At 42.9% G+C, this 57,671-nt stretch carries 54 protein-coding genes; 52 read left to right on the forward strand and 2 right to left on the reverse strand.

What is annotated here, in order from left to right; genetic code table 11:
- Window positions 1–42 precede the first annotated feature (42 nt).
- The 8 genes from NFS43_RS01980 to pyrE are packed head-to-tail and all read left to right on the forward strand — an operon-like array spanning window position 43 to window position 9,563.
- Window positions 43–984 (forward strand): aspartate carbamoyltransferase catalytic subunit, encoded by a 942-nt coding sequence (locus NFS43_RS01980; RefSeq protein WP_251549244.1) that lies wholly within the window; start codon window positions 43–45, stop codon window positions 982–984.
- Complete coding sequence (locus tag NFS43_RS01985) at window positions 944–2,230, forward strand: dihydroorotase (protein ID WP_251549089.1); 1,287 nt, start codon at window positions 944–946, stop codon at window positions 2,228–2,230. Before NFS43_RS01980 ends, NFS43_RS01985 begins: the two co-directional genes overlap by 41 nt.
- Window positions 2,227–3,318, forward strand: coding sequence for a carbamoyl phosphate synthase small subunit (locus NFS43_RS01990; RefSeq protein WP_251549090.1), 1,092 nt, complete (start codon window positions 2,227–2,229; stop codon window positions 3,316–3,318). Before NFS43_RS01985 ends, NFS43_RS01990 begins: the two co-directional genes overlap by 4 nt.
- Entirely contained in the window at window positions 3,311–6,517 is a 3,207-nt protein-coding gene (gene carB, locus NFS43_RS01995; protein WP_251549091.1) for a carbamoyl-phosphate synthase large subunit, read from the forward strand. The genes NFS43_RS01990 and carB overlap by 8 nt, the downstream gene beginning before the upstream one ends.
- Window positions 6,514–7,287, forward strand: coding sequence for a dihydroorotate dehydrogenase electron transfer subunit (locus tag NFS43_RS02000; protein ID WP_251549092.1), 774 nt, complete (start codon window positions 6,514–6,516; stop codon window positions 7,285–7,287). Before carB ends, NFS43_RS02000 begins: the two co-directional genes overlap by 4 nt.
- Window positions 7,284–8,225 (forward strand): dihydroorotate dehydrogenase, encoded by a 942-nt coding sequence (locus NFS43_RS02005; RefSeq protein ID WP_251549093.1) that lies wholly within the window; start codon window positions 7,284–7,286, stop codon window positions 8,223–8,225. Before NFS43_RS02000 ends, NFS43_RS02005 begins: the two co-directional genes overlap by 4 nt.
- The gene (gene pyrF / locus NFS43_RS02010; protein ID WP_251549094.1) at window positions 8,197–8,913 is read left to right on the forward strand and encodes an orotidine-5'-phosphate decarboxylase; all 717 of its coding nucleotides are present in this window, start codon (window positions 8,197–8,199) and stop codon (window positions 8,911–8,913) included. Before NFS43_RS02005 ends, pyrF begins: the two co-directional genes overlap by 29 nt.
- Window positions 8,910–9,563, forward strand: a complete 654-nt coding sequence (gene pyrE / locus NFS43_RS02015; protein ID WP_251549095.1) for an orotate phosphoribosyltransferase — start codon at window positions 8,910–8,912, stop codon at window positions 9,561–9,563. Before pyrF ends, pyrE begins: the two co-directional genes overlap by 4 nt.
- A 33-nt stretch (window positions 9,564–9,596) precedes the next feature.
- Here pyrE and NFS43_RS02020 read toward each other — a convergent pair whose 3' ends face one another.
- Window positions 9,597–11,309, reverse strand: a complete 1,713-nt coding sequence (locus tag NFS43_RS02020; protein ID WP_251549096.1) for an Rqc2 family fibronectin-binding protein — start codon at window positions 11,307–11,309, stop codon at window positions 9,597–9,599.
- 184 nt (window positions 11,310–11,493) lie between these two features.
- On the opposite strand from NFS43_RS02020, the gene NFS43_RS02025 reads away from it, so the two are divergent.
- The 16 genes from NFS43_RS02025 (at window position 11,494) to spoVM (ending at window position 28,735) form a co-directional block, all read left to right on the forward strand.
- Window positions 11,494–14,172: a calcium-transporting P-type ATPase, PMR1-type gene (locus NFS43_RS02025; RefSeq protein WP_251549097.1), complete on the forward strand. Its 2,679-nt coding sequence runs from the start codon at window positions 11,494–11,496 to the stop codon at window positions 14,170–14,172.
- A gap of 98 nt (window positions 14,173–14,270) precedes the next feature.
- Window positions 14,271–15,146: a YicC/YloC family endoribonuclease gene (locus NFS43_RS02030; protein WP_251549098.1), complete on the forward strand. Its 876-nt coding sequence runs from the start codon at window positions 14,271–14,273 to the stop codon at window positions 15,144–15,146.
- Window positions 15,147–15,207: 61 nt separating this feature from the next.
- Window positions 15,208–15,471 carry an extracellular matrix/biofilm regulator RemA gene (remA, locus tag NFS43_RS02035; protein WP_251549099.1) on the forward strand — a complete coding sequence of 88 codons (264 nt, stop codon included), beginning with the start codon at window positions 15,208–15,210 and terminating at the stop codon, window positions 15,469–15,471.
- Window positions 15,472–15,483: 12 nt separating this feature from the next.
- A complete protein-coding gene (gene gmk / locus NFS43_RS02040) occupies window positions 15,484–16,098 on the forward strand; it encodes a guanylate kinase (RefSeq protein WP_251549100.1) in 615 nt (204 codons plus the stop codon).
- Window positions 16,099–16,326 carry a DNA-directed RNA polymerase subunit omega gene (gene rpoZ / locus NFS43_RS02045; protein WP_251549101.1) on the forward strand — a complete coding sequence of 76 codons (228 nt, stop codon included), beginning with the start codon at window positions 16,099–16,101 and terminating at the stop codon, window positions 16,324–16,326. It begins immediately after the preceding gene.
- Between the two features lie 201 nt (window positions 16,327–16,527).
- Complete coding sequence (gene coaBC / locus NFS43_RS02050; protein WP_251549102.1) at window positions 16,528–17,751, forward strand: bifunctional phosphopantothenoylcysteine decarboxylase/phosphopantothenate--cysteine ligase CoaBC; 1,224 nt, start codon at window positions 16,528–16,530, stop codon at window positions 17,749–17,751.
- Window positions 17,738–20,149: a primosomal protein N' gene (gene priA, locus NFS43_RS02055; RefSeq protein WP_251549103.1), complete on the forward strand. Its 2,412-nt coding sequence runs from the start codon at window positions 17,738–17,740 to the stop codon at window positions 20,147–20,149. The genes coaBC and priA overlap by 14 nt, the downstream gene beginning before the upstream one ends.
- Window positions 20,150–20,228: 79 nt before the next feature.
- Window positions 20,229–20,714, forward strand: coding sequence for a peptide deformylase (gene def, locus NFS43_RS02060; protein WP_251549104.1), 486 nt, complete (start codon window positions 20,229–20,231; stop codon window positions 20,712–20,714).
- Window positions 20,711–21,655 (forward strand): methionyl-tRNA formyltransferase, encoded by a 945-nt coding sequence (fmt, locus tag NFS43_RS02065; RefSeq protein ID WP_251549105.1) that lies wholly within the window; start codon window positions 20,711–20,713, stop codon window positions 21,653–21,655. The genes def and fmt overlap by 4 nt, the downstream gene beginning before the upstream one ends.
- Window position 21,656: 1 nt before the next feature.
- On the forward strand, window positions 21,657–23,009 hold the full coding sequence (gene rsmB, locus NFS43_RS02070; RefSeq protein ID WP_251549106.1) for a 16S rRNA (cytosine(967)-C(5))-methyltransferase RsmB: 1,353 nt from the start codon (window positions 21,657–21,659) through the stop codon (window positions 23,007–23,009).
- A 40-nt stretch (window positions 23,010–23,049) separates the two neighbouring features.
- Window positions 23,050–24,105 (forward strand): dual-specificity RNA methyltransferase RlmN, encoded by a 1,056-nt coding sequence (rlmN, locus tag NFS43_RS02075; RefSeq protein ID WP_251549246.1) that lies wholly within the window; start codon window positions 23,050–23,052, stop codon window positions 24,103–24,105.
- Window positions 24,106–24,108: 3 nt separating this feature from the next.
- Window positions 24,109–24,861: a Stp1/IreP family PP2C-type Ser/Thr phosphatase gene (locus NFS43_RS02080; protein WP_251549107.1), complete on the forward strand. Its 753-nt coding sequence runs from the start codon at window positions 24,109–24,111 to the stop codon at window positions 24,859–24,861.
- Complete coding sequence (pknB, locus tag NFS43_RS02085; RefSeq protein WP_251549108.1) at window positions 24,862–26,838, forward strand: Stk1 family PASTA domain-containing Ser/Thr kinase; 1,977 nt, start codon at window positions 24,862–24,864, stop codon at window positions 26,836–26,838.
- Between the two features lie 51 nt (window positions 26,839–26,889).
- Window positions 26,890–27,771, forward strand: coding sequence for a ribosome small subunit-dependent GTPase A (gene rsgA / locus NFS43_RS02090; RefSeq protein ID WP_251549109.1), 882 nt, complete (start codon window positions 26,890–26,892; stop codon window positions 27,769–27,771).
- Window positions 27,772–27,845: 74 nt separating this feature from the next.
- The gene (locus NFS43_RS02095; protein WP_251549110.1) at window positions 27,846–28,493 is read left to right on the forward strand and encodes a thiamine diphosphokinase; all 648 of its coding nucleotides are present in this window, start codon (window positions 27,846–27,848) and stop codon (window positions 28,491–28,493) included.
- Window positions 28,494–28,651: 158 nt separating this feature from the next.
- Window positions 28,652–28,735, forward strand: coding sequence for a stage V sporulation protein SpoVM (gene spoVM, locus NFS43_RS02100; RefSeq protein WP_042356285.1), 84 nt, complete (start codon window positions 28,652–28,654; stop codon window positions 28,733–28,735).
- A 158-nt stretch (window positions 28,736–28,893) separates the two neighbouring features.
- Here spoVM and rpmB read toward each other — a convergent pair whose 3' ends face one another.
- The gene (gene rpmB, locus NFS43_RS02105) at window positions 28,894–29,082 is read right to left on the reverse strand and encodes a 50S ribosomal protein L28 (RefSeq protein WP_007087786.1); all 189 of its coding nucleotides are present in this window, start codon (window positions 29,080–29,082) and stop codon (window positions 28,894–28,896) included.
- A gap of 278 nt (window positions 29,083–29,360) precedes the next feature.
- On the opposite strand from rpmB, the gene NFS43_RS02110 reads away from it, so the two are divergent.
- The 28 genes from NFS43_RS02110 (at window position 29,361) to topA (ending at window position 57,246) form a co-directional block, all read left to right on the forward strand.
- A complete protein-coding gene (locus NFS43_RS02110; RefSeq protein WP_251549111.1) occupies window positions 29,361–29,723 on the forward strand; it encodes an Asp23/Gls24 family envelope stress response protein in 363 nt (120 codons plus the stop codon).
- Window positions 29,724–29,738: 15 nt separating this feature from the next.
- Complete coding sequence (locus NFS43_RS02115; RefSeq protein ID WP_251549112.1) at window positions 29,739–31,412, forward strand: DAK2 domain-containing protein; 1,674 nt, start codon at window positions 29,739–29,741, stop codon at window positions 31,410–31,412.
- A 92-nt stretch (window positions 31,413–31,504) separates the two neighbouring features.
- Window positions 31,505–32,167 carry an L-serine ammonia-lyase, iron-sulfur-dependent subunit beta gene (gene sdaAB / locus NFS43_RS02120; RefSeq protein ID WP_251549113.1) on the forward strand — a complete coding sequence of 221 codons (663 nt, stop codon included), beginning with the start codon at window positions 31,505–31,507 and terminating at the stop codon, window positions 32,165–32,167.
- A gap of 23 nt (window positions 32,168–32,190) precedes the next feature.
- Complete coding sequence (gene sdaAA / locus NFS43_RS02125) at window positions 32,191–33,072, forward strand: L-serine ammonia-lyase, iron-sulfur-dependent, subunit alpha (protein WP_251549114.1); 882 nt, start codon at window positions 32,191–32,193, stop codon at window positions 33,070–33,072.
- Window positions 33,072–35,120, forward strand: coding sequence for an ATP-dependent DNA helicase RecG (gene recG / locus NFS43_RS02130; RefSeq protein WP_251549115.1), 2,049 nt, complete (start codon window positions 33,072–33,074; stop codon window positions 35,118–35,120). The genes sdaAA and recG overlap by 1 nt, the downstream gene beginning before the upstream one ends.
- A gap of 140 nt (window positions 35,121–35,260) precedes the next feature.
- Window positions 35,261–35,827 carry a transcription factor FapR gene (gene fapR / locus NFS43_RS02135; RefSeq protein WP_251549116.1) on the forward strand — a complete coding sequence of 189 codons (567 nt, stop codon included), beginning with the start codon at window positions 35,261–35,263 and terminating at the stop codon, window positions 35,825–35,827.
- A gap of 12 nt (window positions 35,828–35,839) precedes the next feature.
- Window positions 35,840–36,844 (forward strand): phosphate acyltransferase PlsX, encoded by a 1,005-nt coding sequence (gene plsX, locus NFS43_RS02140; RefSeq protein WP_251549117.1) that lies wholly within the window; start codon window positions 35,840–35,842, stop codon window positions 36,842–36,844.
- Window positions 36,845–36,856: 12 nt separating this feature from the next.
- A complete protein-coding gene (gene fabD / locus NFS43_RS02145) occupies window positions 36,857–37,804 on the forward strand; it encodes an ACP S-malonyltransferase (protein WP_251549118.1) in 948 nt (315 codons plus the stop codon).
- Complete coding sequence (gene fabG, locus NFS43_RS02150; RefSeq protein ID WP_251549119.1) at window positions 37,801–38,544, forward strand: 3-oxoacyl-[acyl-carrier-protein] reductase; 744 nt, start codon at window positions 37,801–37,803, stop codon at window positions 38,542–38,544. Before fabD ends, fabG begins: the two co-directional genes overlap by 4 nt.
- A gap of 66 nt (window positions 38,545–38,610) precedes the next feature.
- A complete protein-coding gene (gene acpP / locus NFS43_RS02155; protein WP_251549120.1) occupies window positions 38,611–38,844 on the forward strand; it encodes an acyl carrier protein in 234 nt (77 codons plus the stop codon).
- 176 nt (window positions 38,845–39,020) lie between these two features.
- On the forward strand, window positions 39,021–39,758 hold the full coding sequence (rnc, locus tag NFS43_RS02160) for a ribonuclease III (protein WP_251549121.1): 738 nt from the start codon (window positions 39,021–39,023) through the stop codon (window positions 39,756–39,758).
- A gap of 54 nt (window positions 39,759–39,812) precedes the next feature.
- Window positions 39,813–43,379: a chromosome segregation protein SMC gene (gene smc / locus NFS43_RS02165; RefSeq protein ID WP_251549122.1), complete on the forward strand. Its 3,567-nt coding sequence runs from the start codon at window positions 39,813–39,815 to the stop codon at window positions 43,377–43,379.
- 18 nt (window positions 43,380–43,397) lie between these two features.
- Complete coding sequence (ftsY, locus tag NFS43_RS02170; RefSeq protein WP_251549123.1) at window positions 43,398–44,387, forward strand: signal recognition particle-docking protein FtsY; 990 nt, start codon at window positions 43,398–43,400, stop codon at window positions 44,385–44,387.
- A gap of 85 nt (window positions 44,388–44,472) precedes the next feature.
- A complete protein-coding gene (locus NFS43_RS02175) occupies window positions 44,473–44,805 on the forward strand; it encodes a putative DNA-binding protein (RefSeq protein ID WP_251549124.1) in 333 nt (110 codons plus the stop codon).
- Between the two features lie 12 nt (window positions 44,806–44,817).
- Window positions 44,818–46,170: a signal recognition particle protein gene (gene ffh / locus NFS43_RS02180; RefSeq protein WP_251549125.1), complete on the forward strand. Its 1,353-nt coding sequence runs from the start codon at window positions 44,818–44,820 to the stop codon at window positions 46,168–46,170.
- A gap of 165 nt (window positions 46,171–46,335) precedes the next feature.
- Entirely contained in the window at window positions 46,336–46,608 is a 273-nt protein-coding gene (gene rpsP / locus NFS43_RS02185) for a 30S ribosomal protein S16 (protein WP_251549126.1), read from the forward strand.
- Between the two features lie 12 nt (window positions 46,609–46,620).
- Window positions 46,621–46,851, forward strand: coding sequence for a KH domain-containing protein (locus tag NFS43_RS02190; protein ID WP_251549127.1), 231 nt, complete (start codon window positions 46,621–46,623; stop codon window positions 46,849–46,851).
- 89 nt (window positions 46,852–46,940) lie between these two features.
- Complete coding sequence (locus NFS43_RS02195; protein ID WP_251549128.1) at window positions 46,941–47,327, forward strand: YlqD family protein; 387 nt, start codon at window positions 46,941–46,943, stop codon at window positions 47,325–47,327.
- Window positions 47,328–47,341: 14 nt separating this feature from the next.
- Window positions 47,342–47,860: a ribosome maturation factor RimM gene (rimM, locus tag NFS43_RS02200; protein WP_251549129.1), complete on the forward strand. Its 519-nt coding sequence runs from the start codon at window positions 47,342–47,344 to the stop codon at window positions 47,858–47,860.
- A complete protein-coding gene (trmD, locus tag NFS43_RS02205; RefSeq protein ID WP_251549248.1) occupies window positions 47,860–48,597 on the forward strand; it encodes a tRNA (guanosine(37)-N1)-methyltransferase TrmD in 738 nt (245 codons plus the stop codon). The genes rimM and trmD overlap by 1 nt, the downstream gene beginning before the upstream one ends.
- A 148-nt stretch (window positions 48,598–48,745) precedes the next feature.
- The gene (rplS, locus tag NFS43_RS02210) at window positions 48,746–49,090 is read left to right on the forward strand and encodes a 50S ribosomal protein L19 (protein WP_251549130.1); all 345 of its coding nucleotides are present in this window, start codon (window positions 48,746–48,748) and stop codon (window positions 49,088–49,090) included.
- A 201-nt stretch (window positions 49,091–49,291) separates the two neighbouring features.
- On the forward strand, window positions 49,292–49,849 hold the full coding sequence (gene lepB, locus NFS43_RS02215) for a signal peptidase I (protein ID WP_251549131.1): 558 nt from the start codon (window positions 49,292–49,294) through the stop codon (window positions 49,847–49,849).
- 21 nt (window positions 49,850–49,870) lie between these two features.
- Entirely contained in the window at window positions 49,871–50,743 is an 873-nt protein-coding gene (ylqF, locus tag NFS43_RS02220) for a ribosome biogenesis GTPase YlqF (protein WP_251549132.1), read from the forward strand.
- A gap of 53 nt (window positions 50,744–50,796) precedes the next feature.
- Entirely contained in the window at window positions 50,797–51,579 is a 783-nt protein-coding gene (locus NFS43_RS02225; RefSeq protein WP_251549249.1) for a ribonuclease HII, read from the forward strand.
- Window positions 51,580–51,791: 212 nt separating this feature from the next.
- Window positions 51,792–52,952, forward strand: coding sequence for an ADP-forming succinate--CoA ligase subunit beta (sucC, locus tag NFS43_RS02230; RefSeq protein WP_251549133.1), 1,161 nt, complete (start codon window positions 51,792–51,794; stop codon window positions 52,950–52,952).
- A gap of 24 nt (window positions 52,953–52,976) precedes the next feature.
- A complete protein-coding gene (gene sucD, locus NFS43_RS02235; RefSeq protein ID WP_251549134.1) occupies window positions 52,977–53,879 on the forward strand; it encodes a succinate--CoA ligase subunit alpha in 903 nt (300 codons plus the stop codon).
- An 80-nt stretch (window positions 53,880–53,959) separates the two neighbouring features.
- Window positions 53,960–54,832, forward strand: coding sequence for a DNA-processing protein DprA (gene dprA / locus NFS43_RS02240; RefSeq protein WP_251549135.1), 873 nt, complete (start codon window positions 53,960–53,962; stop codon window positions 54,830–54,832).
- A gap of 335 nt (window positions 54,833–55,167) precedes the next feature.
- Complete coding sequence (gene topA, locus NFS43_RS02245; protein ID WP_251549136.1) at window positions 55,168–57,246, forward strand: type I DNA topoisomerase; 2,079 nt, start codon at window positions 55,168–55,170, stop codon at window positions 57,244–57,246.
- Window positions 57,247–57,671 lie beyond the last annotated feature (425 nt).

The raw sequence follows: 57,671 nt of genomic DNA on the forward strand, positions 1-57,671 counted from the left end.
AGGGTGTTTTTTTAGCCAAATTAGAAGGGTGGAGATGGTATGCTGCATCATTTATTAACGACAAATGAGTTAACAGTTGAAGAGATTTATCAAATTTTGAATGATGCTGGGAAATTTAAACGAGGGATGAATTGGGCTCCGGAAGAAAAGCTGTTTGCGGCAAACTTATTTTTTGAGGCAAGCACGAGAACCAAAAGCAGTTTCGAAATGGCCGAAAGGAAACTTGGTTTAGAAGTCATCCCATTTGAAGTGCAAACATCCAGTGTCCAAAAAGGGGAAACTCTTTACGATACGGTAAAAACCTTGGAATCCATCGGCGTGACGGCCGTCGTGATCCGGCATAATCAGGACCGATACTTCGATGAACTGACAGGGAAAATAAATATTCCGATTATAAATGGCGGTGATGGCTGTGGACATCATCCAACTCAATCCCTTCTCGATTTAATGACCATCCATCAAGAATTTGGCCAGTTTGCCGGCCTGAAAATTGCCATTATCGGAGATATCCGTCATAGCCGGGTGGCTCGATCCAATGCTGATGTCCTGACTAGATTGGGTGCAGAGGTCTTTTTCTCAGGACCTGAGCAATGGTTTGACTCAAGGGGATTTAATTTTTCACAATATCGCCCCATTGATATTGCAATTTCTCAAGCGGATGTGGTTATGCTGCTCCGTGTTCAGCATGAGAGGCATCAAAAGGGAGAAGGTTTTTCAGGCGGCGATTATCACCAGCAATTTGGTTTAACAGCTGCAAGAGAAAAGCAGATGAAGGCGCATAGCATCATCATGCATCCGGCACCTGTTAACCGCAATGTGGAAATAGCGGACAGTCTGGTCGAATGCAGCCGCTCCAGAATCTTTAAGCAAATGGAAAATGGCGTGTTTGTCAGAATGGCTGTCCTAAAAAGGGCAATCGAGAGTTTAAAAGGAGGAAATCAAAATGAAACTGCTTATTCAGAACGCTTGTTACATAGCATCTAATGGGGATACGAAGCAAAATGATATTTTAATAGAAAACGGGATGATCACTAAAATGGGGGAGGAAATGTCCGAGGCTGCGGACCGTATCATCGATGCGGAAGGACTTTTCCTATCGGCTGGGTTTGTGGATCTTCATGTGCATCTTCGTGAGCCAGGGGGAGAGAGGAAGGAAACGATTGCGACCGGGACAAAGGCAGCAGCCCGAGGCGGTTTTACAACGGTAGCAGCGATGCCTAATACACGTCCGGTACCAGACACAAAGGAACAAATGGATAACCTGCAAAAACGGATTAAAGAAACAGCCAGTGTCCGGGTATTGCCGTATGCATCGATCACTACCAGACAGCTTGGGCAGGATTTAACGGATTTTAACAGCTTAAAAGCGGCAGGAGCATTTGCGTTTACCGACGATGGAGTCGGTGTCCAATCAGCTGCCAAAATGCTCGAGGCGATGAAGAAGGCAAAAGAGGTAAACATGGCAATTGTCGCACACTGTGAAGAAAACACGCTAATCAACAAAGGCTGTGTTCACGAGGGCTCCTTCGCAAAACAGCATGGATTAAACGGAATCCCTTCTGTTTGTGAATCGGTGCAGATTGCCAGAGATGTCCTGCTGGCAGAAGCTTCAGGCTGCCACTATCATGTCTGCCATATTAGCACGAAAGAATCTGTCCGGGCCGTTCGCGACGCGAAACGGGCTGGGATCAATGTCACAGCAGAAGTCACACCGCACCATTTATTATTAAACCAAGATGATATACCGGGCTTTGACCCAAACTTTAAAATGAATCCTCCGCTTCGGGATGCTGCTGACCAGCAGGCACTAATTGAAGGGCTGTTAGATGGAACAATTGATTTTATTGCCACCGATCATGCACCGCATACAGCGGAGGAAAAGAAGGAGGGAATGGCCCTCGCGCCATTTGGAATTGTCGGCTTAGAAACAGCCTTTCCATTGCTGTATACGAATTTTGTCTTAAACAACAGGATCACCTTAAAACAACTGATTGACTGGATGACGATCAAGCCATCTAAAGCCTTTGGCCTTCCGTTTGGAACAGTAGAAGTGGGTTCGCCGGCAGATTTAGTCTTAATTGACTTAGAAGAAGAGCGGACGATCAACCCGGATGAATTTTTATCAAAAGGAAAAAATACGCCATTTGCTGGCTGGAATTGCAAGGGCTGGCCGGTTATAACCATCGCAGAAGGAAACATCGTTTGGGAAAAGGGAGCTGTTACAGTATGAAAAAACAATTAATACTCGAAGACGGAACAATTTTTGTTGGGGAAGGTTTTGGCAGCGACACGGAAACAATTGGGGAAGTGGTATTCAATACGGGAATGACAGGTTACCAAGAAATCCTTTCTGACCCCTCCTATTGCGGGCAATTAGTCACCCTTACCTATCCTCTCATTGGGAATTACGGAATTAACCGGGATGATTTTGAATCAATCCAGCCTGCTGTAAAGGGCTTTATTGTAAAAGAAGCGGCTGATTTTCCTTCCAATTGGAGAAGTGAATTTACCTTAAACGAGTATTTTGAAATGAAAAAGATACCTGGCATAGCTGGTATTGATACACGTAAATTAACAAGAATTATCCGGCAGTATGGTACCTTAAAAGGCTCCATCTGCAGTATCGAATCAGATGCACAAGCAATCATTAACAAGCTGCGTTCTGCGAAACTTCCTACCGATCAGGTAAGGCAAGTATCAACTAAAAATGCGTATCCGAGCCCAGGACGAGGGAAGCGGGTGGTTCTTGTTGATTTTGGGATGAAGCATGGTATATTGCGTGAACTAAATGAACGGGGCTGCGATGTTGTGGTGGTGCCTTACTATACAACTGCGGAAGAAATCCTAAACTTAAGTCCCGATGGTATCATGCTGTCCAATGGGCCTGGTGACCCAAAGGATGTTCCCGAGGCAGTCGACATGTTGAGGGGGGTGCTGGGAAAGGCACCGTTGTTTGGCATTTGTTTAGGACATCAATTATTCGCGCTTGCATGCGGAGCTGATACAGGAAAAATGAAGTTTGGGCATCGCGGATCTAATCACCCAGTGAAGGATCTCGAAACAGGAAAAGTGGCGATTACCTCTCAAAATCATGGCTATACAGTGGAGATGGAATCTATCAAAAATACTAGATTAGCTGTTACACATATCGCCATCAATGATGGGACGATTGAAGGATTAAAGCACCTGGACTTCCCTGCCTTTACGGTCCAATACCATCCGGAGGCATCCCCAGGACCTGAAGATGCCAACGGCTTATTTGATCAATTCCTCGCGTTGATGGAATCACAAAAACAGGAGGTTACATCCCATGCCTAAACGTAAAGATATTCACTCCATTTTAGTAATCGGCTCAGGACCCATTATTATCGGCCAAGCGGCGGAATTTGATTATGCTGGTGCCCAGGCGTGTATCGCCTTGAAAGAAGAGGGCTACCGCGTAATTCTTGTAAACTCTAACCCTGCCACGATTATGACAGACTCAGAGATAGCCGATGTCGTCTATATTGAACCATTGACAGTCGATTTTGTCAGCCGAATCATTCGCAAAGAACGGCCAGATGCACTCTTGGCCACTCTAGGAGGCCAAACAGGTCTGAATTTAGCTGTGGAACTGTCAAAAGCAGGAGTTCTTGAAGAATGCAGCGTCGAGATTCTAGGCACCAAACTTTCTGCTATCAATCAAGCTGAGGACCGTGAATTATTCCGTGAGCTAATGAATGAACTAAAACAACCGGTCCCTGAGAGTGTGATTGTTCATGAATTAGAAGAAGCCATTGCATTTGCTGACAAAATCGGTTTTCCAGTGATTGTCCGGCCGGCATTCACATTAGGCGGCACCGGGGGAGGAATTTGCAGCAATAGAGAAGAACTTGAAGAAATCGTCACCAGCGGATTAAAAAACAGCCCGGTTCATCAATGCCTGCTGGAAAAAAGTATCGCAGGTTTCAAAGAAATTGAATATGAAGTCATGCGTGATAGTGCTGACAACGCCATTGTCGTTTGCAATATGGAAAATATTGATCCTGTCGGCGTACATACTGGTGATTCCATCGTCGTCGCCCCAAGCCAAACTCTTGCAGACCGAGAGTATCAGCTGCTGCGGAATGTTTCATTAAAAATTATCCGTGCTCTAGGGATTGAGGGCGGCTGTAATGTACAGCTCGCGCTGGATCCCAACAGCTTCGACTACTACGTAATTGAAGTAAATCCAAGGGTAAGCCGTTCCTCTGCCCTCGCCTCAAAGGCTACTGGCTATCCAATTGCTAAGCTGGCCGCTAAAATTGCTGTCGGATTAACATTAGATGAAATGATGAACCCGGTAACGGGAAAAACCTATGCCAGCTTTGAACCGGCTCTCGACTATATTGTAACCAAAATACCAAGATGGCCATTTGACAAATTTGAATCCGGGAACCGGAGACTGGGAACGCAAATGAAGGCAACCGGAGAGGTGATGGCAATCGGACGGACATTTGAAGAATCCTTATTAAAAGCGATTCGTTCGCTTGAGTCTGGCGTTTACCACTTTGAATTAAACGGGGCAGCTGAAATTAGTGATGCCTTAATGGAAAAACGAATTCGAAAAGCAGGGGATGAGCGGCTGTTCTACATTGCTGAAGCGCTAAAGCGGGGAATCACGATCCAAACCATCCATGGATGGAGCGGCATCGATTTATTTTTCCTGAAGAAATTTCAAAGAATCATTGAACTTGAAACAAAGCTTTCCGAAAGTCCGTTCCATGGTGACCTCCTTAAAGATGCCAAACAGAAGGGATTTTCCGATAAGAAGATTGCACAGCTTTGGGAAGTGAAGGAAAAGGACATTTATGAATTCCGCAAGAACTTGAATATTGTTCCAGTCTATAAAATGGTAGATACATGTGCCGCCGAGTTTGAGTCGGAAACCCCTTATTTTTACGGCACATATGAAGAAGAGAATGAGTCACTAGTGACCCATAAAGAAAGTGTGATTGTCCTTGGCTCCGGCCCGATACGGATCGGGCAGGGAATTGAATTTGACTATGCGACAGTCCATTCAGTTAAAGCGATTAAGGAAGCGGGCTATGAGGCGATAATTATTAACAATAATCCAGAAACGGTTTCAACTGATTTTAGTATCTCTGATAAACTGTATTTTGAACCGCTGACCATTGAGGATGTCATGCATATCGTAGATTTAGAAAAGCCAATGGGGGTTGTCGTTCAGTTTGGAGGCCAAACAGCGATTAATCTTGCGGCCAAACTCGCTGCCAACGGTGTGCGGATTCTCGGGACCAGCTTAAAAGCATTAGACCGTGCAGAGGACCGGGATAAGTTTGAACAGGCCCTAGAGGAACTAGATATTCCACAGCCGCTAGGGAAAACAGCATTATCAGTGAAAGAAGCACTGGTTATTGCAGACGGGATTGGATACCCCGTTTTAGTCCGTCCATCGTATGTACTGGGCGGCAGGGCAATGGAAATTGTCTACAACCAAGCAGAGCTGCTCCATTATATGGAAAATGCAGTCAAAATTAACCCTGAGCACCCAGTGTTAATTGACCGCTATATCACAGGGAAAGAAATTGAAGTGGATGCGATTTGTGATGGGAAACAAGTATTAATACCCGGTATCATGGAGCATATTGAGCGAGCAGGTGTCCACTCTGGTGATTCCATTGCCGTATACCCGCCTCAGACCCTTTCGGAGGAAATTAAACAAACTTTGGTGAAATACACGGAAAAATTAGCATTAGGGTTAGGGATTGTCGGGCTTCTGAATATCCAATATGTCGTAGCGGGCAACTCCGTATATGTCCTTGAGGTAAATCCTCGATCTAGCAGAACGGTTCCATTCCTAAGCAAAATTACCAATGTCCCAATGGCCAAGATTGCTACCAAAGCTATTCTAGGTTTCGCTTTAACAGACCAAGGATATGCTGCAGGGCTTGTTCCTGAGAGGAATGGGGTTTTTGTAAAAGTACCTGTTTTCTCGTTTGCGAAATTGAAAGATGTCGATATAACCCTCGGACCGGAAATGAAGTCTACCGGTGAAGTAATGGGAAAGGATTCAACCCTTGAAAAAGCTTTATATAAAGGTTTAGTAGCATCAGGAATCTCAATTCAGAAGTTCGGAACGGTATTGTTTACTGTGGCTGATAAGGATAAACAAGAATCTCTAAAGCTGGCTGCAAGGTTTGCAGCAAACGGCTACAGGCTGATGGCCACAAGCGGGACTGCAGAGATATTTGCTCAGGCTGGACTTCCTGTTAAGGTGGTTGAGAAAATTGGCTCAGAAGGGCAAACGGTGTTGGATGTCATTCATCATGGTGAAGCGCAGTTTATTATCAATACTTTGACAAAAGGCAAACAGCCGGAGAGAGACGGATTCCGGATCCGCAGGGAAGCGGTTGAGAATGGAGTTCCATGTCTAACTTCACTTGATACAGCTGATGCGATTCTAAAGGTAATCGAATCGATGAACTTCTCAGCAGAAGCCATGAATGCTGCAAAACAGGAGGCTGTGTTTGCATGATTAAAAAGTCACTCAGCAAGATGATCAGCCAAACGGAAATTGCTGCCGATATTTTTGAATTAATTGTTGAATCGGAATTGGCCGGCGAAATCACTTCGCCCGGTCAATTCGTCCACATTCGGGTCTCAAACCATTGGGACCTGCTTTTACGGAGGCCGATCAGCATTTCTTCCTTTGATCCATTATCCAAGCAAATGACACTCATTTATCGGAGGGAAGGAAAAGGGACCCAAATGCTCTCGGAATGGAGGACAGGAATGGAGCTTGATATTCTTGGGCCGTTAGGAAATGGATTCCCTGTTGGTGAAGCTGATCCAGGGCAGACAGCTGTGCTAGCGGGTGGTGGAATTGGAGTTCCCCCTCTTTATGAACTGTCCAAACAGCTGACAGCAAAAGGTGTAAACGTGATTCATATTTTAGGCTTTCAAACGGCCGCTGCTGTATTTTATGAACAGGAATTTAAAAAGCTGGGAACGACATTGATCACCACAGCAGACGGTACATATGGGACAAAAGGATTTGTTACCGATGTATTAAAGGATATCGAATTTGATTGCTTATATGCATGCGGCCCAGCCGCTATGCTGCGGGCATTGGAGAAAAGCTGCCCAGATAAAAAAGTGTATCTGTCCCTTGAAGAACGTATGGCTTGCGGTATCGGGGCCTGCTTAGCCTGCGTGTGCAAAACGAAAGATGACAGATCAGGGGCCGCTTATAAAAAGGTTTGCAGTGATGGCCCTGTCTTTCGGGCGGGGGAGGTTTTAATATGAGCAAATTAAATGTCCAACTGCCGGGCCTGGAATTGAAAAATCCGGTTATGCCTGCATCAGGCTGCTTTGGCTTCGGAAAAGAATATAGCCAATTTTATGATTTAAGTGTACTTGGAGCCATCATGATTAAGGCAGCAACAGTAGAACCTCGATTCGGAAATCCAACGCCCCGGGTGGCAGAAACATCTTCCGGTATGTTAAATGCAATTGGTTTGCAAAATCCAGGCATGGACAAAATTATCGAGGATGAACTTCCATGGCTGTCACAGTTTGATGTGCCAATCATTGCTAATGTAGCTGGGTCTTCAGAAGAGGATTATATAGTGGTGGCAAAGGAAATTTCCAAAGTCTCAAACGTTCACGCACTTGAACTCAACATATCCTGTCCCAATGTTAAAACAGGAGGAATTGCATTTGGTACGATTCCGCAGGTTGCAAAAGAGCTGACGCGAAAGGTAAAAGAAGCATCGGCTGTCCCTGTGTATGTTAAACTGTCGCCAAATGTCACCAATATTGTGGAAATGGCCAAGGCGGTTGAAGCCGGCGGTGCGGATGGCATCACGATGATTAATACCCTGGTGGGGATGCGGTTGGACTTGAAGACAGGGCAGCCCATTTTAGCTAATCGGACCGGAGGTTTGTCAGGACCGGCGATCAAACCAGTGGCAATCCGAATGATTTATGAAGTAAGCCAGGCAGTCTCTCTTCCGATTATCGGAATGGGCGGCATCCAATCAGCGGAGGATGTGATTGAATTCTTCTATGCAGGAGCCAGTGCTGTTGCGGTTGGTACAGCTAATTTTGTGGATCCATTGATCTGCCCGGCAATCATTCACGATCTTGAAGAGCTGCTGGATCAACTGGGATATGAACATATCAGTGAATGTACAGGAAGGAGCTGGAAAAAGCATGAATCACCCGCTTATCATCGCGCTTGATTTCTCTAATGGAGTGGAAGTTGAAAAATTTTTGCGGCCATTTCAAGGAATTTCCCTATTTGTAAAAGTTGGCATGGAATTATATTATCAGGAAGGCCCATCAATTATAAACTTATTAAAAGAGCAAGGCCACCAAGTATTCCTGGATTTGAAGCTTCATGACATCCCCAATACGGTATATCGTGCAATGAAAGGGCTGGCTCGGCTGAACTGCGATTTGGTCAATGTCCATGCAGCAGGCGGCTGGGAAATGATGGAGAGCGCCATGGAAGGCCTAGAGGCCGGAACAAGTGCCGGCGGGAAACGGCCTTCCTGTATTGCAGTCACTCAGTTAACCAGTACTTCAGAAGTGCAAATGCAAAAAGAACAGTTGATTCAGGCAACATTAATGGAATCAGTGCTGCATTATGCGTCATTAACAAAGACGGCGGGATTGGACGGTGTGGTTTGCTCTGCACAGGAAGCTGCAGCGATTCGCCAACAAATTGGCCCTGACTTTTTGACTGTCTGTCCAGGGATTCGTCTGAAATCTGACCAGACGGGAGACCAAAAACGGGTCTCTTCACCAGAATTTGCAAAAGAGGCGGGAGTAAGTGCAATTGTAGTAGGAAGGTCGATTACAAAAGCAGTTGACCCATTAGAAAATTATCACCAATGGATCCAAGTATGGGGAGGAGCAGCAAAATGAAAAAACTTATTGCGGAAAGATTATTGACAATCGAGGCTGTAGCCTTAAAACCGAATGATCCGTTTACATGGACATCAGGACTCCGGTCCCCAATATATTGTGATAACCGCCTTACGTTATCCTATCCCAAAATCAGAAGCGAAATTGCTCAAGGGCTGTCTGAACTGATCCGTGAAAACTTCCCTGGCGCAGAAGTCATTGCTGGAACGGCAACGGCGGGAATTCCGCATGCTGCTTGGGTAAGTGAGCTGCTCGACTTGCCAATGTGTTATGTACGCTCAAAAGCAAAAGGGCACGGCAAAGGGAATCAAATTGAAGGCAAGGCAGATAAAGGACAAAAGGCCGTTGTTGTGGAAGACTTAATCTCCACTGGCGGGAGTGTTATTACCGCAGTTCAGGCTTTAAGGGAAGCAGGGTGTGAGGTACTTGGAGTTGTATCCATCTTCACCTACGGACTGCAAAAAGGAAAACAAGCTTTTGAAGAGGCAGGAATTATCAGCCAATCCCTGACTGATTTTCCAACATTAATTGAAACGGCAATTGAAAAGGAATATATTGGTGAAAAAGACAAGGCAAGCCTGCTTGTTTGGAGCGTTGACCCTGCCGAGTGGAGCAAGCGAGTTGAGCGAGAAGGTGTGGAAATATCATAATGAAGAAAAGGGGGTACAGCCCCCTTTTCTTCATTATTCGTTTTTGAGTTTAAGCACCAATTCTTCGTCTGGTGTGACATATATGGTCTGTTGGTTTTCATATACTACAAAACCAGGCTTGGCACCATTTGGTTTTTTTACATAACGCACTTTTGTGAAATCAACGGGAACTGAACTGGAACTTCTTGCTTTACTAAAATATGCGGCAAGCATAGCTGCTTCTTTAATCGTCTGATCACTTGGTTCTTTGCTGCGAATGACCACGTGGGAACCCGGAATATCTTTTGTGTGCAGCCAGATTTCATCACGTGCCGCCAGCTTATTGGTTAAATAGTCATTTTGCTTATTATTTTTTCCGACGATAATTTCTGTTCCGTTAGAAGCTTGAAAGTAATCTAGAACAGGCTTTGCATTCTGGGATCTTTTAACTTGTTTTTTCTGGCGTTCCCGTATATAGCCTCCTTCGGCGAGCTCTTCGCGTATTTCTTGGATGTCCTTAGGAGAGGCTGTTTGTACCTGTTGATATAAGGTCTCGAAATAAGCCGCTTCTTCCTGTGCTTTCTGGATTTGTTCCATGACGACAGATACCGCATTTTTTGCCTTTTGATATTTAGAAAAATATTTTTGAGCGTTTTCCGATGGTGTTTTTCGCGGATCGAGGGGAATTGTGATCGTTCCGCCAGCCTCATCGTAGTAATCCATAACCTCGATTTCCTTCATCCCTTTTTTGGCCGCATACAAATTGGCAGTCAGAAGTTCACCATAGCGCTGAAACTCTTCTGCCTGTTCCGCTTGCTTTAATGTGGCGTTAAGCTTGTCTATCTTTTTTTCGTTTTTTTCTTTTTCATTCAGGATAAAGCGTTCAATATCTTGAGCCTGCTGTTTTACTCTGTCACGTTCTGCCTTTCCGAAATAGAATCGATCCAGCATTTCACTTAAGGTAGGAAATGGACTGACTTCCCCTTTTAAATGCTCAAGCGGGAAAAGGTAAAAGTTTTCCTTGCCGCCAGCCATCATTATGGACGGGGAAAGATCAGCATTGGCAATTTTGCTGATTAACCGGATAAACGTATTTGGGACTGTTGACCGGTTAGCAAGTCCGCTTTGAAAGAGGACTTCTTTGGCAAAAAGCGGCGAAATGCCCGAGAATTGTTCCACCAGCTGGCGGTCCAGCCGGCCGCTGTTAAAATCCAGTACCCGCAATACATCTTCCGAACTTGCCTTAAATGGATCTAATTTATGCTGCTCAGGAGGGGAAATATAGGGCTGTCCCGGCAGTATGGCTCTATGGCTATTGACAGCAAAAGAAATATGTTTAATAGAGTCAAGGATTAGCTTCCGTTCCTTATCAACTAAAATGATATTGCTGTGCCTGCCCATAATCTCCACAATTAACTGCTTGCAGCTGATATCTCCAATCTCATTGCGCCCTTTAATTTCGAAAATAAGGATCCGATCATTATCTACCTGATAAATATCTTCCACAATATGTCCTTCTATATGCTTGCGAAGCAGCATGCAAAACATAGGCGGTTCACTTGGGTTATCATACCCTTCCCGGGTAAGCTGCACCCTGGCGTAGCTTGGGTGTGCTGACAACAGCAGCTTGTGATTAGCTCCATTTGCCCGGATAATCAAAATCACTTCATTTTTATAAGGCTGGTGAACTTTATTGATGCGCCCGCCAGTCAGTGATTGTGATAATTCATTGCTCATTGCTTTTGTAAATAAACCATCAAATGACATAGAAAACATCCTTTGCTTGGAACGTATTGATTTAATAAGTATATCTTAGATATGTCCTTCTGTCCTATTTTTCAATTTCTAAAAGAGAATCGGACGAGTCTGAATATAATCATAGCATTTTTTGGGACGACCCTGAATATGCTGTCTTTAGATTAGCTTTATAAGGGGGATGTGAGATGGTCGGATGAAGTTCCATGAGATGGAGATCAATCAAGTAGAAGAGGCTTTAGAAACCGACTTTTCTTCCGGATTATCGCTGGAAGAAGCAGTAAAAAGAATGAAGCGATACGGCAGTAATGAACTGGATGAAGGTGAAAAACAGTCAGCCCTGCTATTATTTTTCAGCCAGTTTAAAGATTTTATGGTGCTTGTGCTGCTTGCAGCCACCTTGATTTCCGGCTTGCTAGGTGAATATATTGATGCAATTGCGATTATTGCCATAGTCATCATAAATGGTTTTTTGGGATTTTTCCAAGAGCGAAAAGCAGAGAAATCACTGCAGGCACTAAAGGAACTTTCGGCACCTCAGGTTTCTGTGTTAAGAGACGGCGCATGGCATAAAATTCCTTCCAAGGAAATTGTCCCTGGGGATGTCATTAAATTTTCCAGCGGCGACCGGATTGGCGCCGATGTCCGGATTATCGAATCCAAAAGTTTGGAAATAGAGGAATCGGCACTTACTGGTGAATCGGTCCCTGTCACGAAATATAAAGAGCCATTAACAAATCCAAATCCAGGGATTGGGGACATGGAAAACACTGCCTTCATGGGCACAATGATTACGCGGGGGAATGGGGTTGGCGTTGTAATTGCTACAGGGATGAATACAGCAATGGGACAAATTGCTGGATTGCTGCAAAGTGCTGAAACGCAAGAAACCCCGCTGCAGCGCAGATTAGAGCAGTTAGGCAAAATCCTCATTACGGTGGCACTGCTGTTAACCGTATTGGTTGTTGTGGTTGGGGTTATCCAAGGTCATGAACTTTATACCATGTTCTTAGCAGGTGTATCGCTTGCAGTTGCCGCCATTCCTGAGGGGCTGCCAGCAATTGTGACGGTGGCATTATCTTTGGGTGTGCAAAAAATGATTAAACAAAATGCGATTGTCCGAAAACTCCCCGCTGTCGAAACATTAGGCTGTGCTTCAGTGATTTGCTCTGACAAAACAGGAACGATGACGCAAAATAAAATGACCGTCACGCATCTATGGAGCGGGGGACAAATATGGTCAGTAGATGGTGTGGGTTATCAGCCAAAAGGGAATTTTTACCGCGGGGAACAGCGAGTTTCTCCAAATGAGGAAAAAGCACTCCAGCAAATGCTGATTTTTGGCATGTTATGCAATCAGGCGGATATCAGCCAGAATGAAGATGAATATGTACTAGACGGTGATCCGACTGAAGGAGCGCTGCTGGTGAGTGCTATGAAGGCAGGGCTTAGCAGGCCGAAGCTTCTCGAGGAATTTTCCATTGTAAAGGAATTTCCTTTTGATTCATCAAGAAAAATGATGAGCATCCATGTAAAAGACAAGCAGGGCCGTCATTTCATTGTAACCAAAGGGGCACCCGATGTGGTTTTGGGTGTTTGTGAGTCCATTTTATGGGAAGGAAAAACCCAATACTTAAATAAACCTTCGCAAGAAAAGGTGCAGGGGGCAATTGCTAATTTGGCTTCAAATGCTCTCAGGACCATAGCTATTGCTTACAAACCAGTTGCTGCCAATACATTGATTTTAAGTGAGCAGGAAGCAGAGAAAAAACTAACCTTTATTGGAATTCAAGGCATGATTGATCCTCCAAGACCTGAAGTTAAGGCTGCTGTTAAGGAATGTAAAGAGGCCGGAATTAAGACGGTCATGATTACTGGGGACCATGTGATTACCGCAAAGGCGATTGCCAAAGAATTGGGGATCTTGACCAGCAAAGATAAGGTTCTGGACGGAAATGCACTTGCCGCCATGTCCGTGGAGCAGCTGGAAGACATCGTCGGCAGCGTATCTGTCTTTGCCCGGGTATCGCCAGAACACAAGCTGAAAATTGTTAAAGCTCTCCAAAATCGTGGACATATTGTAGCCATGACAGGTGATGGAGTGAACGATGCTCCGGCAATAAAGGCAGCCGATATTGGCGTGGCGATGGGAATCACTGGGACAGATGTAGCCAAGGAAGCATCCGCGTTGATATTATTAGATGATAATTTCGCAACGATTAAGGCCGCTATTAAGGAAGGCAGAAATATTTATGAAAACATTCGTAAATTCGTTCGTTACCTGCTAGCTTCTAATGTTGGAGAAATCTTAGTGATGTTATTTGCAATGATTTTGGCATTGCCGCTGCCACTCGTGCCGATTCAGATCTTATGGGTAAATCTGGTTACGGACGGACTGCCAGCCATGGCCCTTGGCCTAGACAGGCCGGAAGAGAATGTAATGAAACGAGGGCCAAGAAGCCCGAATGAAGGAGTTTTCTCCCGCGGTTTAGGCTGGAAGGTTGTGTCGCGCGGATTTTTAATCGGTATTGTGACCCTTTTAGCCTTTATGTTCGTTTATCAAAATGATCCGGACAAGTTGGCGTATGCCCAAACGGTCGCCTTTGCAACGCTGGTATTGGCACAGCTCATTCATGTATTTGACTGCCGCAGTGAAAAATCAGTGCTGTCAAGAAACCCGTTTGGAAACCAATATTTAGTTTGGGCTGTTCTTTCTTCCCTAATATTAATTCTGGCCGTTATTTACTACCCGCCGCTGCAGCCGATATTCCATACATTGCCGATTCAAGCGAAGGACTGGCTGCTCATTCTTGGATTATCTTCGGTACCAACTTTTTTACTGGCCGGAACATTTTTGTTAAGAAAAACAAAATAAAGTATGTTATAATCCAAAAGGTAATAGAAACTGTTCTATTGCCTTTTGAGTTTTTTCGTAATAGACCCGATCATTTTTCAAGGATTGGATGTGCGCAAATGGTTATAAGTATGACAGGCTTTGGAAGAGGAAGGGCTGAATCCGGGTCATTTGTTGTCAACCTGGAAGTGAAAACAGTAAATCACCGGTTTTGTGAAATGAATATCCGTATGCCAAGGCAGCTTTCACAAATAGAAGATAAAATAAAAAAAACTTTAAACCAGTATATCCGCCGCGGTCGAGTGGAAGTTTATGTGAGTTTAGAGGGAGAGGGCGCCATCACCCGAAACTTGCAAGTTGATTGGAGTTTAGTTGAGCAATACTATCAATTTATCAATCAGGCCCGCGAGAAATACGGGATCGACGAACCATTATCCCTTAAGGATTTGTTAAGTTATTCTGAACTTATACATATTGAAGAAAGCGAAGCTGGCAATGAAGAATTAAATCAATTGGTCCTTGCTGCAGCCAAAGAGGCTGCAATTTCGCTCAAGCAAATGCGGCAAGCCGAAGGGGAAGAATTAAAAAAGGATTTACTTGCGATCATCAGCCAAATTGAAACCATTCTTACAGAACTTGAGTCCGATGCCCCGCTTGTGGTTGACATATTCAAAGAACGTTTAATGAAGAGAATGCTGGAGTTTACTAATGGACAACTTGATGAAACCCGTTTGTTGACAGAGGCTGCCGTCTTTTCTGAGAAAGCGGATATCAGTGAAGAAATAACCAGGCTAAAAAGCCATATTGGCCAGTTTATTCAAACCTTGGAGATCCAAGAACCTATTGGAAGAAAGCTGGATTTTCTCGTTCAAGAGATGAACCGTGAGGCTAATACCATCGGCTCAAAAGCAAATCATTCGGCCATTGCTAAAAAAGTGGTGGATATAAAAAGTTTACTTGAGAAGTTGAAGGAACAAGTTCAAAATATTGAGTAAGTATGGTTTAAGAATGGTCGGACACGGTCAAAATATATTATTGATGATTGGATGATAAGCAATGTCGATTAGGTTAATTAATATTGGATTTGGAAATATTGTTTCGGCAAACCGGATAATTTCCATCGTCAGCCCGGAATCTGCACCAATAAAAAGAATCATTCAGGATGCCAGAGACAGGGGCTCATTAATTGATGCCACTTACGGAAGAAGGACCCGCGCTGTGATCGTAATGGATAGCGACCATGTGATCCTTTCTGCTGTCCAGCCGGAGACAGTTGCCCATCGTTTGACGGACCGTGATGATACTATTGAGGAAGGGTAGGATTTTATCAAAATGCAAGAAAAAGGTTTGCTGATCGTACTATCTGGACCGTCTGGTGTAGGTAAAGGAACGGTTCGAAAAGAAATTTTTTCCCATCCAGACACTGCATTCGAATACTCCATCTCTGTGACTACCCGCAAACCCCGCGAGGGAGAAGTGGATGGGGTGGATTATTTTTTTAAAACAAGAGAAGAGTTTGAAGAATTAATCGAGCAAGGGAAGCTGCTGGAGTATGCTGAATTTGTCGGCAATTATTATGGCACCCCTGTTGATTATGTACGGCAGACGTTGGATGCAGGCAAAGATGTCTTTTTAGAAATTGAGGTAAAGGGTGCACGGCAGGTCCGGGAAAAATTTCCAGAAGGGTTATTTATCTTTCTGATGCCCCCAAGCCTTAGTGAGTTAAAGAACCGGATTGTCACTCGGGGAACAGAAACGGAAGAGATTATTTCCAACCGGATGCTGACAGCCCGTGAAGAAATAGAAATGATGGAATTATATGATTATGTCGTAGAAAATGACCAAGTGGAACTCGCCTGCGAGCGGATTAAAGCGATTGTGACGGCCGAGCATTGCCGCAGGGAAAGAGTAGAACAACGCTACAAAAAGTTACTGGAGGCTGAATAAATGTTATATCCTTCTATAGATTCGTTACTTGAAAAAATAGATTCAAAATATTCTTTAGTTTCGGTTGCAGCAAAACGCGCCCGTTTAATGTCGCAGGCAAGAGATGAGCGGCTTCCAAAATATGTTTCCCATAAGTATGTCGGCAAGGCACTTGAGGAAATTTATAAGGGCGAATTAACCTATCGAATTGCCAAAAGAGCAGAATCTCCTGCTGAAACTAATATTTGATAACACCTGTCAAATGAATGATGGTTGCAAGAAAGGCCTGACGTTTAGGAAATTTCCTTACATGTCAGCCTTTTTTATTTGTTTTGCTTTTCCAGCAAGATATTTGTCGACATTGAGCAGAAATGGATGAAAAAATAGAACCATTCCAGCATAATAAAGAGAACGATATTAATGTTTGACTTTAAAAGCGGGGGATATTGAATGCTTAAAGAAAAAAAAATCCTATTATGTGTAACAGGCGGGATTGCTGTATACAAGGCGGCTGCCCTGACAAGCAAACTAGTTCAAACCGGGGCACATGTTAAAGTCATTTTAAGTGAATCAGCCGCGAAATTTGTGACTCCATTAACCTTTCAAGCTCTTTCAAGAAATGCTGTCTATACAGATACGTTTGATGAAAAAAATCCTCAGGTCATTGCTCATATTGACTTGGCAGATTGGGCAGATTTGATCCTTGTGGCTCCTGCGACCGCGAATACGATTGCAAAACTTGCGAATGGAATCGCAGATAATATGATTACGACTACCTTGCTTGCTGCTACTGCACCAGTATGGATTGCGCCGGCTATGAATGTTCATATGTATGACCATCCGGCAGTGAAACGGAATATAACTCTGCTATATGAAGATGGATGCCGTTTTATAGAACCGGGTGAAGGGTATCTTGCTTGTGGTTATGTCGGCAAGGGACGGTTGGAAGAACCTGAAAAGATTGTGAAACTGGTTCAAGAATATTTTGCGGCAGAGGATCGGTCCCCGCTCCAAGGCAAAACCATTATAATTACAGCCGGTCCCACTAGGGAAAGAATTGACCCTGTCCGGTTTATTTCTAACCATTCAACCGGCAAAATGGGGTATGCATTGGCCCAGGAAGCAATAAAACAAGGGGCCAGGGTCCAGCTGATTTCTGGGCCTGTCCAAATCCCTGCCCCTGCGGGTGTAGAGCTTATCAAAGTAGAAAGTGCTGAGGAAATGTATCAAGCAGCGATGGAACGATTTGATCAAGCCGATATCGTGATTGGAACAGCAGCGGTGGCCGATTATCGGCCAAAAACCTCCTTTGACTATAAAATAAAAAAACAGGCCGGGGAAACTGTGCTGGAGTTGGAAAGAACAAAAGATATTTTGATGGAACTGGGGCAAAGGAAATCCCGCCAGCTGCTGGTCGGATTTGCTGCGGAAACGAATAATGTAGAGGAATACGCTCAAAGGAAGCTCCTCAACAAAAATGCAGATATGATTGTAGCAAACAATGTAAAACAGCAGGGTGCAGGATTTGGGACCGATACAAATATTGTCACTATATTTAAACGGGACGGCACGAAAAAACAACTGCCTCTTATGACTAAATTGGCGGTGGCAGAACAAATACTCGAGGAAATCACCTCCCTCCTTAAGGATTTGGGTAATCATGAAAATAGCTAGTGTTATTGTGGATGTTCCAACGAAACAAACAGATAAAACGTTTGATTATTTGATTCCTGAACAATGGGAGAGCATAGTGGCGCCAGGGATGAGAGTCATTGTGCCCTTTGGTCCCCGCCATATCCAGGGATTTGTAACGGAAATCAAGACACATTCGGAATTCAAACAGCTAAGGGAAATAATCGAGCCAATGGACCTTGAGCCTGTGTTAAATCAAGAATTGCTGGAGCTCGGGGATTGGCTGACGGATACGACCTTGTGTTTTAGGATTTTTGCCTATCAAGTAATGCTTCCTGCTGCGTTAAAAGCGAAATACGAAAAAAAAGTAAAGCTGGCGATTGGAGCAAAAGCTTCGGATCTGCCTGATCCGCTCTCGGATCTATTTGAGCAAGGCGAGATGCTTGATTGGGAGGAATCTATAAAGAAAGGGCTCGTGGGACTTCTTCATCGGGAAGCGGTTAAGGGAAATCTTGAGGTCATTTACCTGGTGAAAGAAAGAGTAAGGAAAAAACATATAAAAATCATCGCCCCGGCTGTATCGGCTGCCCAATTAACCGAGGAATTGACCCTGCTTCCAGCTAACGCGGAAAAACAAAAGCAGGTATTAAAATATTTTATTGAACAAAATCAAGAAACGGAATACAAAAGACTAACTTCAGAAATCAACTTATCTCCTTCTGCGATAAAGTCGCTTACAGCAAAAGGCCTATTGGCTGAAACGGAGAAGGAGGTTTATCGAGACCCGTTTGATGATCGAACTTTTCAAAAAACAGAGCCGCTGCCCTTAACAGAAAACCAAGAAAATGCGATAACACCCATTTTGAATGCAGTTGAAAAAGGAGAACATGAAGTGTTCCTGCTTTATGGGGTGACCGGAAGCGGCAAAACGGAAATATACCTGCAGTCGATTCAGAAAGTAATCGAAAAAGGGCAGGAAGCGATAGTTCTTGTTCCGGAAATATCCTTGACCCCGCAAATGGTCAATCGGTTTAAAGGCCGGTTTGGTGATTTAGTTGCTGTTATGCACAGCGGATTGTCTGCAGGGGAGAAATATGATGAGTGGCGAAAAATCCAGCGAAAGGAAGTAAAGGTAGTGGTAGGGGCAAGGTCAGCCATCTTTGCTCCCTTTGAGAATATCGGCATTATCATCATTGATGAGGAACATGAAACAAGCTATAAGCAGGAAGATATGCCTCGCTATCATGCAAGAGATGTTGCCATTAAAAGGGCACAGACCTATAATTGTCCGGTTGTATTAGGCAGTGCAACGCCATCTTTAGAATCTTTTGCACGTGCACAGAAAAAGGTGTATCACTTATTGACACTCCCATCAAGAATGAATAATCAGGCCCTTCCATCAGTTGAAATCGTTGATATGCGGGAAGAGCTTCGTTCTGGAAATCGCTCGATGTTTTCAAAAAAGCTGTTGGAATTGCTGAAGGACCGTCTGGAGAAAAATCAGCAATCGGTTTTATTTTTAAATAAACGCGGCCATTCCTCTTTTGTCATGTGCCGGGATTGCGGATATGTAGTTAACTGTCCAAACTGCGATATTTCGCTGACTTACCATCGGGCTGGCGTGCGAATGAAATGCCATTATTGCGGCTACGAAGCCCCTGTTCCCACAGTATGTCCTGAGTGCTCCAGTGAATATATCCGCTATTTTGGAACGGGAACACAAAAAGTGGAGGATGAACTCGGCAAGATTCTCCCAGAAGCTAGGGTAATTCGGATGGATGTTGACACCACCGGAAGAAAGGGAGCTCATGAAAAATTATTAACGGATTTTAAAGATGGGAAAGCAGATATTCTATTAGGAACGCAAATGATTGCTAAAGGCCTTGATTTCCCTAATATTACGCTTGTAGGGGTATTATCCGCTGATACGATGCTGCATTTGCCTGATTTTCGGTCTTCAGAAAAAACATTTCAGCTGCTGACCCAAGTCAGTGGACGTGCCGGGCGCCACAAGCTTCCAGGCGAGGTGATCATCCAAACCTATACACCAGAGCATTACAGCATTGAACTCGCAGGGACCCAGGATTATAATCTGTTTTACCATCGGGAAATGATGGTCCGTAAAATGCATCATTATCCGCCTTTCTATTACCTCGCCCTCATTACAGTCAGTCATGAGCAGCTGATGACCGTTGTTTCAGAAACGGAGAAAATTGTTCAGTTTGTTTCCTCGCAGGTTTCAAAAGATGCGGTCGTTCTTGGTCCTACGGTCTCACCCATTGCCAGGATTAATAATAGATATCGGTATCAATGTCTGATAAAATACAAACGTGAACCGAACCTTTACAAGACGCTAAAAAGGATCCTGGACCAATATCAAACAACTGCTAAAAACGGTCCCCAAGTATCAGTGGACGTAAATCCGTTTATCTTGATGTAAACTGGGCGAAAATGAATAGAAAAGTGCAAATGCCCTGTAGAATGAATGATAATAAAAGACCAACAATGGAGGAACAAAATTGGCTATACGCAAAATAGTAATGTATCCGAATGATATACTTGAAAAGCATTGTCAAGAGGTTAAAAAGTTTGATAAGAAGCTTGGCAAACTTCTTGATGATATGTATGAAACGATGATCGAATATGATGGAGTCGGGCTTGCCGCACCACAAATCGGCGTGGATGCCCGGGTTGCGGTTGTAGATATAGAAGATGAAACGGGCACAATTGAAATGATCAATCCGCTGATTCTCGAAACAAAAGGAGAACAAACTGGGCCGGAAGGATGCCTGAGTTTTCCTGGACTGTTTGGGGAAGTATCCCGGCCCAATTATGTTAAAATAGAAGCATTTGACCGCAAAGGCAGAAAATATACGTTAGAAGCGGAAGAATTTCTGGCCAGAGCGATTCAGCATGAAATCGATCATTTGGATGGAGTCCTGTTTACTTCAAAAGTTCTCAAATACCTGTCCGAAGATGAGTTAAAAGGGGTAGAAGCAGAATGACCAAAATTGTTTTTATGGGGACACCAGACTTTTCGGTGCCTGTCTTACGGCAAATCATCGAAGACGGCTTTGAGGTGATTGCTGTCGTAACCCAGCCGGACCGGCCGGTAGGAAGGAAAAAGGTATTGACCCCCCCGCCTGTTAAGGCAGAAGCCTTAAAACAAGGGATCCCAGTCTTTCAGCCTGAAAAAATTAGGCAGCCAGAAGAGCTGAACAAGATCCTTGCCCTAAAGCCAGATTTAGTAGTTACCGCCGCATTTGGCCAAATATTGCCAAAAGAGCTGCTTGAGGCTCCGAAACATGGCTGTATCAATGTCCATGCTTCACTGCTTCCGGAATTACGCGGAGGTGCCCCTATTCACTATGCCATTCTCCAGGGTAAAAAGAAAACCGGGATTACTATTATGTATATGGCAGAAAAATTGGATGCTGGGGATATTTTAACAACTGTTGAAGTCCCGATTACGGATACGGATAATGTGGGAACACTACATGACAAGCTAAGCAGTGCCGGTGCCAAGTTATTATCGGAGACACTCCCGCTATTGCTTGAAGGCAAGCTGGCACCCATTCCCCAAAATGATGCATACGCAACGTTTGCTCCTAATATTAAACGGGAACAGGAAAAAATCAATTGGGAAAAAACTGGAACAGAAATTTATAATCACATCCGCGGCTTAAATCCATGGCCAGTTGCGTTCACAACTCTCGATGGCCAAGTATTAAAAATATGGAGTGCGGAAAAAAAAGCTGGTGTAACGGGGGAAACACCTGGAACCGTAGTGCAAATCGAGCCGGATGGCTTAGTGATCAGCACCGGCGATGACACAGCCATTAAAATCACGGAACTGCAGCCTGCGGGTAAAACAAAAATGGCCAGTAAACAATTTTTGCAGGGAGCAGGTTCGAAAATTTCAATAGGCAATAAACTGGGAGAATGATATGATAACAAAATCGGGAAAAAATGTACGTGAAACAGCGATGGATCTCCTTATTGCAATTGAAAAAAATCAATCCTACAGTAATTTGCTGCTAAACCAGACCATAAAGAAACATCAAATTCCGCAAAAAGATGTGGGGTTATTGACCGAGTTAACCTATGGCACCCTGCAAAGAAGAGCTTTATTGGATTTTTATTTAAAGCCTTTTATCAAGAATAGCAAGAAGTTAGAGGATTGGGTATGGCAGCTCTTACGGCTGACGGTTTATCAAATGGTCTTTTTGGATAAAATTCCAGATCGCGCAGCCATCCATGAAGCGGTTGAAATTGCAAAAAAACGAGGCCATAAAGGAATTTCCGGGCTGGTAAATGGAGTTCTAAGATCAATGCAGCGGGAGGGGCTGCCGCCGCTCGAGCAAATTGCGGATAGACTTGAACGGCTGGCCATAGAAACGAGCCATCCTGATTGGCTTGTAAAACGCTGGGTGGCCCAATTTGGTTTTGACAAAACAAAAGCCATGTGTGAGTTGAACCTCACTGCGCCACTTCAAACAGCGCGAGTCAATTTGACTAAAATTTCAAGGGATGATTGTGTAAGTCTCCTGGAAGCTGAAGGCTATCAACTAGAGAAGAGCCCAATAATCCCTGAAGCAATCCGTTCTCGTAAGGGAAATTTAGCTGCTTCTCAGGCGTTTCATGATGGCTTGTTCACCATTCAGGACGAGAGTTCCATGCTTGTTGCATATGCTCTGGGAATTTCCGGAAATGAAACGATATTGGATGCCTGTGCCGCTCCAGGGGGAAAAAGCACGCACATTGCCGAGAAACTAACGGCCGGAGGTCAAGTTATGTCAATCGACCTCCATGAACATAAGGTGAAATTAATCCGTGAAAATGCGGATCGGTTAGGCTTGGATAATATTGAGACTATGGCTATGGATTCGAGAAAAGTCCAAGAGCGGTTTGTCCCTGAGTCCTTTGACAAAATCCTGCTTGATGCACCTTGCTCTGGACTTGGTGTAATGAGACGCAAGCCAGATATGAAATATACAAAAACGGAACAGGACATTGTCCAGCTAAGTATGATTCAACAAAATTTATTAGATTCAATGGCTCCTCTGGTGAAGCCTGGAGGAACTCTTGTCTATAGCACATGCACAATCGATAAACAGGAAAATGAACATACAATCGCAGCATTTTTAAAACAGCATCCTGAATTCGAGGGAGATATGGCTTTTAAAGAGAGAATGCCAAAAGCGATACAGCCATTCATATCTGGGTGTGATTTGCAGATATTCCCCCAGGATTTTGGCTCTGATGGATTCTATATTGCAGTATTAAGAAAGAAGGTGTAACAGGTTGGAACAAGTAACAACAACTAAGACTAAACCAACAATGGACATGAATAAAAAATCAATTTATTCCTTGCAGTTACAGGAATTGAAGGATTGGCTCTCTGAAAATGGAGAGAAACCATTCCGTGCCGAACAAATCTATGATTGGCTGTATAAAAAAAGAGCTGTCTCCTTTGAAGAGATGAGCAATTTATCAAAACCGCTGAGAGAAAAGCTGGCAGACCAATTTCAAATTACGACTTTAAATACAGTCATTCAGCAAACATCCTCCGACGGCACCATTAAATTTCTTTTTGAGCTTCATGATGGATTCTCCATTGAAACCGTGCTGATGCGGCATGATTATGGGAATTCGGTTTGTGTGACAACTCAAGTTGGCTGCAGGATCGGCTGTACTTTTTGTGCCTCCACACTGGGTGGATTAAAAAGGCATTTGGAAGCAGGTGAAATTGTAGCTCAAGTAGTCAAATGCCAAAAGGCGCTTGATGAATTGGGAGAACGTGTTGATTCTGTTGTCATCATGGGAATTGGAGAACCTTTTGATAACTACAATAACATGCTCTCCTTCCTAAAGATTATTAATCATGATAAAGGGCTAAATATTGGAGCGCGGCACATTACCGTCTCTACTAGTGGGATTATCCCAAAAATTTATAAATTCGCTGATGAAAATATGCAAATTAATTTTGCTATTTCCCTCCATGCCCCAAATACTGAGCTCCGAAGCAAGCTGATGCCAATCAATAAAGCATTCAAACTTGATGACTTAATGAAGGCAGTGCGGTATTATATCGATAAGACAGGCCGTCGCGTCAGCTTTGAATATGGTTTATTCGGCGGAGTGAATGATTCGGTCGAACATGCGGAAGAGCTGGCGGATTTAATTACTGGGCTCAAGTGCCATGTTAACTTGATCCCAGTTAACTATGTGCCGGAACGAGATTATGTCCGGACACCTAGAGACAAAATCTTTGCTTTTGAACGGACACTAAAAAATCGCGGTATTAATGTGACAATACGCCGAGAGCACGGTCATGATATTGATGCAGCATGTGGACAACTTCGTGCAAAGGAGCGGAAAGAGGAGACGAGGTAAGGTATGAAAGCAGTTTTCTTAACAGACCGAGGAAAAGTACGTCTTCACAATGAGGATGCCGGCGGCGTTTTTTTGAACCCTGACGGCATCCGTCTTGCCATTGTTGCGGATGGAATGGGCGGTCACCGTGCTGGTGATGTAGCAAGTGAAATGACTTTGACACAACTAAAAGACGAGTGGGAAAAAGCAACGGGCATTGAAACAGCAGAGATAGCTGAAAAATGGCTAAAAGAATCTATTACCAAAGTTAACGCGCTGCTGCTGGATCATGCGACCAACAACAGCGAGTGTGATGGCATGGGAACCACCATCGTAGCCGCTATTATTACAGATCGATTTGCCACTGTCGCCCATATTGGTGACAGCCGCGGCTATTTGTTAAATGAGACCGGATTCAAACAAATTACCGATGACCATTCCCTTGTCAATGAGCTAGTGAAAACGGGACAAATTTCGAAAGAAGATGCGGAACATCATCCACGAAAAAATGTGCTGCTCCGGGCTCTAGGTACTGAAAAAGCGGTGGATATCGATATAACGACCATCATCTTTGAAGAAGGGGACATTCTCCTATTATGTTCTGATGGGCTCTCTAACAAAGTTAGTGAAAAAGAAATGACAGAAATTCTCTTAAATGATGATGAACTTGATCAAAAGGCAAGCACATTCATCTCGCTTGCCAACCAATATGGCGGCGAGGATAACATTACATTGGTTATAGTAGAGTTTTCTGCGAGCATTGAGGGTGATGTTTAGATGTTAATCGGCAAACGATTAAGCGGCCGCTATAAAATTTTGGAAATGATCGGCGGAGGGGGCATGGCGAATGTTTATTTAGCACATGACATGATCCTCGACCGGGATGTAGCTGTTAAGATGCTGCGGCTTGATTTTGCAAATGACGAAGAGTTTATCCGCCGATTCCATAGAGAAGCACAGTCTGCTACAAGTTTGGCTCATCCTAATATTGTCAATATATATGATGTCGGTGAAGAAAATGAACTTTATTATATTGTTATGGAATTCGTCGATGGTCAAACTTTGAAACAATACATACAGCAAAACTCTCCTCTAAGAGTCGAGGAAGCAATTGAGATAATGAAGCAGCTGACTTCTGCCATTTCACATGCGCATCATAACCACATCATTCATCGGGATATTAAACCACATAATATTTTAATTGATCATGAAGGCAATGTGAAAATTACAGATTTCGGCATCGCGATGGCCCTAAGTGCTACAGCGATTACACAAACCAATTCCGTGTTAGGTTCTGTCCATTATTTGTCTCCGGAACAAGCCCGGGGCGGAATGGCAAATCGAAAATCAGACATTTATTCACTAGGAATTGTTCTGTTCGAATTATTGACCGGCAGGCTGCCTTTTTCTGGGGAATCTGCAGTGTCTATCGCTTTAAAGCATCTTAATTCAGAAACACCTTCTGTTAGAAGATGGAATCCAAACATACCGCAAAGTGTTGAAAACATTGTCTTAAAAGCAACGGCTAAAGATCCGTTTCATCGATATAATACCGTGGATGAAATGGAGGAGGACTTGCGGACAGCACTTGATCCGGAACGCATGAACGAACCGAAATTTACGATACCAATAGATGATGAGGCAACGAAAGCTATCCCGATCATCACCAATGACAAGCCTTTGAAAAATTTGGATGAAACGTTGGTACACAAAAATGAAAAGCATCCGAATTCTTCAAATAGTCCAGACGATCAAGGAAAACCAAAACCGAAAAAGAGAAAAAAATGGCCAATCATCCTCTCGACGCTGGTTGTTCTAGCCATCATCGGCATTCTATCTTATATTTTTTTACCAGGCGTGCTATCTGCCAAAGAAATCAAAATACCAGATGTCAGCGGAATGAATGTGGATGATGCGGTTTCTAAGCTGAAGCTAGAGGGACTTGGTGTAAGCAAAAAAATAGAAATAACCGATGATGAATTCAAAAAGGGCCAGGTAATTAAAACAGATCCTAAAGCAGGAACAACGTTAAAGGAAAATTACAAGGTTACTTTATATATTAGCAAGGGTAAGGAAAAATATGAACTGTCTGATTATACAGGCCGGCTATATGACGATGTTGTGGAAATTCTAGGGGAGCTGCATTTTAAAGATATCCAGAAAACAGAGGAATATGATGAGAGTGAACCTGGGACTATTATTAGCCAAGAGCCGGAAGAAGGCAAAAAGGTGGTTCCAGAAGACACAGTATTGGCATTTGTCGTAAGTAAAGGACCTGAGAAGATTGTTTTGCGGGATCTCAAAGAATACACATTAAAGAGTGCACAGGATTATGCCTCTCAGGTTGGTTTAACTCTTGATGCCACCCAAGAACAATATGACGAAACAATACCAAAAGGCATGGTCATTTCTCAAAAACCTGTCCCAGGCACCCAATTGATAAAGGGTGATGCTGTAACGGTCATTATTTCTAAGGGGCCAGAGGAAAAGCCGCCAAAGACTGTTTATAAAGATCTCAATATACCTTATGATCCAACTGAGCCGGGACCGCCGGGACAAAAACAAACGGTTTTCATCTACATTGACGACATGCAGCATTCGATGACTGAGCCTGCGCAAGTCATCGAAATAACCGCGACAAAAGTAGTGCCGATTCAATTGGAAATTCCTTATAACGGGACAGCGGGCTACCGGGTTATCCGAGGGGACAAGGTGATTGACGAAGGTAAATTTAATTATGCAGATGTAGAATGATAAGATTTTTACTAAGAGATAGGTTTAAATAAATAGGCAAGGAGGGCAGCTATGCCTGAAGGGAAAATTGTAAAAGCACTTAGCGGTTTTTATTATGTTCTGCATCATGATCGGTTAATCCAATGCCGTGGCAGAGGGGTTTTTCGGAAAAATAAAGTAACTCCTCTTGTTGGGGATGATGTGGTGTTTCAGGCTGAAAATGAACTGGATGGATATATATTGGAAGTGAAAGAGCGAAAAAATGAATTGCTCCGTCCTCCCGTGGCGAATGTCGACCAAGCCATCCTAGTATTTTCAGCAGTAGAGCCAGATTTTAGCACAGTCCTGCTGGATCGTTTTCTTGTCCTTGTGGAATTTAATCAAATCAAGCCGATTATTTGTATCAGCAAGATGGATTTAACGAATCAAGAGCAGGAAAAGCAGATATTAAACTATGCAGACCACTATAAACACGCAGGATATGAGGTCATTCTTACTTCATCTGAAACAGAATCCGGCATTGAACAATTGCAGCCGCATCTGGAAAACAAAATATCGGTATTTGCCGGGCAATCGGGAGTAGGGAAATCCTCCTTATTAAATGTACTGCGGCCAGACCTTGAATTAAAAACCAATGATATCTCTTCCCATTTGGGCAGAGGCCGGCATACAACCAGGCACGTGGAACTTATACAAGTTGGAAATGGTCTATTAGCCGACACCCCTGGCTTTAGTTCATTGGATTTTAATGACATAGAAGCAGAAGATCTGACGAGCTGCTTTCCTGAATTACAAAAGGCAAGTGATGATTGTAAATTCCGCGGCTGCCTTCATGTCAGCGAACCAAAATGCGGAGTGAAAGAGAAGGTGAAGTCTGGGGAAATTCCGGATTACCGCTATGAACATTATGTGAATTTCCTGCAGGAAATCAAGGAAAGAAAGCCGCGTTATTAACTCGTAGTGAAAATTGCATCCGTAAAAAGCCGGCTTAAGCCGGCTTTTTTACCGTTCGGAAGGAGAGAGATTGAATGATCATCAATATTTTAGCAGGCGGGCCCGCAGACCGTCTTCCAGAATTAAGCGATTATCATGAACAGAATACAGTTTGGGCAGGTGTCGACCGCGGAGTGTTTCATTTGTTAGAAAAAAATATAACCCCCTTGATAGCCTTCGGAGATTTTGATTCGGTATCAACGCAGGAACTGGAATATATCGAAAATAAGGTGAGTAAATTAAAGCGGTTTAAGCCAGAAAAGAATGAAACCGATATGGAACTCGCTTTAAACTGGGCAATGGAACAAAACCCAGAGATCATTCGCGTATTTGGGGCAACTGGAGGCAGGCTGGATCATTTATTGGCCAATGTCCAGTTATTGGTGGAACCGCTGAAAAAACAGTGCCAGGCAGAGGTGTTATTAATTGACTGCAATAATATCGTTTTTCTAAAGGGGCCAGGTACTTATTCTGTGCAGAAAATAGACCAAATTAAATACATATCATTTGTTCCACTAACCTTAAATATTTACAATCTTACGCTCGAAGGCTTTAAATACCCTTTGAAAAACCGTCATATTTCACTTGGCTCCACACTATGTATAAGTAATGAACTTATTAGCGATTATGGTACTTTTTCATTTTCCGAAGGCATATTAATAGTGATAAGAAGTCATGATTAATATGGTAATTTGATACTTCTCGAAGATAAATGGTGCCCTGCTTAAAGTGTTTTTGCCTGATTTTTTTGGTACTGATTTCTTTGGTTTGAATAGTATGGTAGGGGCAGCGAGAGCTATTCGTGAATAAACAGACGTGAGATTTATTGAGGAGGGACAGTATGAAATTTTATACGATTAAACTGCCGAGATTTTTAGGCGGAATTGTCCGGGCGATGATTGGTGTGTTTAATAAAAAAGAATAGAATCCACTTCGTCCGATCAAACGATCCAAACAAAGTCGATCTTGTAAACAGGCAGCACCCTGATATGGGTGCTTTTTAATTTTTTGTAAATGGGGAATAATAAAGCAGGATGGAAATTGAAAAAAGCATCCTTATGAAGGATGCTTTGACACGATTTATTATACGCGCTCAACTTTACCAGATCTTAGTGCTCTTGCAGAAACCCAAACACGTTTTGGTTTTCCATCAACAAGAATACGTACTTTTTGCAGGTTAGCACCCCATGTACGTTTGTTTGCGTTCATAGCGTGTGAACGTGCGTTACCAGTTGTAGTTTTCTTTCCAGTTACTACACATTTGCGTGGCATCTATTTTCCCTCCTTAACTTACCAATCACTAAATCAAAAAAATCATTGGATATAGAAAATTGGCTTAGCCAAATTTTCTAGCCTAAAGATACCTTAATAATTTATCATACAAGTGATGTGAATGCAATAGTTGGATCAAAAGCTTTCAAGAAAAAAACCTTGACATTTGCTAAGCATAAATGGTTTATAATAAACAGGCAGGAATGACTTTTATTATTTTTGCCAGTATAGTAAAATGACTGTAGTTAAGGAGCAATTATCCGAAGGGGGAACGATTCATGTCCATTGAATTAAAAACAAAGTACGGACAAATTGATATTTCAAACGAAGTCATCGCAACCATTGCTGGAGGAGCAGCAATCGAGTGCTATGGTATCGTTGGAATGGCCTCTAAGAACCAAATAAAAGATGGTTTCACTGAAATTTTAAGAAAAGAAAACTTTACTCGCGGTGTAATCGTTCGCCAAGAAAACGAGGCAATACATATAGATATGTACATTATTGTCAGCTATGGAACTAAAATTTCCGAAATTGCTCACAACGTGCAATCAAAAGTAAAATATACCCTCGACCAAACGGTTGGACTAGCCGTCGACTCGGTCAACATTTTCGTTCAGGGAGTTCGTGTGACGAACCCGTAGTAAGGAGGAAGCTTTGTGTCAATAACATCATTAGATGGAAAGCGTTTTGCCGAGATGGTGATTCAAGGTGCCAATAACTTGGCAGTAAATGCAAAAATGGTGGATGCATTAAACGTTTTTCCGGTGCCCGACGGGGATACAGGGACAAATATGAATTTGTCCATGACTTCCGGGGCAAAAGAAGTTAAAAATAATGTGCAAGAACATATTGGGAAAGTTGGAGCTGCCCTTTCGAAAGGATTGTTAATGGGGGCACGCGGAAATTCAGGTGTCATCCTGTCCCAGCTATTCCGCGGTTTCTCTAAAGCAATCGAAGCCAAATCCAGTTTAACAGCGAAAGAATTCGCCCAGGCATTCGAAGCAGGAGTTGAAACGGCTTATAAGGCAGTTATGAAGCCTGTTGAAGGAACGATTTTGACCGTAGCAAAGGAAGCTGCGAAAAAGGGAGTTCAGACTGCACAAAAGTCAGACGACATTATTGCCGTCATGGAGGAAGTCTTAAAGGAAGCGAAAGCTTCATTGAAACGAACCCCAGACCTGCTTCCGGTATTAAAGGAAGTTGGCGTCGTTGACAGTGGCGGACAAGGTCTTGTATGCGTTTATGAAGGGTTTCTGGCACAATTAAAGGGAGAGGAATTACCCAATCTCCCAGCAGAAATGCCGTCTTTGGATGAAATGGTCAATGCGGAACACCATAAAAGTGTTCAAGGCTTTATGAATACCGAAGATATTGTTTATGGGTATTGTACGGAAATTATGGTTCGCTTTGAGAAGGAAAAAACGGACAAGTATCCGTTTAATGAGACTACATTCCGCAATGATCTAAGCAAGTATGGAGATTCTTTGCTGGTTATTTCCGATGATGAGGTGGCCAAGGTCCATATTCATTCAGAACAGCCGGGTGAAGTGATCTCTTATGGCCAGCGGTATGGAAGCTTAATTAAAATTAAAGTAGAAAATATGCGGCAGCAGCATTCTGAAATTGTTGGTACGCAAACTCCGCTTGTGTCTGACAAACAGCCGAAGGAACAACAGGAATATGGGATTGTCACGGTATCGATGGGTTCTGGGATTGCTGAACTATTTAAGAGTATTGGAGCACATGCTGTCATTGAAGGCGGACAGACGATGAATCCAAGTACGGAAGATATCGTTAAGGCTGTAAAACAGGTAAATGCTAAAAAAGTGTTTATTTTGCCGAATAACAAAAATATCATTATGGCTGCCCAACAGGCCGCTGATGTGACGGATGAGGAGATTCATGTCATTCCGTCTAAGACTGTGCCACAGGGGCTTGCGGCATTATTAGCGTTTAATCCATCGACAGATGCTAAATCTAATGAAGCTGCAATGAATGATGCATTAGGCCATGTAAAATCTGGACAAATCACCTTTGCTGTCCGCGACACGCAAATTGATGGGCTGGATATTGAGAAAGATGATTTTATGGGGATTTCTGAGGGTAAAATCATTGTCAAGAATAAGGATAAAGGAAAAGCTGCCGAAGAGCTTCTTGCCCAAATGCTTAATAGCGAATCGGAAATTCTAACCATTATCTACGGTGAAGATGTCACTGAAGAGGAAGTCAATAACCTGACACAATTTGTGGAAGAAAACTACGGTGATGTGGAAATTGAACTGCATAATGGCAAGCAGCCATTATATTCTTATATCTTTTCAATCGAATAAAGAACGTCTAAAATAGAAGGGTGTTATCCCTTCTTTTTTTTTGTGGAATATGCTAATATTAACAATCCGGATGTGTAAAGGGAGAGTTATCAATGAAATATAGAAGCGTGTTTGATATAATTGGTCCGGTGATGATTGGCCCATCCAGTTCCCATACGGCAGGTGCAGCCAGAATTGGACGTGTGGCAAGGAGCCTGTTTGGCAGGGAGCCAAAATGGGCGAATATTTCTTTTTATGGCTCATTTGCTAAAACCTATAAGGGGCATGGAACGGATGTAGCAATTGTTGGCGGTTTATTGGATTTTGATACAGATGATCCTAGAATCATCGATGCTTTGGATATTGCGAAAGATCACGGTATTAAACTGCGTTTTATCGAAGAGGATGCCGTTCCAGAACACCCTAATACCGCTAGAATCATGATCGGTGACCATAATGGAGAACTAGAATTGGTGGGCATTTCCATTGGCGGCGGAAAAATAGAAATAACCGAATTAAACGGATTCGAGCTCAAGCTTTCTGGAAATCATCCAGCCATCCTTGTGGTACACAATGATCGGTTTGGTGCTATAGCAAGTGTGGCTAATACTCTTGCAAAATATGAAATTAATATCGGACATATGGAGGTTGCCCGCAAAGATGTTGGCAAAATGGCTCTAATGACCATCGAAGTAGATCAAAATGTAGATGAACAATTAATCGAAGAGCTCGAACAACTTCCAAACATACTGAAAGTAACGAAGATTGTAGAATAAAAGATAGTAAGGGGGGGACCTCTGTGTTTCGCAATGTTGCTGAATTAGTGGAACTCGCCGTCAAACAAAATAAAAAGATTTCCGAAATTATGTTAGAACAGGAAATTGCCGTAACAGGACGGTCGAGAGAAGAAATCATCGCGGTTATGGACCGTAACCTTACCGTAATGGAAGAAGCGGTAGAACGAGGAATCAAAGGAGTCACATCCCACTCCGGATTAACCGGCGGAGATGCTGTACTCTTGCAAGCATATATCGAAAAAGGAAATTTTCTCTCGGGAGAAACGATTCTGGATGCCGTAAGTAAAGCTGTGGCAACCAACGAAGTCAATGCAGCAATGGGAACGATATGCGCTACGCCGACAGCAGGCTCCGCGGGCGTGGTTCCGGGAACCTTATTTGCTGTTAAGAAGAAGCTTAACCCGACTAGGGAACAAATGATATCATTTTTATTTACTGCCGGAGCATTTGGTTTTGTTGTGGCGAATAATGCTTTCATTTCAGGGGCAGCGGGCGGCTGTCAAGCTGAAGTTGGATCAGCCGCAGGGATGGCTGCTGCAGCCATCGTCGAAATGGCTGGCGGAAGTCCTGAGCAATGTGCAGAGGCGATGGCGATTACATTAAAGAATATGCTTGGATTAGTCTGTGACCCGGTTGCTGGATTGGTGGAAGTGCCATGTGTAAAACGAAATGCCATGGGGGCAGCTAATGCCATGGTCGCTGCCGATATGGCTTTGGCTGGAATCAAAAGCCGGATTCCGTGTGACGAAGTAATCGACGCCATGTACAAAATCGGCCAATCCATGCCGACAGCATTAAGAGAAACTGGACTGGGAGGGTTGGCGGATACACCAACAGGCCGGGCATTGCAAGCCAAAATCTTTGGTGTGCCGCTTAAAGAATAGTGAATGCCTATTTAAATCAGCCAGTAACCGCCCTAAAAGGCATTGGGGAAGAAACTGCGGCCATCCTATCTGAAATCAATATCTTTACTATTAAGGATTTATTGGAATATTTTCCTTATCGGTATGAGGACTACCGCCTCCGCGATTTAGCAGAGGTGCAGCATGATGAAAAAGTGACCGTGGAGGGGAAGGTTCATAGTGAGCCTTCTCTTGCCTATTATGGCAGAAAAAAATCAAAGCTGACGATACGGGTTCTGGTCGGCCGGTACCTGATAAAAGTGGTATTTTTTAACCAGCCGTATTTAAAAAATAAAATAGCAATCAATGAAACCATTACGGTGACGGGAAAATGGGATGCCCATCGGCAGATCATTACCGCCAATGAACTTCAGCTGGGCGCCAACATCAAGACGGCAGATTTTGAGCCTGTTTACTCCTTAAGAGGCAGTTTAACAACAAAAGGAATGAGAAAATTTATCCGGTTAGCCTTTCAGCAATATGGCAGCTATATCGAAGAAACTTTGCCTGATCATTTCTTGCAAAAATACCGTCTGCTTAACCGGAAGGATGCCCTTCGAGCCTTACATTTTCCTTCAAGCCAGGAAGACGTAAAGCAGTCACGGCGGCGCTTTGTTTATGAGGAATTTCTAGTTTTTCAGTTAAAAATGCAGGGATTGCGAAAATTTGAGCGGGAGCATTCGCCTGGAGTAAGCCAAAATTATGATTTGCAGAAATTAAAAGAGTTTCTCAATCAACTTCCGTTTCCGTTAACCAGTGCCCAAAAACGGGTAGTTAACGAAATGATCAAGGATTTAAAATCGCCTTATCGCATGAACCGGTTATTGCAAGGTGATGTTGGATCGGGAAAAACAGTAGTGGCAGCCATCGGATTGTATGCCAGTGTGACGGCTGGATTTCAGGGGGCGCTCATGGTGCCAACAGAGATTTTAGCGGAGCAGCATGCGGAATCTTTAAGACAACTGCTTGAGCCTTTCGATGTCCGGTGTGAACTCTTGACAAGCTCAATTAAAGGGAAACGAAGAAAGGAAATCCTTCATGAATTGGCAGAAGGCAATGTGGACATTCTAATTGGTACCCATGCGCTGATTCAGGATGAGGTTGCCTTTAAGAGATTAGGGCTTGTCATAACCGATGAACAGCACCGATTTGGAGTTGAACAGCGGAGAGTATTGCGGGAAAAGGGAGAAAGCCCTGATGTGCTGTTCATGACAGCAACCCCGATTCCAAGGACTCTCGCCATTACTGTGTTTGGAGAAATGGACGTATCCGTTCTGGATGAGATGCCGGCAGGAAGGAAATCAATTGAAACATATTGGGCCAAACCAGAAATGCTGGAACGGGTTCTTGGAATGGTTGAAAAGGAATTAAGAAAAGGGCATCAGGCCTACGTAATATGTCCGCTCATTGAAGAGTCGGATAAGCTTGATGTCCAAAACGCGATTGATGTGTATGCCGCCCTAAGCCAATTCTTTCAGAATCGCTATAAGGTGGGTCTGATGCATGGACGATTGGCGGCAGAAGAAAAAGATGCGGTAATGAAACAATTTAGCTCCAATGATGTTCAAGTCCTTGTCTCCACTACAGTGGTGGAGGTTGGGGTAAATGTGCCAAATGCGACCATAATGGTCATTTACGATGCTGAGAGATTCGGCTTGTCCCAGCTCCACCAGCTTCGGGGCCGGGTAGGTCGAGGCAGTGACCAGTCCTATTGCATATTGCTTGCAAATCCTAAGTCAGAAACCGGCCAAGAGCGTATGAGAATAATGACCGAAACAAATGATGGGTTTGTGTTGAGCGAGAAAGATTTAGAGCTCAGAGGGCCAGGTGACTTTTTTGGCAAAAAACAAAGTGGAATCCCTGAGTTTAAAATTGCTGATATGGTTCACGATTATCGTGCCCTAGAAACAGCCAGAAACGATGCGGCCATGCTGCTGGAATCAAGCGCCTTCTGGAGTTCCCCGGAATACGAACATTTACGGACTTATCTTGAAGATTCGGGGGTCTTAGAAGGAGAGAAACTTGATTAAAGACAGGTCTTTTTTCCTGTTTTTAACTTGTCTATACTTGGAGCAGAATACAAGGATAAAAAACTTATTCTTGCATTCTGCTTTTTTAAATTTTATACTACTCTTAGTACCTAGTCATAAGAACTCGGACGGTGTGGAAAATGAGGAGAAGTAAAAAAGAACGACAGCAGCTGTTAATGTCCACTATTCAAGATAATCCATTTATTACGGACGAGGAGCTTGCAGAAAAATTTCAAGTAAGTGTGCAAACAATCCGTTTGGATCGTTTGGAGTTATCGATACCCGAGCTTCGGGAACGAATTAAATCAGTTGCGGAAAAACGGTTTGACGATGAAGTCAAATCACTTCCAATCGATGAAGTAATCGGGGAAATTATTGATATGGAACTCGACCAAAATGCGATTTCCATTTTTGATGTAAAAAATGAACATGTCTTTAAACGAAATCAAATTGCCCGAGGGCATCATGTTTTTGCTCAGGCAAATTCACTTGCTGTGGCAGTCATCAATGATGAATTGGCGCTGACAGCAAAAGCGAATATCCAATTTATTCGCTCAGTGAAACTGCATGAACGTGTCATTGCTAAAGCCAAGGTATTAAAAATTGATGAGGCGAAGGGCAGGACATTTGTCCGAGTGAAAAGCTTCGTCAATAATGAACTCGTTTTTACCGGAGACTTTGAAATGTACCGTTCGAATAATCAATAAGGGATGAGACCAATGAAACTTGCCATTGATGCTATGGGCGGCGACAATGCACCAAAAGAGGTTGTCTTAGGTGCCATGAAGGCCATTAACGAATTTCCAGAATTGCAAATAACTCTTGTGGGGGATGAGAGCAAAATAAAAGAGACCCTCACAAGCAGCGAAAGACTAACGATTATACATACTGATGAAGTTATATTAAGTACTGATGAACCAGTTCGGGCTGTCCGACGGAAAAAAAATGCCTCTATGGTCCTTGCGGCAGCTCAAGTGGCGGAAGGAAAGGCTGATGCCTGCTTGTCTGCCGGAAGTACCGGGGCTTTAATGGCTGCCGGACTGTTTGTAGTAGGCCGGATTGAAGGAATTGACCGTCCAGCTTTAGCGCCAACGCTTCCGACAATTGGCGGAGAAGGATTTCTTTTATTGGATGTAGGAGCGAATGCCGATGCCAAACCGGACCATCTTTTGCAATATGCGATTATGGGCTCCATTTACAGCGAAAAAGTGAGAGGCATTCAGAATCCAAGAGTTGGACTGTTAAATATCGGCACTGAGGAGAAGAAAGGCAATGAACTGACCAAACATGCATATGGCCTTCTTAAGCAAGCAAATATTAATTTTGTTGGGAATGTGGAGTCCAGAGATTTGCTTGAAGGAGTTGCAGATGTCGTGGTGACGGATGGTTTTACCGGTAACATGGTGTTAAAGACCATTGAAGGCACCGCATTAGGCATGTTTAAAATGTTAAAAACCACTTTGATGTCCAGCCTGAAAAGTAAACTGGCAGCCGGGATGTTAAAGCCTGAATTTAGTTCATTGAAGAGCAAATTGGACTATTCCGAATATGGCGGGGCAAGTCTTTTTGGCTTAAAGGCACCTGTGGTTAAAGCGCATGGTTCATCGGATGCACAAGCGATATTCAGTGCGATTAAACAGACCAGGGAAATGGTCAATAATGACGTAATTGGATTAATTAAACAAACAGTCGAAGAAACGGCTTCAATTGAATTACAAAGATAAGGAGGAGCTGCATTGGGCAAAATAGCATTTGTTTTCCCTGGACAGGGTTCACAGGCAGTTGGAATGGCTAAAGAGCTAGCTGAAAAAAATTCTGAGGTTATGGAATATTTTAAGAAAGCGGACCAAACTTTAAACTTTCCATTAAGCCGGCTGGTCTTTGAGGGACCGAAGGAAGAATTGACTTTGACTATTAATACCCAGCCTGCACTATTAACGACAAGTTTAGCCATCTTAGAGTTTTTTCAAAAATCCGGAATTGTGCCTGATTATACGGCCGGGCACAGCCTTGGAGAGTATACAGCCCTTGCGGCTGCAGGAGCACTCTCATTTGAGGATGCAGTTTATTTGGTAAGAAAACGTGGAGAATATATGGAAAGTGCTGTTCCTAACGGTGAGGGCACTATGGCGGCTGTCCTTGGAATGGAGAGGGACAAACTGTCTTTCATTACTGGGCAGGTAACCGATTCCGGAAATCCTGTCGCACTTGCAAATTTAAATTGTCCCGGACAAATTGTCATTTCCGGCACTAGAAAAGGTGTTGAACTTGCTGGTGCACAGGCTAAAGAGAACGGGGCAAAACGGGTTCTGCCTTTAGAAGTGTCAGGACCGTTCCATTCTCCACTAATGAAACCTGCAGCATCACAATTGCAGGCAATTTTAAATGAAATCACAATGGCTGATGCCAATATTCCGGTAGTGGCCAATGTTACAGCAGAACCAATTACAGAAGCAGATGAAATAAAAGGAAAATTAATCGAACAACTCTATTCTCCTGTTTTATGGGAAGATTCAGTCAAAAGAATGATTGAATTAGGTGTCGATATTTTTGTCGAAATTGGTCCCGGAAAGGTTTTATCAGGCCTGATTAAAAAAATTGACAAAACCGTTAAGACCTATGCTGTTTCAGATGAGGAAAGTGCAATTGCTGTCATGGAGGCATTAAAGGAGGAGCGAATATGAGTTTAGCAGGAAAAGCTGCTCTTGTAACAGGGGCATCGAGGGGAATCGGACGTGAAATTGCGCTAGAATTAGCGAGGCAGGGCGCCAATGTAGCCGTTAATTTCTCCGGGAGTGAGGCAAAAGCGAATGAAGTGGTTGATGAGATTAAAGCATTAGGCGGCGACGCATTTGCCATCAAATGTGATGTTTCCCATTCTGAAGACGTTACAGCAATGGTGAAAGCAGCCATTGACCGCTTTGGCAAGCTTGATATCCTGGTTAATAATGCAGGCATCACAAAAGATAATTTATTAATGAGGATGAAAGAGGATGAATGGGATGACGTGTTGAATATTAACCTTAAAGGTGTATTTCTCTGCACGAAAGCCGTAACAAGGCAAATGATGAAACAGCGCTATGGGAGGATCATAAATGTTGCATCGATTGTTGGCGTTAGCGGTAATCCCGGACAGGCGAATTATGTGGCCGCTAAAGCGGGCGTCATTGGCCTGACAAAAACGACTGCAAAAGAGCTGGCTTCCCGAAATATTACGGTCAATGCTGTGGCCCCTGGCTTTATTTCTACAGATATGACGGATAAATTGCCCGAAGACGTTAAACAGGAAATGCTAAAGCAGATTCCGTTAGCGCGGTTCGGTGATCCAGAGGATGTCGCCAAAGTTGCCGCCTTTCTTGCTTCAGATGCCGCTTCCTATATGACAGGGCAGACCCTTCATATTGATGGCGGAATGGTCATGTAATTTTATAAAAAACGGTGTACTTTTTTGTGAAATACTCTATAATATTTTGAGGGGAGGTGAACGAGCATGGCAGATGTATTAGAGCGTGTTACCAAGATTATCGTTGACCGTTTAGGAGTTGACGAATCTCAAGTAACGCTTCAAGCTTCATTCAAAGAAGACCTTGGTGCAGATTCCCTTGATGTAGTTGAACTAGTAATGGAACTAGAAGATGAGTTTGATATGGAAATTTCTGACGAAGATGCTGAAAATATCAGCACAGTCGGAGATGCTGTTAACTACATAAATAGCCAAAAGTAATTCGTTGGATGTGAATCAAAGCTCCGTTTTTTAACGGGGCTTTAATTGTATAGCGCCGATGCTATTCTTATTGTATGATAGAACTTGGCAGAACTTTTGCCAGGTTTCTTTGTGTTTTTTATAGGTTTTACTTAAAATAAGATAAAGTGTAAATTTTATGCAAGGTGGAGAATTCAATGCGCAAAAACGGAAAGGAAATAGATGTGCATCGCGCAAACGAGCATTTATTTAAAGAATTGCAAAATTCAATTGGAGTTTTGTTTCATAATGAGAAATTATTAAAACAAGCCTTTACACATTCATCCTATGTGAATGAGCATCGCAGAAAGCCTTTTGAAGATAACGAAAGGCTCGAATTTTTAGGAGATGCGGTTTTGGAATTGACGATCTCACAATTTCTTTTTAACAAATACCCAACTATGACCGAAGGGGAATTGACTAAACTTCGGGCTGCCATTGTATGTGAACCATCACTTGTTTCTTTTGCAAGCGAACTTGGATTTGGCAAGCTGATTTTGTTGGGAAAGGGAGAAGAAATGACCGGCGGCCGTGAGCGTCCAGCCCTGTTAGCCGACGTATTTGAAGCATTTATCGGGGCTCTTTTTTTGGATAAAGGGTTAGAGGTTGTGATTCAGTTCCTTGAGAAAATCGTCTTTCCTAAAATTAACGCAGGTGCTTTTTCTCATGTGATGGATTTTAAAAGCCAATTGCAAGAGTTTATTCAGCGTGATGGAATTGGGTCAATAGAATACCGGGTACTGCAAGAAAAGGGTCCTGCCCACAATAAAGAGTTTGTATCAAGGGTTACCTTGAATGGAGATGAATTGGGAGTAGGAACAGGCAAGTCAAAAAAAGAAGCAGAGCAGCATGCCGCCCAAATGGCGTTAGAGGTTCTAAAATCTAAAACAACTTAAGATAGACAAAATGTTTGGGAGGAGATTTCCCTTAGCATTTAGGGAGGATTATGAATGTTTTTAAAACGTTTGGACATTATCGGTTTTAAATCATTTGCTGAACGGATCGGTGTCGATTTTGTCCCAGGAATAACCGCTGTAGTCGGACCAAATGGCAGCGGAAAGAGTAATATTACCGATGCCATTCGCTGGGTATTGGGGGAGCAATCAGCCAAATCACTTAGAGGAAGCAAAATGGAAGATATCATTTTTGCTGGAAGTGACACGAGGAGGGCGTTGAATTTTGCAGAAGTGACGCTGACTTTAGATAATCAGGATCAGGGATTGTCCATTGATTATAACGAAGTCAGTGTCACTAGGCGTGTATCGCGTTCTGGTGACAGTGAATTTTTTATTAACAAACAGCCATGCCGTTTAAAGGATATCATTGATTTATTCATGGATTCTGGACTTGGCCGGGAAGCTTTTTCTATTATCAGCCAAGGGAAAGTCGAAGAAATCCTAAATAGCAAGGCTGAGGACAGAAGAACGATTTTCGAAGAAGCAGCTGGCGTATTAAAATATAAAAACCGCAAGAAAAAAGCGGAAATTAAACTTTCTGAAACTCAGGAGAATTTAAATCGGGTCAATGATATTATTCATGAATTGGAAAGCCAGGTCGAGCCATTAAAAATCCAAGCATCGATGGCAAAGGATTACTTGGAGAAGAAAGATGAGCTGGAAAAATTTGAGGTGGCTTTAACTGTACATGAAATCGAGGAGCTGCATCAAAATTGGCAAAGCCTCGCAAAACAGCTTGAGGAGCATCAGCAGGATGAATTGAAGTTATCAACCGAACTTCAGGTAAAGGAAGCAAAAATGGCAGAGGTAAGAGACCAGATCGCTGCCTTGGATGAATCGGTGACCGATCTTCAAAATGTTTTGCTTCGTGCCACTGAGGAGCTCGAGAAATTGGAAGGCCGCAAAGAAGTTCTCATCGAACGCAAGAAAAATGCCTCGCAAAACAAAGAGCAGCTAAAATTGACCATTACTGGGCTAACCGAACGAATTACCCAGTTGAAAAATAACAAAGAAACCTGCGAAGCTGCGGTTAATGATCTAAAAGCGCAAGTAAAAGCCTTGCAAACCTCATTGAAGGAAAAACAAGAAAGGCTCATGCTGTACAGTGAAGGCATCGACGAAAAAATCGAAAGCTTAAAAAGTGAGTATATCGACACACTAAACAGCCAGGCAGGAGCAAAAAACGAACTTCGATACATTGAAGAACAGCTGGGACAGCATGAACGGAAAAGTGCACGGCTTGATTCAGAAAATGAAAAATACCTGCAGGAACGCCAAGCGATCGAACAAAAAAAAGCATCAATCCAGTCGGCGCTTAAGCAAATTGAGCAAAAGCTTTCGGACCAGGTTGCTGCTTTCCGGGAGCAGCAGCGGAAACTTGAAAATCTAAAAGCGAATTACCAAAAGCAGGAGAAAACTTTATATCAGGCCTATCAGCTGCTTCAGCAGGCAAAATCAAAGAAAGATATGCTGGAGGAAATGGAAGAGGATTTTTCCGGCTTTTATCAAGGCGTTAAGGAGGTCCTTAAGGAGCGGGGGAAAAGGCTGAAGGGAATAGAAGGGGCAGTTGCAGAATTAGTTACAGTTCCGAAAGAATACCAAATTGCCCTAGAAACGGCACTTGGTGCGTCCTTGCAGCATATTGTCGTTGATACCGAGAACAATGCACGGGCTGCGATCCAATTCTTAAAACAGCACTCCTATGGACGAGCTACCTTTTTGCCGTTAAGTGTCATCAAGGGGCGTCCGTTGTCTTCATCGCAGCTGTCGTCCATCCAGAGCCATCCGTCCTTCATTGGAACGGCTGTAAGCCTGGTCTCATTTGACGGGCGTTATGGGGACGTCATGAATAATTTATTGGGCAATGTAGTCGTTGCAAAGGAACTAAAAGGCGCCAACGATTTAGCCAAGCTTCTGCAATACCGCGTGCGTATCGTTACGGTCGATGGGGATGTTGTAAATCCAGGCGGCTCTATGACAGGTGGAGCTATAAAGCAAAAGTCTACTTCTCTATTATCCCGAAAGGCAGAGCTTGATGAGCTGAAAAATAAACTGGTGATCATGGAAGAAAAAACGGCCAGTTTGGAACAAACAGTTAAATCGTTAAAGGAAGAAGTAAACAAATCCGAATCCCTGCATGAGGAAATGCGTAAAACCGGTGAGGAGCTGAGAGTCTCTGAACAGACCGTTATAGGAGACCTAAGAGGTGCAGAGCTGGAAGAAAAAAATATCAATGAGCGATTGGCACTTTATGATTTAGAGAAAGAACAAATTTCAAGTGAACAAACCGTTTTGAGGCAAAGAAAAACAGAATTAACCGAGGCGTTGGGAACATATCAGGCAAGTATCGAGAAATTAGATATTCAGATTCAACAGCTTACTGATAAAAGAACGCAGGATACATCATCTAAGGAAGCTCTATCCAGTGAAATAAATGAACTTAAAATAGAATTTGCCTCAAAAAATGAACAATTTCTGCATGCTAAAGAACGGCTGCAGTTAACTTTGCAGGATTTGCAAGAGAGCGAACAAAAGCTTGCCGAATATTCAGAGGACCTTCATCTGTTAACTTCAGAAATGACCAATAGTACTACAGGCGAGGAACAATTAGCGGCAGCAGCCAAACGAAAGCAGCAGGATAAGGAAGCAACACTCCAGCTTATTGCCGCCAGAAGGGAGGAGCGCCTCAAGCTTCAAGATGCTCTTGAAAATATGGAAGTGGAGACAAAGGAGCTAAAACGGCTTCACAAGGGGTTAACGGTGACAACTAAGGATGAAGAAGTCAAAATGACCCGGTTAGATGTGGAGATGGAGACGCGGCTTACCCACTTAAGAGAAGAGTATTTATTATCCTTTGAGGCAGCGAAAGAGCAATATCCGCTCTCCGTTCCGCTTGAAGACGCGCGCAAAAAAGTAAAATTGGTAAAAATGGCGATTGAAGAGCTGGGAAATGTCAATCTAGGGGCCATTGAAGAATATGAACGGGTTTCTGAACGATATGAATTCCTAAGTGAACAAAAAGCAGACCTCCAAGAGGCCAAGGACACTCTTTTCCAAGTCATTGATGAAATGGATGAGGAGATGAAGAAACGGTTTACCCAAACCTTCGATGGTATAAGGGAACATTTTGAACCGGTGTTTCGCGCACTGTTCGGCGGAGGACGGGCCGATTTGATTTTGACCGAGCCAGAGGATATCTTAAACACAGGGGTAGAGATTGTTGCCCAGCCACCAGGTAAAAAACTCCAAAATCTAGGGCTGTTATCAGGCGGCGAACGTGCATTGACAGCCATCGCGCTGCTGTTCTCGATTCTAAAGGTGCGCCCAGTTCCATTTTGCATTCTTGATGAAGTGGAGGCGGCACTGGATGAGGCGAATGTCCATCGCTTTTCACAATATTTGAAACGGTTCAGCCAAGAAACTCAATTTATAGTGATTACCCATAGGAAAGGCACAATGGAAGGAGCCGATGTTCTCTACGGGGTAACCATGCAGGAATCTGGCGTTTCAAAAATGGTTTCGGTCCGCCTGGAGGATACAAAAGAACTGGTAGAATCATAATGATTGGGATGTGGGACAATGAGTTTTTTTAAGAAATTAAAGGAAAAAATATCAAAATCAACCGATAACGTTACCGAAAAGTTTAAGGAAGGGTTGACGAAAACAAGAGATAGCTTTTCAGGTAAGGTAAACGACCTAATCGCACGCTATCGCAAGGTAGACGAAGAATTTTTTGAAGAGCTTGAAGAAATCCTAATCCAAGCTGATGTCGGGTTTGATACGGTCATGAAGCTGATTGATGAATTAAAATTAGAAGTCAAGCGGCGGAATATCCAAGACCCAGCAGAAGTGCAAAGTGTCATTTCAGAAAAACTGGTTGAAATTTATAATGCGGATGAGGAGCAATCCCCTGGTTTGAATATCCAGCAGGGCGGTCTTACTGTTATTCTGTTTGTCGGCGTCAATGGCGTCGGGAAAACCACCACCATTGGCAAGCTTGCTTACAAATTTAAAAAGGAAGGAAAGAAGGTTCTTTTGGCAGCAGGCGATACCTTTCGTGCTGGAGCCATTGAGCAGCTCGAGGTTTGGGGCGATCGTGTTGGTGTAGAGACCATTAAGCAAGGTGAAGGCTCTGATCCGGCAGCAGTGATGTATGATGCCATTCAAGCCGCAAAATCGCGGGATGCTGATATCTTGCTGTGCGACACCGCTGGACGTCTGCAGAACAAGGTTAATCTGATGAAAGAGCTTGAAAAAGTGAAGCGGGTCATTGAAAGGGAAATCCCCGGTGCTCCACATGAAGTCCTGCTTGTATTAGACGCCACCACTGGCCAAAATGCCCTAGTTCAAGCCAAAACCTTTAAAGAGGCAACAAATGTCACTGGAATTGTTCTATCGAAATTGGATGGAACTGCCAAAGGCGGGATCGTGCTGGCCATACGGAATGAATTGAAAATTCCTGTGAAGTACGTAGGTTTGGGAGAAAAAATGGATGATTTGCAAGAATTTGATCCAGAAAAATATGTTTACGGCTTATTTGCGGAACAAGTAGAGCAAACTAATGAATGACTGTAAAGATCATTTTCTTGACAGATAATGCTTTACTGGTTAAACTACTTTGTAAAGGTGTTTCACTTAACACGGGGGGATTAGCATGCTAGAAAAGACAACGCGGATGAATTATCTATATGATTTTTATTATTCGCTGCTGACTCCCAAACAGCAAAGCTATATGTCTCTCTACTACTTAGATGATTATTCGCTTGGAGAAATTGCGGAAGAATATGAGATCAGCCGTCAGGCCGTCTATGATAATATTAAACGGACGGAAGCTATGCTTGAGGAGTATGAAGAAAAGCTCTTATTGTTCCATAAATTTCAGCAGCGTTCCGCTCTAATTAAGAAATTAAATGAATGGCTTAATGAAGAGAATCCATCAATCCAAGCAATGCAGGAAATCGTGACAGAGCTTGGAAAATTAGATTAGGAGGCGGCATATATGGCGTTTGAAGGATTAGCCGACCGACTGCAGAATACGATCCAGAAAATCCGCGGCAAAGGCAAAGTTTCCGAAGCGGATGTAAAGGAAATGATGCGTGAAGTTCGTCTAGCCTTATTGGAAGCAGACGTAAACTTTAAAGTCGTTAAGGACTTCATCAAGAAAGTCAGCGAACGGGCTGTTGGGCAAGAGGTCTTAAAAAGCTTAACTCCTGGACAGCAAATTATTAAAATCGTTAATGAAGAATTGACCGCACTAATGGGGGGCGAACAGAGCAAAATAGCTGTTTCCACCCGCCCGCCAACGGTAATCATGATGGTGGGGCTGCAGGGTGCCGGTAAAACCACCACAACCGGAAAGCTGTCGCTGCTGCTGCGGAAGAAATACAACCGAAAACCATTGCTGGTTGCGGCTGATATTTATCGCCCTGCAGCAATTAAACAGCTGCAAACATTAGGAAAACAGCTGGATATGCCCGTTTTTTCACTTGGTGACCAAGTAAGCCCTGTGGAAATTGCCAGACAAGCCATCGAAAAAGCCAAAGAAGAACATCATGATTATGTCCTGATTGATACCGCTGGACGGCTTCATGTCGATGAGGCGTTAATGGGTGAATTAAAGGATATTAAAGAGCTGGCCAAACCAGATGAGATTTTCCTTGTTGTGGATGCGATGACAGGGCAGGATGCTGTCAATGTAGCCCAAAGTTTTAATGAGCAGCTCGGCCTCACCGGAGTGGTGCTGACAAAGCTTGATGGCGATACCCGAGGCGGAGCCGCGCTCTCTATCCGGGCGGTGACTCAAACACCGATTAAGTTTGTGGGTCTAGGTGAAAAGATGGACGCGCTTGAGCCGTTTCATCCCGAGCGGATGGCATCTAGAATCTTGGGAATGGGCGATGTATTGACCCTTATTGAAAAGGCACAGGCAAGTGTAGACGAGGAAAAGGCAAAAGAATTAGAGCAAAAGATGAGGACTGCCACGTTTACATTGGATGATTTCCTTGATCAGCTGGGACAGGTCCGCAAACTCGGACCGTTAGATGAGCTGCTGAAGATGATGCCTGGAGCTAACAAAATAAAGGGACTCAATAACCTGCAAATTGATGAGAAGCAAATTGCTCATGTTGAGGCCATCATCAAATCGATGACCAAGGATGAGAAAAATCATCCGGAAATCTTGAATTCGAACCGCAAGCGCCGAATTGCCAAAGGCAGCGGGCGGCCTGTTACTGAAGTAAACCGTCTGTTAAAACAGTTCGAAGATATGAAAAAGATGATGAAACAAATGTCTGGCATGCAGATGAAGTCAAAGAAAAAAGGCGGATTCAAATTGCCGTTCAATCCGTTCTAAACCTAAAGGCAGAATCAGCTGGGGTTAGAGCGTAAAGCATTTTATATCGGTTTAAATCTGTTAATTTAAGGTAATACTACCCTGTAAAGAAAAAACACTTTACAAATCATTTAACAATTGATATTATACTATCTTGTGTGAAACTATTCGGAGGTGCTTTTAATTATGGCAGTAAAAATTCGTTTAAAACGTATGGGAGCAAAGAAAACTCCTTTCTATCGTATTGTAGTAGCTGATTCTCGTTCACCACGTGATGGACGTTTCATCGATACAGTTGGAACTTACAATCCAGTTGCTGAACCAGCTCAAGTGGATATCAATGAAGAATTAGCTCTTAAATGGTTACAAAATGGTGCGAAACCATCTGATACAGTTCGTAACCTTTTCTCTAACCAAGGCATTATGGAAAAATTCCACAATGCAAAATTAGGCAAGTAATCTAAGGGTGTTATGAAAGAACTTATTGAAACAATCGTAAAGCCCCTTGTTGATTTTCCTGAAGATGTTCAAGTGAATGTCGTGGAAGAGCCAACTCGAGTTACCTATCATTTGACTGTAAACAGAACAGATATTGGTAAAGTGATCGGCAAGCAGGGGCGTGTTGCAAAGGCCATTAGGACTGTTGTATATGCAGCAGGATCGTCACAACAAAAGAAAATTTTTCTGGAAATTGGTGAATAGCTTTTTGCATCTAGAGGAAGGGGGGGATAAAATCCCCCCTTTTTTGCTATAGCCTTTATGAACTAGAGTAATATGAAGGAGGCTGTCTAATGCAAATCATTCAAACGGTTGTAGTCAAGCAAATCTTAACAGAAAAAAGCAAACAGGAGCTTATGGAAAACTACGAGTTACAAAGGCTGCAGCTTCACAAAGAATGTGACCAGCTATTGTTTGAATTTAAACGTTTAGAAAAAACAAAAGCCTATTCGGCCGATTCACTGAAAAAGAATTTTGATAAAGAGCTTAAAACCCGGAAGGAAAAACTGCAGCTTCTTGATTTTCAAATGGAACAACTACATATCCTACCAATAGGCAGTGAATTAGCAGAAAAAGAGGTACAGGCTCTTATAGAGGTGAAGGCAGGCGATACTTGGGAGGCAGTGAACAAGCAGCATGCCATTATTGTAAAAGATGGAATAATTGAGGAAATTAGGTAGAGGGTGATAAATGGATGGAAAAATGGTTTAATGTCGGCAAAATTGTCAATACTCATGGAGTCAAGGGTGAGGTCCGTGTCATTTCCAAAACAGACTTTCCCGAACAACGGTATCAAAAAGGAAACAAACTATTCTTATTCTTGCCCAAATCACAAACTCCGATTGAATTGATCGTTAAAAGCCACCGGACCCATAAAAATTTTGATTTGCTGGTATTTGAAGGTTATGAAAATATCAATGAAGTTGAAAAGTTTAAAGAAGGAATTTTAAAAGTGCCTGAGTCGCAGTTAACCGATCTGGAAGAAGATGAATTTTATTTTCACGAAATCATTGGCTGCCGTGTGGAAACTGCCGCTGGAGAGGAAATTGGGAAAATCACAGAAATCCTGACTCCTGGTGCCAATGATGTCTGGGTAGTTAAAGACCTTCATGGGAAAGAAATCTTAATACCCTATATTCAAGAGGTTGTAAAAAAAGTCAATGTACAAGATAAATTAGTGATTATTGAACCAATGGAAGGATTATTATCATGATGAAAATTGACATCCTGACACTTTTTCCGGAAATGTTTAACGGGGTGCTTGGATCCTCGATTTTACATAAGGCCGCAGAAAAAGCGGCTGTCGAGTATAATCTTGTCAATTTTCGCGACTTTTCCGATAACAAGCATTCATCCGTTGACGATTACCCTTATGGGGGAGGCGCAGGGATGGTGTTAATGCCACAGCCGATTTTTGATGCAGTGGCAGTGCTTAAGGAAAAAGCCCAAAGCAGTCCGCGCGTCATTCTTTTGTGTCCACAAGGGACTAGGTATGATCAAAAAAAGGCCGAGGAGTTAGCCAAGGAAGATCATTTGATTTTTATTTGCGGCCATTATGAGGGGTACGATGAACGGATCCGGGAGTCTTTGGTCACGGATGAAATTTCTATCGGGGATTATGTATTAACTGGCGGAGAACTGGGGGCGATGGTCGTGATTGATAGTGTAGTCCGGTTGTTGCCTGAGGTTTTGGGAAACCAGGAATCCCATATGAAGGATTCGTTCTCAACAGGCCTTCTTGAGCATCCGCACTATACAAGACCCGCTGATTTCCGCGGCATGAAAGTACCGGATGTGTTGATGTCAGGGAATCATCGGCTTATTGAAGAATGGCGCAATAAAGAGGCACTCAGGAGAACGCTGCTGAGAAGACCGGATTTATTAGAGAAAATTGAACTGACCCCTGATCAAAAAAAATGGTTAGCAGAAGTAAAAAAAGAATCCATGTAGTGTTGCGGACTCGAAGCAATTATGGTATGATACTTCTTGTGACTTTGAGCTGATACTTTTTCAGGTTTTGGTCTTATAACGATGTTCCGCTGCATTTTTTGCTAAATGATTGGTATGCATGAGCATCTGTTGGAAGGAGTTGAAAACGATGCATAAACTAATTGAAGAAATCACAAAAGAACAACTTCGCTCAGATCTTCCTGCGTTCCGTCCTGGTGATACTGTACGTGTACACGTGAAAGTTATCGAGGGAACTCGCGAGCGTATTCAGATTTTTGAAGGTGTTGTGATTAAGCGTCGTGGTGGTGGAATCAGCGAAACTTTCACAGTACGTAAAGTTTCTTACGGTGTAGGCGTTGAGCGTACATTCCCTGTTCACACACCAAAAATTGCGAAGCTTGAAGTAATCCGCCGCGGTAAAGTCCGCCGTGCAAAACTTTACTACTTGCGTAACCTTCGCGGTAAAAAAGCTCGTATTAAAGAAATTCGCTAATAAGAAAAAAAGAGCTTGCTCTGCAGGCTCTTTTTTTATACATAATCCTGCTTAAACAGTAGATGGGGATAATAGGAGCGATTTTCAGCAAAAATATTAAAGTTTCATTAAAATCCTTTTCCCATCGTGTTAATTGTATGCAATATATGTAAAATAGGTTTTATATAAGACATTTTTGTGCAGGAATGGTGGGGACATATTATGGCAAAAAAGAAAAATGAACTTTGGGAATGGACCAAGGCATTGTTAATAGCAGTCATTTTGGCAGCTGTGATCCGGTTCTTTTTATTTGCTCCTATTGTGGTAGATGGATTATCCATGATGCCGACGTTAAAAGACCAGGACAGAATGATCGTCAATAAATTAAGCTATAAAATCGGTGAACCTAAACGTTTTGATATCATCGTGTTTCATGCACCGGAACAAAAGGATTATATCAAGCGAGTGATCGGCCTGCCTGGTGATACCATCGAGTATAAAAATGATACTTTATATGTCAATGGTAAAGCTTATGATGAGCCATACCTTGATGAATATAAAAAGCAAGTGCAAGATGGCCCTCTTACGGATCCATTCACGCTAGAAGAAAAAATCGGCCGTAAAACGGTTCCTGAAGGGGAATTGTTTGTAATGGGCGATAATCGCCGCTTTAGTAAGGATTCCAGGCATATTGGCACCGTTCCAATGGATAAGGTCATTGGAAAGACCAGCATTGTTTATTGGCCATTAAAAGACGCACATATTGTATCCGTAAAATAGAATGTTTGGGAGGTGGCTGCTTTGACGATCCAATGGTTTCCTGGCCACATGGCCAAGGCTCGCAGAGAGGTCACGGAAAAATTAAAATTAGTTGATATTATTTTTGAATTAGTAGATGCAAGAATTCCTTATTCATCAAGGAATCCGATGATTGATGAGATTATTCAGCATAAGCCAAGGCTTGTATTATTAAACAAGGCGGACATGGCTGATAAGGAGGCCACGAAAGAGTGGATTGCCTTTTTTGACAATCAGGGAGTTAAGGCTATCGCCATTAACTCTCAAGCAGGGGAAGGCATGAAAAAAATCACTCAGGCCGCCCAGGAATTGTTAAAAGAAAAATTTGACCGCATGAGGGCAAAGGGCGTCAAACCTCGGGCGATTCGGGCGATGATTGTAGGCATTCCTAATGCGGGGAAATCCACGTTAATCAACCGCATAGCCAAAAAAAATATTGCGAAAACAGGAAACACTCCAGGGGTTACCAAGGCTCAGCAGTGGATTAAGGTCGGCAAAGAAATGGAGCTTTTAGACACACCAGGGATTCTATGGCCAAAATTTGAGGACCAAGAAGTGGGAATGAAGCTGGCGATTACAGGTGCCATTAAAGATACCTTATTAAATCTTCAAGACTTAACCATTTACGCCTTAAGGTTTTTGGAACGCCGCTATCCCGAGCGCCTGCAGGAACGCTATAAGCTGCCCGAAATTCCCGAAGACGCCGTAGCGTTATTTGACCATATCGGCAAATTGCGCGGCTGTCTGACCAGTGGAGGCATGATTGATTATGATAAGGTGGCGGAACTAGTCATCAGGGAAATCCGTTCAGAAAAATTTGGCCCGCTGTCGTTTGAACGGCCAGCCGAAATTGAAAACTTGCAGGAATCAGAATAGTGGCGGGCTCTCCTATGGAGGGCTTTCTTATATTAAATGAACAGGTGTAGATGATGAAACTGAAATCAATCTCAGAAATTGAACAGATGTTAAAAAACAACATAGCTGACACAGAACCATTTATCCAGGAACTCGAACAGGACGAACGCAAAGGTGTACAATCGCTTGTGTTAAGATGGAAAAAACAAAAGGAACAGGAAAAAATCCTTGAAGCTAAATTTTATGAAATGACCCATTATGAACGATTGTATCGATCCCAAGGCTTTCAGCTGATAGCTGGTGTTGATGAAGTTGGCAGGGGGCCGCTTGCAGGCCCTGTAGTGACGGCCGCAGTGATCTTGCCCGGGGACTTTTTTTTGCCAGGAATTGATGATTCAAAAAAGCTTACCGAAAAGAAACGCATAGAGTACGATGCTGTCATCAGGAATGAGGCTTTGGCGGTCAGTGTTTGCATGATAGATGCACAAGAAATTGATGAAATCAACATCTATGAAGCTACGAAAAAAGCAATGAAAACAGCCATTGCGGCCTTAACGCCTGTACCGGATTTCTTGCTGATTGATGCAATGAAATTAGCAGCACCCTTTCCTTCAGAATCCATTGTGAAAGGGGATGCTAAAAGTGTTTCCATTGCTGCGGCATCAATCGTTGCTAAGGTAGCAAGAGACCGTTTCATGAAGGAGCTTGCAGCTGCATACCCAGCTTATGGTTTTGACCATAATGCGGGCTATGGGACAAAGGAGCATCTGGACGCCCTTCGCACATTTGGCATTACTCCTTACCATCGAAAAAGCTTTGCGCCAGTAAAAGAGGTAATGGGCATGCATATCAACTAAAAAAGGGCGGTCAGCCCTTTTTTTTATTATGGTTATAAAATACTAGAATAGAATGGTAAGGTTATTTTTACGTGCTTTTAATGGGATTTAATTATTCATAATATTAAGATGAGTATAATTTTTTGAACTAAAAAGTAGACAAGGTATGTTTCATTATATAAAATGAAAACGGAGTCAATTTTTCAAAGAGTATGATTTTAGGAGGATGGGAAATGAATATCCATGAGTATCAAGGGAAAGAAATCCTCAGAAAATATGGGGTTACCGTTCCAAATGGTAAAGTGGCATTCACGGTTGAAGAAGCGGTTGAAGCCGCAAAAGAATTAGGCACACAGGTTTGTGTGGTTAAAGCACAAATTCACGCCGGCGGACGGGGAAAAGCCGGTGGGGTTAAAGTGGCAAAGAACCTAGATGAGGTCCGTACATATGCTAGTGAAATTTTGGGGAAAACCTTAGTCACCCACCAGACCGGTCCTGAAGGAAAAGAAGTAAAACGCCTCCTAATTGAAGAAGGCTGCGATATTAAAAAGGAATACTATGTAGGCTTGGTATTGGACCGGGCAACCTCCAGAGTGGTTCTGATGGGCTCTGAAGAAGGCGGCACTGAAATCGAAGAGGTTGCAGCCAAAACACCAGAGAAAATTTTCAAAGAAGAAATTGATCCAGTTCTTGGTTTAATGCCGTATCAAGCACGCCGGTTAGCCTTTAATATTAATATCCCAAAAGAGCTTGTTAGCCAGGCAGTCAAGTTTATGACTGGATTATACCATGCATATGTTGATAAAGATTGCTCAATTGCTGAGATCAATCCTCTCGTCGTTACGGGAGATGGAAAAGTAATGGCCCTTGATGCCAAATTGAATTTCGATTCCAATGCTTTATTCCGCCAAAAGGATGTACTGGAATATCGTGATTTAGAAGAGGAAGATCCAAAAGAAATTGAAGCCTCTAAATATGATTTAAGCTATATTGCATTAGATGGAAATATCGGCTGTATGGTAAATGGCGCAGGACTTGCGATGGCGACGATGGATATCATCAAGCACTATGGCGGTGACCCTGCTAACTTCCTTGATGTTGGCGGCGGCGCTACAGCTGAAAAAGTGACAGAAGCATTTAAAATTATCCTTTCAGATCCAAACGTAAAAGGTATTTTTGTCAATATCTTTGGCGGAATCATGAAATGTGATGTTATTGCTGAAGGTGTTGTTGAGGCGGCTAAACAAGTAGGACTTTCCATTCCTCTTGTTGTTCGTTTAGAAGGGACAAATGTGGACTTAGGGAAGAAAATCCTTTCTGAGTCAGGACTTAACATCCTTGCAGCAGAATCCATGGCAGACGGTGCTCAAAAAATCGTTTCATTAGTGAAATAGGATCGAACGAAAGGGGAATTAATCGTGAGTGTTTTTATTAATAAAGATACAAAAGTAATTGTTCAAGGAATCACTGGCGGAACTGCGCGGTTCCATACAAAACAAATGCTGGAATACGGAACAAAAATTGTCGGCGGTACCTCTCCAGGCAAGGGCGGTCAAGAGGTTGAAGGAGTACCTGTATTTAATACTGTACGAGAAGCGGCAGCAGCAACCGGTGCCAACGCTTCTGTTGTTTATGTGCCAGCTCCATTTGCTGCAGATTCTATTATTGAGGCAGTAGATGCGGAACTAGATTTAGTTATTTGTATTACCGAGCATATTCCAGTACTAGATATGGTAAAAGTTAAGCGGTATATGGAAGGAAAGAAAACTCGTCTGGTGGGTCCTAACTGCCCTGGTGTCATTACGGCTGATGAATGCAAAATTGGTATCATGCCAGGATATATTCATAAAAAAGGACATGTAGGAGTTGTATCTCGCTCCGGAACCTTAACATACGAGGCAGTTCATCAGCTAACACAGGCGGGAATCGGCCAAACAACTGCAGTTGGTATTGGCGGCGACCCTGTTAATGGGACAAACTTTATTGATGTATTAAAAGCCTTTAATGAAGACCCAGAAACCTATGCTGTGATCATGATTGGTGAAATCGGCGGCACGGCGGAAGAAGAAGCTGCAGAATGGGTTAAAGCAAACATGACTAAACCAGTGGTAGGCTTTATCGGCGGACGCACTGCACCTCCAGGAAAGCGCATGGGCCATGCTGGTGCGATTATTTCCGGCGGCAAAGGAACAGCCGATGAAAAAATTAAAGCCATGAATGCAGCTGGAATTAAAGTTGCAGAGACTCCTGCGGTTATGGGTGAAACGTTAATTGAGGTCCTTAAAGAAAAAGGACTCTATGAAAAGTGTAAAACTCACTAATCACAGTCTACTAGAATTAGGCAGATAGTCCCTCGTATAGTGAGGGGCTATTTGTTTATCCTTAAGGAGGAGATACATGAATGGATGAATTTAAAGAAAAACTGATTGCTTTGCTTCATTATCCGAATTGTACCTGGAACTATGTCTATCAAGTCCTGAAAAAAGACCCGAAGCTTCAAAACTTTCAACCCTCCCCTGCCAGCTTGCAGCTCGAACTTTCCCTCGGTGCCGCTCCAGCATCCAAGCCCATCATTACTTCCCTTTATCCAGACAGCTTACATGAACAAATCCGCCAATATCAATCTAATGATATATCCGTTATCACAATCTTTGACACGGAGTATCCTCCCTATTTAAAAGAAATCTACCAGCCGCCTTGGGCATTATTTGTAAAAGGAAATGTTTCCCTGCTTAAAAAAGAAACATTACTTGCTGTTGTTGGGTCAAGACAGGCAACGCAATATGGGAAAAATGCGATCCGTTTAATCTTCCCTGAATTAATAGAAAATGATATTGTCATTGTAAGCGGGCTGGCCCGAGGAATTGATGCGCTTGCTCATGAGTATGCGGTTAAAAATGGCGGCCATACAATAGCCGTAATTGCAGGCGGCCTCTATCATATTTATCCAAAGGAGAATCTCAACTTAGCTATGGAATTAATGAAGACACAGCTTGTCGTCTCTGAATACCCGCCAAATACCAAACCGCAAAGATGGCATTTTCCGGCCAGAAATCGTATTATTAGCGGGATGAGCCGCGGAACATTTATTATTGAAGCAAAGCGGAAAAGCGGCTCCTTGATTACCGCAAATTATGCCGTTAATGAAGGGCGGGAGGTGTTCTCGCTGCCCGGAAGCATATTTAATCCTTTTTCTGTTGGGGCAAATGAATTAATTCAGCAGGGGGCAAAATTAGTAACATGTGCATCTGATATATTGGAAGAAATAAGATAAAATGGAAAGAAACAGCAAGGAAAATATTTCGATTTATTGAAGCTTTTTCAAAAAAGTGAAAAAAAACTGCTAAAAAGGTTGAAATTCTTTCTAATATGTATTACATTTTCCAACAGATGTTCGAAAAAAAGAATGACTTGAAATAATGCATTTTATCGTGCCAATAAATATAGAATTTAACTAGACTGGGATAGGGGAGTTTTGTAAAAGGTATTTTTTTAAAGAAAAGTTGAAATAACTGAATTTAGAAACCTTCCCAATGATAAGCATAATAGAATAAGGCTGCTGCCGGATCTACTCGCTTAACACTTCCCTCTTAAGGAGGACTTTTTAGAATGTCAGATTATCTTGTGATCGTTGAGTCGCCTGCAAAAGCGAAAACGATAGAACGATATTTAGGAAGCAAATATAAAGTTAAAGCCTCAATGGGCCATGTCCGGGATTTGCCCCGCAGTCAAACGGGCGTTGACGTTGAGAATAATTACGAACCAAAATATATTACCATTCGGGGGAAAGGCCCCGTCTTAAAAGATTTAAAATCTGCGGCCAAAAAAGCAAAAAAAGTTTATCTTGCAGCCGACCCTGACAGAGAAGGGGAAGCGATCGCTTGGCATTTGGCCCATAGTTTGGACGTGGATATTAACACGGACTGCCGAGTGGTTTTCAATGAAATCACCAAGGATGCGATAAAGGAATCCTTTAAACATCCCCGTCCCATTAATATGGATTTGGTAGATGCCCAGCAGGCACGAAGAATTTTAGACCGTCTCGTCGGATATAATATCAGCCCGTTACTTTGGAAAAAAGTGAAAAAAGGTTTAAGTGCTGGACGCGTGCAATCGGTAGCTGTAAGACTGATTATTGATCGAGAAAAAGAGATTCAAGCATTTGTACCAGAAGAGTATTGGACAATTGATGGGGATTTTTTAAAGGGGAAAGATCATTTTAGTGCCAGTTTCCATAGCATTGCCGGCAAGAATAAAAATGAATTGGGCTCAGAACAAGCTGTTCAAGAAATTTTAAAGCAATTAAAAGGCAATAAATTCACGGTCACTTCCGTGGCTAAAAAGGAACGGAGAAGGAATCCGGCTCCTCCTTTTACCACATCCTCGCTACAACAGGAGGCTGCCAGAAAATTAAATTTCCGGGCCAAAAAGACGATGATGCTTGCCCAGCAGCTGTATGAAGGGATTGAACTTGGAAAAGAAGGGACTGTTGGTTTAATTACCTACATGAGAACAGATTCCACCCGGATTTCAGAAGTTGCCCAGTCAGAAGCTGTTGAGTATATTAAATCCGAATTTGGTGATCAATTCTTAAAGACGGAACAAAAGCGGGAGAAACAGCAGGCAAATGCACAGGATGCCCATGAGGCAATACGTCCAACAAGTACGTTTAGAGACCCTAATAGTTTAAAGGAACACCTTTCAAGAGACCAGCTGCGGCTTTATAAGCTGATTTGGGAGCGCTTTTTAGCGAGCCAAATGGCACAGGCAGTAATGGACACGATGAGTGTTGACTTGCAAAATGGCGATGTGGTCTTCCGGGCAACAGGTTCAAAAATAAAGTTCCCGGGTTTTATGAAGGTATATGTGGAAGGAACGGATGACCAAGTCGAGGAGTCAAACAAAATGCTTCCTGATTTACGGGAAGGGGATGAAGTGTTCCAAAAGGATATTGAGCCGAAACAGCACTTTACTCAGCCGCCGCCGCGTTATACTGAGGCCAGATTAGTAAAAACACTAGAAGAACTTGGAATAGGCCGTCCGTCCACCTATGCACCGACATTGGACACCATTCAAAAGCGGGGCTATGTGGCCCTGGATAATAAGCGGTTTGTTCCGACAGAATTAGGCGAAATCATTAATGAATTAATGCTTGAATTTTTCCCGGAGATTTTAGATGTTGAATTTACAGCTAAAATGGAACAGGGACTGGATAATGTTGAGGAAGGCAAAGTTCCGTGGGTTCGAGTAATTGACGAATTTTACCAAGAATTCGAAAAGCATTTGAAAATAGCTGAACAAGAAATGGAGAAAGTAGAAATTAAGGATGAGCCGGCCGGTGAGGACTGTGAAAACTGCGGCAGCCCGATGGTATTTAAAATGGGCCGATATGGTAAATTTATGGCTTGCAGCAATTTCCCTGATTGTAGAAATACCAAGCCAATCATTAAAGAAATAGGGGTTACATGCCCTAATTGCCATGAAGGGACTATTGTTGAAAGGAAGAGCAAGAAGCGGAGGATTTTCTACGGCTGCAGCCGATTCCCAGAATGTGATTTTATTTCTTGGGATAAGCCCCTGCCGAGAAGTTGTCCGAAATGCGAAGGGCTTCTTGTTGAGAAAAAATTGAAAAAAGGTGTCCAGGTTCAATGCATCTCCTGTGATTATAAGGAAGAACCTCAAGCATAAGAGTGGGCAAAGTCCACTCTTATGGTTTGTATTGAAGTTTAACTATTCTGTATAAGACAAAAAACTTTTTTGTTTTTCATTCGTATAGTAAAATGCAAAATGGACTTTATTTTTAGGGAAGCTTAGGGGGTTGCTATTTAGAGTCTAGTCTGGGTAAGTTAGACTGTAAGATAATGATGCATCAAAAACAATTCAGAACTTTGTGAAGGTTTTGTAAAATTTATTGCAAGCGCTGTTGAATTGTGATACTATTTAGTAGCCATTGACTGAGGGAGATTTCTGTATTGTGAATATTTTATAAACTTTATGGAATCTGTATTTACAAATAGAGCTCAATTCCTCAAAATACAAATTGATTATTATCAACATGATATCAGTGAATTCCTTTGTTCAAGTATGAACAAGGATATGTAACATAAAAGGAA

It is taken from the genome of Neobacillus muris (assembly GCF_943193175.1).
Taxonomy (GTDB): Bacteria; Bacillota; Bacilli; order Bacillales; family Cytobacillaceae; genus Neobacillus; species Neobacillus muris.

What these genes read in the sequence shown, in the direction of transcription:
- remA (WP_251549099.1), top strand. Translation starts at nt 15,208, where the DNA reads ATGTCGATTAGGTTAATTAATATTGGATTTGGAAATATTGTTTCGGCA.
- dprA (WP_251549135.1), top strand. Translation starts at nt 53,960, where the DNA reads ATGGATGAATTTAAAGAAAAACTGATTGCTTTGCTTCATTATCCGAAT.
- smc (WP_251549122.1), top strand. Translation starts at nt 39,813, where the DNA reads ATGTTTTTAAAACGTTTGGACATTATCGGTTTTAAATCATTTGCTGAA.
- pyrE (WP_251549095.1), top strand. Translation starts at nt 8,910, where the DNA reads ATGAAAAAACTTATTGCGGAAAGATTATTGACAATCGAGGCTGTAGCC.
- NFS43_RS01990 (WP_251549090.1), top strand. Translation starts at nt 2,227, where the DNA reads ATGAAAAAACAATTAATACTCGAAGACGGAACAATTTTTGTTGGGGAA.
- topA (WP_251549136.1), top strand. Translation starts at nt 55,168, where the DNA reads ATGTCAGATTATCTTGTGATCGTTGAGTCGCCTGCAAAAGCGAAAACG.
- trmD (WP_251549248.1), top strand. Translation starts at nt 47,860, where the DNA reads ATGAAAATTGACATCCTGACACTTTTTCCGGAAATGTTTAACGGGGTG.
- coaBC (WP_251549102.1), top strand. Translation starts at nt 16,528, where the DNA reads ATGCTTAAAGAAAAAAAAATCCTATTATGTGTAACAGGCGGGATTGCT.
- lepB (WP_251549131.1), top strand. Translation starts at nt 49,292, where the DNA reads ATGGCAAAAAAGAAAAATGAACTTTGGGAATGGACCAAGGCATTGTTA.
- sdaAB (WP_251549113.1), top strand. Translation starts at nt 31,505, where the DNA reads ATGAAATATAGAAGCGTGTTTGATATAATTGGTCCGGTGATGATTGGC.
- fapR (WP_251549116.1), top strand. Translation starts at nt 35,261, where the DNA reads ATGAGGAGAAGTAAAAAAGAACGACAGCAGCTGTTAATGTCCACTATT.
- NFS43_RS02020 (WP_251549096.1), bottom strand. Translation starts at nt 11,309, where the DNA reads ATGTCATTTGATGGTTTATTTACAAAAGCAATGAGCAATGAATTATCA.
- pknB (WP_251549108.1), top strand. Translation starts at nt 24,862, where the DNA reads ATGTTAATCGGCAAACGATTAAGCGGCCGCTATAAAATTTTGGAAATG.
- NFS43_RS02000 (WP_251549092.1), top strand. Translation starts at nt 6,514, where the DNA reads ATGATTAAAAAGTCACTCAGCAAGATGATCAGCCAAACGGAAATTGCT.
- rpsP (WP_251549126.1), top strand. Translation starts at nt 46,336, where the DNA reads ATGGCAGTAAAAATTCGTTTAAAACGTATGGGAGCAAAGAAAACTCCT.
- rnc (WP_251549121.1), top strand. Translation starts at nt 39,021, where the DNA reads ATGCGCAAAAACGGAAAGGAAATAGATGTGCATCGCGCAAACGAGCAT.
- gmk (WP_251549100.1), top strand. Translation starts at nt 15,484, where the DNA reads ATGCAAGAAAAAGGTTTGCTGATCGTACTATCTGGACCGTCTGGTGTA.
- rsmB (WP_251549106.1), top strand. Translation starts at nt 21,657, where the DNA reads ATGATAACAAAATCGGGAAAAAATGTACGTGAAACAGCGATGGATCTC.
- ffh (WP_251549125.1), top strand. Translation starts at nt 44,818, where the DNA reads ATGGCGTTTGAAGGATTAGCCGACCGACTGCAGAATACGATCCAGAAA.
- NFS43_RS02005 (WP_251549093.1), top strand. Translation starts at nt 7,284, where the DNA reads ATGAGCAAATTAAATGTCCAACTGCCGGGCCTGGAATTGAAAAATCCG.
- NFS43_RS02225 (WP_251549249.1), top strand. Translation starts at nt 50,797, where the DNA reads ATGAAACTGAAATCAATCTCAGAAATTGAACAGATGTTAAAAAACAAC.
- fmt (WP_251549105.1), top strand. Translation starts at nt 20,711, where the DNA reads ATGACCAAAATTGTTTTTATGGGGACACCAGACTTTTCGGTGCCTGTC.
- NFS43_RS02025 (WP_251549097.1), top strand. Translation starts at nt 11,494, where the DNA reads ATGAAGTTCCATGAGATGGAGATCAATCAAGTAGAAGAGGCTTTAGAA.
- rpmB (WP_007087786.1), bottom strand. Translation starts at nt 29,082, where the DNA reads ATGCCACGCAAATGTGTAGTAACTGGAAAGAAAACTACAACTGGTAAC.
- ftsY (WP_251549123.1), top strand. Translation starts at nt 43,398, where the DNA reads ATGAGTTTTTTTAAGAAATTAAAGGAAAAAATATCAAAATCAACCGAT.
- NFS43_RS02110 (WP_251549111.1), top strand. Translation starts at nt 29,361, where the DNA reads ATGTCCATTGAATTAAAAACAAAGTACGGACAAATTGATATTTCAAAC.
- acpP (WP_251549120.1), top strand. Translation starts at nt 38,611, where the DNA reads ATGGCAGATGTATTAGAGCGTGTTACCAAGATTATCGTTGACCGTTTA.
- NFS43_RS02190 (WP_251549127.1), top strand. Translation starts at nt 46,621, where the DNA reads ATGAAAGAACTTATTGAAACAATCGTAAAGCCCCTTGTTGATTTTCCT.
- rplS (WP_251549130.1), top strand. Translation starts at nt 48,746, where the DNA reads ATGCATAAACTAATTGAAGAAATCACAAAAGAACAACTTCGCTCAGAT.
- sucC (WP_251549133.1), top strand. Translation starts at nt 51,792, where the DNA reads ATGAATATCCATGAGTATCAAGGGAAAGAAATCCTCAGAAAATATGGG.
- NFS43_RS02080 (WP_251549107.1), top strand. Translation starts at nt 24,109, where the DNA reads ATGAAAGCAGTTTTCTTAACAGACCGAGGAAAAGTACGTCTTCACAAT.
- NFS43_RS01985 (WP_251549089.1), top strand. Translation starts at nt 944, where the DNA reads ATGAAACTGCTTATTCAGAACGCTTGTTACATAGCATCTAATGGGGAT.
- fabG (WP_251549119.1), top strand. Translation starts at nt 37,801, where the DNA reads ATGAGTTTAGCAGGAAAAGCTGCTCTTGTAACAGGGGCATCGAGGGGA.
- spoVM (WP_042356285.1), top strand. Translation starts at nt 28,652, where the DNA reads ATGAAATTTTATACGATTAAACTGCCGAGATTTTTAGGCGGAATTGTC.
- plsX (WP_251549117.1), top strand. Translation starts at nt 35,840, where the DNA reads ATGAAACTTGCCATTGATGCTATGGGCGGCGACAATGCACCAAAAGAG.
- rpoZ (WP_251549101.1), top strand. Translation starts at nt 16,099, where the DNA reads ATGTTATATCCTTCTATAGATTCGTTACTTGAAAAAATAGATTCAAAA.
- rlmN (WP_251549246.1), top strand. Translation starts at nt 23,050, where the DNA reads ATGGACATGAATAAAAAATCAATTTATTCCTTGCAGTTACAGGAATTG.
- rsgA (WP_251549109.1), top strand. Translation starts at nt 26,890, where the DNA reads ATGCCTGAAGGGAAAATTGTAAAAGCACTTAGCGGTTTTTATTATGTT.
- NFS43_RS02195 (WP_251549128.1), top strand. Translation starts at nt 46,941, where the DNA reads ATGCAAATCATTCAAACGGTTGTAGTCAAGCAAATCTTAACAGAAAAA.
- priA (WP_251549103.1), top strand. Translation starts at nt 17,738, where the DNA reads ATGAAAATAGCTAGTGTTATTGTGGATGTTCCAACGAAACAAACAGAT.
- carB (WP_251549091.1), top strand. Translation starts at nt 3,311, where the DNA reads ATGCCTAAACGTAAAGATATTCACTCCATTTTAGTAATCGGCTCAGGA.
- rimM (WP_251549129.1), top strand. Translation starts at nt 47,342, where the DNA reads ATGGAAAAATGGTTTAATGTCGGCAAAATTGTCAATACTCATGGAGTC.
- pyrF (WP_251549094.1), top strand. Translation starts at nt 8,197, where the DNA reads ATGAATCACCCGCTTATCATCGCGCTTGATTTCTCTAATGGAGTGGAA.
- NFS43_RS02095 (WP_251549110.1), top strand. Translation starts at nt 27,846, where the DNA reads ATGATCATCAATATTTTAGCAGGCGGGCCCGCAGACCGTCTTCCAGAA.
- NFS43_RS02175 (WP_251549124.1), top strand. Translation starts at nt 44,473, where the DNA reads ATGCTAGAAAAGACAACGCGGATGAATTATCTATATGATTTTTATTAT.
- NFS43_RS02030 (WP_251549098.1), top strand. Translation starts at nt 14,271, where the DNA reads ATGGTTATAAGTATGACAGGCTTTGGAAGAGGAAGGGCTGAATCCGGG.